This window comes from Clostridia bacterium (assembly GCA_017405765.1).
In the GTDB taxonomy this organism is placed as follows: Bacteria; Bacillota; Clostridia; order Oscillospirales; family RGIG577; genus RGIG577.
The window spans coordinates 1-57,671 of the sequence record JAFQZS010000027.1; the positions used below are offsets into that span (position 1 = coordinate 1).

At 49.7% G+C, this 57,671-nt stretch carries 47 protein-coding genes, 1 pseudogene, 1 CRISPR repeat array and 1 riboswitch (1 of these 50 running past the window's edge); of the genes and pseudogenes, 32 read left to right on the forward strand and 16 right to left on the reverse strand.

The features are described 5' to 3' along the window. The first annotated feature begins 337 nt into the window (after nt 1-337). Nucleotides 338-673 (forward strand): DUF202 domain-containing protein, encoded by a 336-nt coding sequence (locus tag IJG50_04305; GenBank protein ID MBQ3379073.1) that lies wholly within the window; start codon nt 338-340, stop codon nt 671-673. Between the two features lie 112 nt (nt 674-785). Here IJG50_04305 and IJG50_04310 read toward each other — a convergent pair whose 3' ends face one another. Continuing rightward, on the reverse strand, nt 786-1,742 hold the full coding sequence (locus IJG50_04310; GenBank protein MBQ3379074.1) for a rubredoxin: 957 nt from the start codon (nt 1,740-1,742) through the stop codon (nt 786-788). Nucleotides 1,743-2,168: 426 nt separating this feature from the next. Next, nucleotides 2,169-5,696 (reverse strand): S-layer homology domain-containing protein, encoded by a 3,528-nt coding sequence (locus IJG50_04315; protein MBQ3379075.1) that lies wholly within the window; start codon nt 5,694-5,696, stop codon nt 2,169-2,171. Nucleotides 5,697-6,834: 1,138 nt separating this feature from the next. Between IJG50_04315 and IJG50_04320 the strand changes: the two genes are divergently transcribed. The 12 genes and pseudogenes from IJG50_04320 to IJG50_04375 all read left to right on the forward strand — a co-directional run bounded on the left by IJG50_04320 (nt 6,835) and on the right by IJG50_04375 (nt 25,137). After that, the gene (locus IJG50_04320) at nt 6,835-9,372 is read left to right on the forward strand and encodes a response regulator (protein MBQ3379076.1); all 2,538 of its coding nucleotides are present in this window, start codon (nt 6,835-6,837) and stop codon (nt 9,370-9,372) included. Further along, nucleotides 9,369-10,661, forward strand: a complete 1,293-nt coding sequence (locus tag IJG50_04325; GenBank protein ID MBQ3379077.1) for a carbohydrate ABC transporter substrate-binding protein — start codon at nt 9,369-9,371, stop codon at nt 10,659-10,661. The genes IJG50_04320 and IJG50_04325 overlap by 4 nt, the downstream gene beginning before the upstream one ends. Nucleotides 10,662-10,967: 306 nt before the next feature. Beyond that, on the forward strand, nt 10,968-11,813 hold the full coding sequence (locus IJG50_04330) for a transporter substrate-binding domain-containing protein (protein ID MBQ3379078.1): 846 nt from the start codon (nt 10,968-10,970) through the stop codon (nt 11,811-11,813). A 5-nt stretch (nt 11,814-11,818) separates the two neighbouring features. Beyond that, a complete protein-coding gene (locus IJG50_04335) occupies nt 11,819-14,722 on the forward strand; it encodes a response regulator (GenBank protein MBQ3379079.1) in 2,904 nt (967 codons plus the stop codon). 132 nt (nt 14,723-14,854) lie between these two features. After that, nucleotides 14,855-15,115 (forward strand): IS3 family transposase, encoded by a 261-nt coding sequence (locus tag IJG50_04340; GenBank protein MBQ3379080.1) that lies wholly within the window; start codon nt 14,855-14,857, stop codon nt 15,113-15,115. Between the two features lie 160 nt (nt 15,116-15,275). Continuing rightward, the gene (locus tag IJG50_04345) at nt 15,276-15,821 is read left to right on the forward strand and encodes a cytidine deaminase (GenBank protein ID MBQ3379081.1); all 546 of its coding nucleotides are present in this window, start codon (nt 15,276-15,278) and stop codon (nt 15,819-15,821) included. Between the two features lie 587 nt (nt 15,822-16,408). Then, entirely contained in the window at nt 16,409-20,014 is a 3,606-nt protein-coding gene (locus IJG50_04350) for an S-layer homology domain-containing protein (GenBank protein ID MBQ3379082.1), read from the forward strand. Between the two features lie 650 nt (nt 20,015-20,664). After that, a complete protein-coding gene (locus IJG50_04355; GenBank protein MBQ3379083.1) occupies nt 20,665-21,261 on the forward strand; it encodes a type IV toxin-antitoxin system AbiEi family antitoxin domain-containing protein in 597 nt (198 codons plus the stop codon). Beyond that, nucleotides 21,258-22,085: pseudogene (locus tag IJG50_04360) on the forward strand (nucleotidyl transferase AbiEii/AbiGii toxin family protein). Before IJG50_04355 ends, IJG50_04360 begins: the two are co-directional and overlap by 4 nt. A 436-nt stretch (nt 22,086-22,521) precedes the next feature. Next, nucleotides 22,522-23,514 carry a tRNA dihydrouridine synthase DusB gene (gene dusB / locus IJG50_04365; protein MBQ3379084.1) on the forward strand — a complete coding sequence of 331 codons (993 nt, stop codon included), beginning with the start codon at nt 22,522-22,524 and terminating at the stop codon, nt 23,512-23,514. A 15-nt stretch (nt 23,515-23,529) separates the two neighbouring features. After that, entirely contained in the window at nt 23,530-24,117 is a 588-nt protein-coding gene (locus IJG50_04370) for an RNA polymerase sigma factor (GenBank protein ID MBQ3379085.1), read from the forward strand. Between the two features lie 42 nt (nt 24,118-24,159). Further along, entirely contained in the window at nt 24,160-25,137 is a 978-nt protein-coding gene (locus IJG50_04375; protein MBQ3379086.1) for a zf-HC2 domain-containing protein, read from the forward strand. A 145-nt stretch (nt 25,138-25,282) separates the two neighbouring features. Here IJG50_04375 and IJG50_04380 read toward each other — a convergent pair whose 3' ends face one another. Genes IJG50_04380 through IJG50_04395 form a run of 4 tightly spaced genes read right to left on the reverse strand, consistent with a single transcriptional unit; the run spans nt 25,283 to nt 29,372 of the window. After that, nucleotides 25,283-25,981 carry a hypothetical protein gene (locus IJG50_04380; protein ID MBQ3379087.1) on the reverse strand — a complete coding sequence of 233 codons (699 nt, stop codon included), beginning with the start codon at nt 25,979-25,981 and terminating at the stop codon, nt 25,283-25,285. 13 nt (nt 25,982-25,994) lie between these two features. Further along, nucleotides 25,995-27,116 (reverse strand): undecaprenyl/decaprenyl-phosphate alpha-N-acetylglucosaminyl 1-phosphate transferase, encoded by a 1,122-nt coding sequence (locus tag IJG50_04385; protein ID MBQ3379088.1) that lies wholly within the window; start codon nt 27,114-27,116, stop codon nt 25,995-25,997. 27 nt (nt 27,117-27,143) lie between these two features. Beyond that, the gene (gene trpS / locus IJG50_04390; GenBank protein ID MBQ3379089.1) at nt 27,144-28,157 is read right to left on the reverse strand and encodes a tryptophan--tRNA ligase; all 1,014 of its coding nucleotides are present in this window, start codon (nt 28,155-28,157) and stop codon (nt 27,144-27,146) included. A 24-nt stretch (nt 28,158-28,181) separates the two neighbouring features. Beyond that, on the reverse strand, nt 28,182-29,372 hold the full coding sequence (locus IJG50_04395; GenBank protein ID MBQ3379090.1) for a PLP-dependent aminotransferase family protein: 1,191 nt from the start codon (nt 29,370-29,372) through the stop codon (nt 28,182-28,184). A gap of 249 nt (nt 29,373-29,621) precedes the next feature. Here IJG50_04395 and IJG50_04400 point away from each other — a divergent pair, with 249 nt between their 5' ends. Continuing rightward, nucleotides 29,622-31,064 (forward strand): glutamate--tRNA ligase, encoded by a 1,443-nt coding sequence (locus tag IJG50_04400; protein MBQ3379091.1) that lies wholly within the window; start codon nt 29,622-29,624, stop codon nt 31,062-31,064. Between the two features lie 43 nt (nt 31,065-31,107). Then, nucleotides 31,108-31,764: a rubrerythrin family protein gene (locus IJG50_04405; protein ID MBQ3379092.1), complete on the forward strand. Its 657-nt coding sequence runs from the start codon at nt 31,108-31,110 to the stop codon at nt 31,762-31,764. Between the two features lie 105 nt (nt 31,765-31,869). Here the strand turns inward: IJG50_04405 and IJG50_04410 are convergent, their stop codons facing one another. The 6 genes from IJG50_04410 to IJG50_04435 all read right to left on the reverse strand — a co-directional run bounded on the left by IJG50_04410 (nt 31,870) and on the right by IJG50_04435 (nt 36,077). Continuing rightward, nucleotides 31,870-32,031: a hypothetical protein gene (locus IJG50_04410; GenBank protein ID MBQ3379093.1), complete on the reverse strand. Its 162-nt coding sequence runs from the start codon at nt 32,029-32,031 to the stop codon at nt 31,870-31,872. Between the two features lie 32 nt (nt 32,032-32,063). Beyond that, nucleotides 32,064-32,795, reverse strand: coding sequence for a hypothetical protein (locus tag IJG50_04415; protein MBQ3379094.1), 732 nt, complete (start codon nt 32,793-32,795; stop codon nt 32,064-32,066). Nucleotides 32,796-32,870: 75 nt separating this feature from the next. Then, nucleotides 32,871-33,281 carry a hypothetical protein gene (locus IJG50_04420; protein MBQ3379095.1) on the reverse strand — a complete coding sequence of 137 codons (411 nt, stop codon included), beginning with the start codon at nt 33,279-33,281 and terminating at the stop codon, nt 32,871-32,873. 33 nt (nt 33,282-33,314) lie between these two features. Continuing rightward, the gene (locus IJG50_04425; GenBank protein ID MBQ3379096.1) at nt 33,315-33,824 is read right to left on the reverse strand and encodes a hypothetical protein; all 510 of its coding nucleotides are present in this window, start codon (nt 33,822-33,824) and stop codon (nt 33,315-33,317) included. 406 nt (nt 33,825-34,230) lie between these two features. Then, nucleotides 34,231-35,439 (reverse strand): metallophosphoesterase, encoded by a 1,209-nt coding sequence (locus IJG50_04430; GenBank protein ID MBQ3379097.1) that lies wholly within the window; start codon nt 35,437-35,439, stop codon nt 34,231-34,233. A gap of 17 nt (nt 35,440-35,456) precedes the next feature. Then, nucleotides 35,457-36,077 (reverse strand): class I SAM-dependent methyltransferase, encoded by a 621-nt coding sequence (locus tag IJG50_04435; protein ID MBQ3379098.1) that lies wholly within the window; start codon nt 36,075-36,077, stop codon nt 35,457-35,459. A gap of 190 nt (nt 36,078-36,267) precedes the next feature. Between IJG50_04435 and IJG50_04440 the strand changes: the two genes are divergently transcribed. The 6 genes from IJG50_04440 (at nt 36,268) to IJG50_04465 (ending at nt 40,848) form a co-directional block, all read left to right on the forward strand. Then, nucleotides 36,268-36,768, forward strand: a complete 501-nt coding sequence (locus IJG50_04440) for an RNA polymerase sigma factor (GenBank protein MBQ3379099.1) — start codon at nt 36,268-36,270, stop codon at nt 36,766-36,768. Continuing rightward, nucleotides 36,755-37,510: a hypothetical protein gene (locus IJG50_04445; protein MBQ3379100.1), complete on the forward strand. Its 756-nt coding sequence runs from the start codon at nt 36,755-36,757 to the stop codon at nt 37,508-37,510. The genes IJG50_04440 and IJG50_04445 overlap by 14 nt, the downstream gene beginning before the upstream one ends. 117 nt (nt 37,511-37,627) lie before the next feature. Beyond that, a riboswitch (TPP riboswitch) is annotated at nt 37,628-37,735 on the forward strand. A gap of 135 nt (nt 37,736-37,870) precedes the next feature. Further along, on the forward strand, nt 37,871-38,674 hold the full coding sequence (thiD, locus tag IJG50_04450) for a bifunctional hydroxymethylpyrimidine kinase/phosphomethylpyrimidine kinase (protein MBQ3379101.1): 804 nt from the start codon (nt 37,871-37,873) through the stop codon (nt 38,672-38,674). Between the two features lie 4 nt (nt 38,675-38,678). After that, entirely contained in the window at nt 38,679-39,341 is a 663-nt protein-coding gene (gene tenA / locus IJG50_04455) for a thiaminase II (protein MBQ3379102.1), read from the forward strand. Nucleotides 39,342-39,343: 2 nt separating this feature from the next. Beyond that, nucleotides 39,344-40,096: an ABC transporter ATP-binding protein gene (locus tag IJG50_04460; protein MBQ3379103.1), complete on the forward strand. Its 753-nt coding sequence runs from the start codon at nt 39,344-39,346 to the stop codon at nt 40,094-40,096. Further along, nucleotides 40,093-40,848 carry an ABC transporter permease gene (locus IJG50_04465; protein MBQ3379104.1) on the forward strand — a complete coding sequence of 252 codons (756 nt, stop codon included), beginning with the start codon at nt 40,093-40,095 and terminating at the stop codon, nt 40,846-40,848. Before IJG50_04460 ends, IJG50_04465 begins: the two co-directional genes overlap by 4 nt. Nucleotides 40,849-40,896: 48 nt before the next feature. Continuing rightward, a CRISPR array of direct repeats spans nt 40,897-41,313; the repeat unit is 36 nt; unit sequence ATCTACAATAGTAGAAATTCAAAGGAGTTATCCAAC. Between the two features lie 135 nt (nt 41,314-41,448). Here the strand turns inward: IJG50_04465 and cas2 are convergent. The 4 genes from cas2 to cas12a are packed head-to-tail and all read right to left on the reverse strand — an operon-like array spanning nt 41,449 to nt 46,998. Next, a complete protein-coding gene (cas2, locus tag IJG50_04470) occupies nt 41,449-41,724 on the reverse strand; it encodes a CRISPR-associated endonuclease Cas2 (protein ID MBQ3379105.1) in 276 nt (91 codons plus the stop codon). Then, a complete protein-coding gene (gene cas1 / locus IJG50_04475) occupies nt 41,721-42,695 on the reverse strand; it encodes a type V CRISPR-associated endonuclease Cas1 (GenBank protein ID MBQ3379106.1) in 975 nt (324 codons plus the stop codon). The genes cas2 and cas1 overlap by 4 nt, the downstream gene beginning before the upstream one ends. Nucleotides 42,696-42,707: 12 nt before the next feature. Beyond that, nucleotides 42,708-43,268 carry a type V CRISPR-associated protein Cas4 gene (gene cas4, locus IJG50_04480; protein ID MBQ3379107.1) on the reverse strand — a complete coding sequence of 187 codons (561 nt, stop codon included), beginning with the start codon at nt 43,266-43,268 and terminating at the stop codon, nt 42,708-42,710. 1 nt (nt 43,269) lies between these two features. Continuing rightward, nucleotides 43,270-46,998, reverse strand: a complete 3,729-nt coding sequence (gene cas12a, locus IJG50_04485) for a type V CRISPR-associated protein Cas12a/Cpf1 (protein MBQ3379108.1) — start codon at nt 46,996-46,998, stop codon at nt 43,270-43,272. A gap of 438 nt (nt 46,999-47,436) precedes the next feature. On the opposite strand from cas12a, the gene IJG50_04490 reads away from it, so the two are divergent. The 11 genes from IJG50_04490 to IJG50_04540 all read left to right on the forward strand — a co-directional run. Further along, nucleotides 47,437-49,116 carry a leucine-rich repeat domain-containing protein gene (locus IJG50_04490; GenBank protein ID MBQ3379109.1) on the forward strand — a complete coding sequence of 560 codons (1,680 nt, stop codon included), beginning with the start codon at nt 47,437-47,439 and terminating at the stop codon, nt 49,114-49,116. Nucleotides 49,117-49,313: 197 nt separating this feature from the next. After that, nucleotides 49,314-49,856 (forward strand): AbrB/MazE/SpoVT family DNA-binding domain-containing protein, encoded by a 543-nt coding sequence (locus IJG50_04495; GenBank protein MBQ3379110.1) that lies wholly within the window; start codon nt 49,314-49,316, stop codon nt 49,854-49,856. Between the two features lie 181 nt (nt 49,857-50,037). Next, on the forward strand, nt 50,038-50,487 hold the full coding sequence (locus IJG50_04500) for a ribosome maturation factor RimP (protein MBQ3379111.1): 450 nt from the start codon (nt 50,038-50,040) through the stop codon (nt 50,485-50,487). 23 nt (nt 50,488-50,510) lie between these two features. Continuing rightward, nucleotides 50,511-51,575 carry a transcription termination/antitermination protein NusA gene (gene nusA, locus IJG50_04505; GenBank protein MBQ3379112.1) on the forward strand — a complete coding sequence of 355 codons (1,065 nt, stop codon included), beginning with the start codon at nt 50,511-50,513 and terminating at the stop codon, nt 51,573-51,575. Between the two features lie 18 nt (nt 51,576-51,593). Beyond that, nucleotides 51,594-51,860 carry a YlxR family protein gene (locus IJG50_04510; GenBank protein ID MBQ3379113.1) on the forward strand — a complete coding sequence of 89 codons (267 nt, stop codon included), beginning with the start codon at nt 51,594-51,596 and terminating at the stop codon, nt 51,858-51,860. 14 nt (nt 51,861-51,874) lie between these two features. Then, nucleotides 51,875-52,225 (forward strand): ribosomal L7Ae/L30e/S12e/Gadd45 family protein, encoded by a 351-nt coding sequence (locus IJG50_04515; GenBank protein MBQ3379114.1) that lies wholly within the window; start codon nt 51,875-51,877, stop codon nt 52,223-52,225. Then, complete coding sequence (gene infB, locus IJG50_04520; protein MBQ3379115.1) at nt 52,197-54,554, forward strand: translation initiation factor IF-2; 2,358 nt, start codon at nt 52,197-52,199, stop codon at nt 54,552-54,554. Before IJG50_04515 ends, infB begins: the two co-directional genes overlap by 29 nt. Nucleotides 54,555-54,575: 21 nt before the next feature. Next, on the forward strand, nt 54,576-54,944 hold the full coding sequence (gene rbfA, locus IJG50_04525) for a 30S ribosome-binding factor RbfA (GenBank protein ID MBQ3379116.1): 369 nt from the start codon (nt 54,576-54,578) through the stop codon (nt 54,942-54,944). Continuing rightward, nucleotides 54,941-55,903 carry a bifunctional oligoribonuclease/PAP phosphatase NrnA gene (locus IJG50_04530; protein MBQ3379117.1) on the forward strand — a complete coding sequence of 321 codons (963 nt, stop codon included), beginning with the start codon at nt 54,941-54,943 and terminating at the stop codon, nt 55,901-55,903. Before rbfA ends, IJG50_04530 begins: the two co-directional genes overlap by 4 nt. After that, complete coding sequence (truB, locus tag IJG50_04535) at nt 55,900-56,772, forward strand: tRNA pseudouridine(55) synthase TruB (protein ID MBQ3379118.1); 873 nt, start codon at nt 55,900-55,902, stop codon at nt 56,770-56,772. Before IJG50_04530 ends, truB begins: the two co-directional genes overlap by 4 nt. Before the next feature lie 28 nt (nt 56,773-56,800). Then, on the forward strand, nt 56,801-57,671 hold the 5' portion of the coding sequence (locus IJG50_04540) for a bifunctional riboflavin kinase/FAD synthetase (protein MBQ3379119.1). It continues 65 nt past the right edge of the window; only the first 871 of its 936 coding nucleotides appear in the window; its start codon is at nt 56,801-56,803; the stop codon falls past the right edge of the window.

Sequence of the window (57,671 nt, forward strand, 5' to 3'; positions counted from 1 at the left end):
CACAGAGGGCCAGACCGAGCCGCGCCGAATTTGAGAAAGCCTCGTCGCCTACGGCTCCTCGTCTTTCTCAAATTCGCACATATAACCTTCGTCATATTTTTTCGGGTGAAGTGTCACACATCATTGACGACTCTACAAAAAGTACTGTCAAGAGCTCCGAGACTGTATAGACAAGACGCGGCGCAAATGATAAAATAATAAAAATCGACGGCGATGTTGAATTTTGTTCTGTATATGCCTATCCTTATCATATTTATATATCAGTATATCATCCTTAATTTGTAAATACGCGGCGTAAAGCCGACGGCAAAAAGATAATAAAGGCAGGTCAAGCAGTATGTCGGAAGAAAAAAACAAAAAACAGGAGCTTTCACCATTGGAAAATGAAAGCGGCCGCGCCCCTGTGAAACATAAATTAAGCGACAGACTCGCTTTTAATCGCACAAAACTTGCAAACGAAAGGACCATGCTTGCATACATACGCACCGCCATAGGATCTGGCGGCGCGGGGATGGCGCTTTTTAAGCTTATAGAGATACCCGATGCAAAATATATAGGGATCGCGCTAGTAGCGGCGGCGCCGGTCATACTTGTAATAGGCATATTGCGTTTTATCAGAATGAATAAAAAGGTCGATGATTACAAAAAAATAGATGAAGATGACGAAGATTAAAAGAGACTGTGAACAAGCGGACAATTAAAATCGCGTAAGTCACAGCCTCTTTTTTTTAAAAGCTTAACATTTTATCTTGTGTACATGATAAACGGCAAAACGCCTGCGGGATCTATGCTTTACCGAACTTATCCTTGCTCTGTTTGCATCTGGGGCAGCGCCAGTCGGCGGGGAGGTCCTCAAATTTCGTGCCTGCCGGTATACCGTGCTCCGGGTCGCCTTTTTCGGGATCGTATACATATCCGCATACGCCGCAGACATACTTGCCGGTAGCCTCTTTTGCCTTGACCTCGCCGGGAGGGATTATCGCGGGAGGATTGTCAAGATCGACAATGCGCTTAGCCTCAAGGTTTTCATATCCGAGAGGCGTGTGAGTTGAAACGTAAACGGTGGGATGTTCGCGCACGAATTGGCGCACGCGGTCAAGCGTTTCGCGCGCTGCCTTCGGGTCCTCGAAGACAATGGAAAGCTTGTTTTCATAAAGCGCCTCGTCCGTATACGTAACGTCGCCGTGCAGCATGTAGAAAAGGCCGCCGTCCTCAACTATGACTATGCTGTTGCCGTTCGTGTGTCCCTTAGCCTTAATGAAATAAATGCCGTCGGCTATCTTGTCTGCCGCAGGGAAGTTATAATACGGGCCGTCCTTATATTGGGCGCGGATGATGTTTTCACCGCTAAGGCCCATAGCGTCGGCGTCCTCGGGGCCTATGTAAACTCGCGCATTGGGGAATGCGCGAAGCTCGCCCACATGGTCGTCGTGCTTATGAGTTACAAGTATCTTCGATACCTGCTCAGGCTTATAGCCTGCGTCAGCCAGAGCGGAAACATAATCATTAACGCGCTCACCCATATAGATTATGGACTTTTCATCGGGCACCATATCGGGCATTTCCTTGGGCAAGCCCGTATCTACCAAAATTACTTCGCTGCCCGTATCTATAACGTAATTCTGCAAAGAGGAGCGGTATTTTACGGAAGGGTCGAATTTGTCGGGGCCTTCCTCGCCTCCGAAAGGAAGCGGCTGGCGCATAAAGCCGTTTTCGTAAAGCTTAACTGCAGTGATCTTCATTTTTGGACATCCTTTCTCCCTAAGGGTGTGATTATAATAAAATCGTAGCACACAATTTTATTTTATTCAATATATGCTGAAAAACAAAATGATTATGCACCCCTCTAAAAAGCAAGGCAACAACAGGCTTTTTTAAAGAAGCTCTCATCAAAACCTGCATTTTACGACAAATTTACGACAAATGAGAGTTTAATATAGCAATACGTTGACAAACCTGCAATACGCACACGAGCTCAAATAAAGGGGCGCGGATTATCTTCCGCGCCCCGCTTTAAAAAAAACGTATCCTGCCTTAAGTCATGTTATTTTTTGCCCGGTTGGGCTTGTATTACCCTATGATCCTCGCAACGGTGCCGCAAAAGCTTTTAAACGACAGACACTTTTGCCGCATCCATGCACATGAAGAAAGACCCTACAGCAGTTTGATCAGTTCGGCAGACTGAGCGAAACGGATGCTCCGTCGGCGCTGATGCTGTTCACGGTCAGCACCATGGCGGGGGCGCCGTCGTCCCAGTAAAGCGTCACGCTGTCTCCTGCCCGGAACAGATCGTCGTCCGTTGCGAAGGAACCTGGTTTCTTAAATTCCGGTACGGGGCCTCTCCGGAGCAGCCGGAGAAAATTCTCCGCATTGAAATAAAAGCCTAAGCTGTCCCGCGGGATTGAAGGATCTGCGGGCTTCAGTTCGCTGTTCACGTGGTAGACCGTGACGCCATAGTCGGTGAAAATCGGATCACCCATGCAGTTCATAACGAAGTCCGTTCCGATCGGCGCATGGAAGGAGATCGTGTAATACTCGCCGAAGACCGTTGCCTCCGGATCCCGGGAGACCATGATGACGTCGTCGCTCGTTTCCATAGGCCTAAGGGTACGCGTGGCCGGTGCATAGTACAGCACCTCGGGATCGGACCATCCAAGCAGCATGCGGCTGAAGGGCGTCAAGGAGCCGCCGATGGTGTCCATAAGATCGGTGCTGCCCGTGGTGCATCTGTCGTAATAATCCGCCAGCCCCAGCGTATGTCCGGTTTCGTGTATAAGCGTAGAGCAGTCTGCGTTCAGCGTGAGGTCGCCGATCTGCATGTACATATCGAAGAAATCAAGGCTCATCCACACTACGCTGCTCATCGTCATATCGTCATCTCCGACTTGCACTCTCAGGCTGTTGCTCCATGATCCCCAGCCAAAGCTATACTGATCGCCGAGATAAACGAAGTACACGCAGTCGATGTCTCCGTCTCCGTCGTTGTCATATTTGGAAAAGTCGCCCTGTCCGGCATAGGCATTAATCGCGTCAATCATGATCGCATCCATTTTGTCAGTGGTGTTGATTGAGTCATTGGCGTAGGAGTAGACATAGGGCTCGAGAATGTCGGCGTGCAGATGCAGCCTCCCGCCGGATTCCGCCTCGTAGTATTCTGTGAGAGAATACCAGCCGGTGGCTCCGGTGGTGTCGTTGAAGCACATCTCCAGAAAGGCTGCCAGTTCGTCTTCCGGCGTATCCGGATCGTCCATATGTGCGCTTTCGTAGCCGTTGTCCGGGAAGATCACAGGAATGACGAGGACATCTGTCCGGTTCTTGCCTTCCGCATCCCGTGAGGGCAGCTCCGGCGCTAAGTATCCCTCTCCAAGATCGGACAGGCGGGGTAAATCAGCGCTCTCCTCGGGTGTAAGCCGCCTGCTCTCATAGACATGCACGTTCACCGGGATTTCATATCCGCCGCAGCATACCGTGACTTCATAGATCCCGTCCCTCTCCGCGTCATAAGTCTCCGATACGAACGAGATGCCCGGATCGTCCGCCTGATAGATGACCTTGCCCGTGCCCTCGTCAATCAGTTCGACCATTCCGGCCAAATCATCGATGGCTGTGCCCACGGGAACGGAAAGGGCGCCCGGATTCGCCGCCGGATAGTATCCGACCCTTGTAGGAGCGATGGGCAGCAGCATAACGTCATCGTTGTCTGTGAGGACCGCCAGAACATGCTGGAGATTGAACGTGCCCTCTACGGAATCAAGGGACTCACGTAACTCGTCGGATGCGTACTCCATCAAAAACCGGAACTCATAGCCTTCCGCGTCATAGACCCAGAAGCTCCCGTCTTCTTCTTTGAGCGTGACCTGTCTTAAATCCAAAGGATAGGGGTAATTCGAGAAATATACGGGGACGAATGTATCCATCTGGTTGAATCCCCTGCAGGAAGCTTCCTGCTTCCAGATCTTCTGAGCATCCAGCTCCAGCGCATACGGAAGCAGCTCGTCTCCGGTAAGACGGACCGTGACCACAGCGTCAAAGACGTTCCCACTTTCCAAAAGAGCGGCAACGGATGCGTCACAGCGAACGGGGATCGCGGCAAAGCAGACACCCGAATAGCTGTACACGGAGACCGCGAAGCCTTCGTTGTTTTCCAGCCATAGCATGCCGAGCCCTTGCATATAGTATTGCGCCCCGTCCGTGTACGGTTCACCCTGATTATAGAAAGTAGTGCTATCGAGCAAAGTAAACGTCTCCGTCGGAACGGAGAATTCCGTATGCCCGTAATCGCTGAACCGGCAGTCGACTGTTTTCTTGACACCGTAGTTATTTTCGGAATACAGATACATGCCGGTTATGACGCCGTTTGCCGCAGTCAGCCGAACTGTTTTAAGATTAGCCCGATCATAATCATACTCATAGAGCATTTTTGCCAAGTCAGGCAGATGTTCTGCCTGCAGCTCGAAAACGCCGGGCTCCGTCTCTGTGAACCAGCCGGCCTCCACTCCGGTCAGGGACAGGTGGTTCATCGAATAATCTTGCCCCATGTAGGAAATATCTTGCTCTACCCAGAGGCCCGAAGGCTGATCGAACATCTCGCGGCCTTTTTCCCAGTCAAAGATGTACATGGATATACCTTTTTCGGGCTCGCTAAGTTCCATCTGCTCCATGGAGCCCTTCTCCCGGAGAGTATGGATGGTTATGTTAGAAGGGCCCGAATTGGAATAAGTGCTTATGATATTCACCGAGATCGTGTAGTTATCGCTGTGCGCGTTGAAGTGGGCTATGGCATCGGCCAGCGTGTACTGCTTCGTACGTCCTCCCCCGGAGCCTCCCGACGAGGACTGTTTCACCTCGTTTTTCACCGTGTCTGCGATCTTCACCGCGTCGGCGTTGCCCAGGACGGCCTTGCAAGAGCTGTCGCGGAGGCCGACAGTATCCGTTACGCCGCTTCCGACGCAGAGACGCTCAAGCGAAGATTTCTCGATCGTGACCCCGTTGCAGCTTACAAGAACAGACCCGGTAAGCCCTGTGTACACTCCCGGCTCCGATATATACGTATCGAAAATGTTGTAGAACACCTGACATACGGCTTCCCTGGTAATAAGCTCGTCGGGCTCAATGCCGCGGTCGGTGCCGCGGATGAATCCGGCCTCAAGCATGGACGCGACAGTGCCCTGCGCCCAGACCGGGACGTCCGCGCCGTCCGGATAATCCTTCAGTATTTCGGGATCGCCCTCCGAAAGACCGAGCGTGCGCGCCGTTACGGTAAAGAACCTTGCGCGTGAAACGGGAGCTTCGGGCATAAGATGGCCGTCTCCGTCTCCCTTAATCCATCCCGCACCTACCGCATACGACATCTCGTCATAATACCAAGCGTCGGGCGGTACGTCAGTATATCCGGAAAGCCCGGCCTTTTCTCCCGCGCCGAAGGCCCGCACCATTATTGCGGCAAGCTCACTGCCCTTAATGGTGTCGCCCGGGTGCAAAAGTCCCTCGCTGTCACCGTTTAAAAGGCCGTTCTCCACGGCGGACGCCACGGCATCGTGCGACCAGCCCGAGGGCATATCCGCGGGAACGGTTGTCACCGCGTCATCTCCCGCGGAAGCAGCAGGCGCATCATTCGGAGCCGCAAATGCGGCGCTTGAGGACAACAGAAGAACCAGAAGAATTATAATACAGCGCTTCAGTAACCTCATATGCATGATCCCTTCCTTTGGCAGTAAAAATATTTTTACCTTTATTTGTAAACAGCCCAAAGTCCACCGCTTTGATTTCTCTGTTTATATAATTATAGATTACACTATTCTTCGCGCCGAATCAAGCCGCACAAGCAATATCAGGAAACATTTATCCGGGCGTTGTTTTTCCGTTTATGGAGAAAACAGCAGAGACCTGCGTATTCTTTTTCTCCGGTTTTATTTGTAAAGCAAATAGTAGTGTGTTATACTTTAATCATCAAAATATAGTCAGGCTTTAAGCGGGGATTAAAGAAAAATGTTTGCCCTGTCGGAAGCGGCAGAAAATAAAGACGACTTCAAAAGCATTCCTCTTGACATGGTGATGGAAGAGACATATGGGATCTAAAGTGTCTGATTTCGGTTTGTTGGAATACTCAAAGAAAGGCGCAAATTCCCGTTTCTCGGGATGATTGAAAAACAAGATGGAAAAACGATGCTTTGTGATCCCCAAAAAAGCAGAAGTAAAGAGCTGACTGCGGAAGATAAAAGCTTTATGGGGATATTATATCTAATTACAGATATATTTCAGAGATAATTAAGCAGGATCGCATTTTACGGCAAATTGACGACATATGAGAGTTCAATACAGCAGCAGGTTTTAAACGCATAAAAGTGAATAGGAGTATTATTATGACGAACAGGGGCCATGACCGGATCAGTTGAATCAGGTTGTCTCCTGTTTTTTATTGTAATTTGCTCGGCGGTATGATAAAATAAAAGGGCAAAAAAACGCACTCGCATAAATTGATTTTGTAAATATGTGATACAGCCGGACGCCGATCACCCGGATGAGCCCACCGACGCCATCGTGCCTATCATCAATCGTTTTCATAATAGACAAAGGCGATCCGGCTGTCGCATTCGGCGCGGGCCGCGCCATTAAAGGCAGTACGGGCAATCTTGCGCCGAGGCCTATCTTCGTGCAGATCAGCGAGATCACAGAGCTGCCTTGAGCAGGAAAGAAGACCGATCATTCTGCGCTGATCGCAGCGATCCCAAAAGGGCCGGAACGAATTGGCGCGCGTATGCGAAAGGTGAACTGCCATTGCGGGATTGCGCTTTCAGTGGCTGAAGCTATACGGAAAAAGGATGGGAAATCGATATGAAAAAAGCGTGGATCGCTCTTGTCAATATCGCGATCATGGCAGGAATACTGGTCTTTGTCATACTGTATTCCGGCTATGAAAGCAATGCTGTCTACCGGCGTCAGGTGGAGAGCTTTGTAAGCACCACCATCGCGATGGAGCATGTGACTGAAAACTATCTGCAAGGGGAACAGAACATCTGTGATTTACGGGCGTTCTATATCGACGGCAGAAGGATGACCATGGAGGAAGCGGCGGAGTTTATCCGCGATTCCCATGTGGTCGGAAATACCTCCGCGCATCTGCTTTACACTGATACCTTATGCGGCATTTCCACGCAGCCAAGTGTCAGATCTCCGGATGACTTTACTGTTTCCTATAAAAATATCGGTTTGTTCGGCGATACGGAGTGGATCTCCACGGTCGGCACTTCGATCAATATCACCCGTGCCTATACAAATCCGATAAACGGTGAACAGTCCCTTGCCTTCTGCAACAAGATCACGCTCTGGGATGAAGACGCAGCACGGGAGAGAAGCGCGCTCCTGCTTAGGGTCATACCGCTCTCTGATCTCGAGGATAAATGGGTTTTCCCGCAGGAGGAATTCAAGGACGCGGAGTTTACCATGATCGACGGCGAGGGTGATTACATCATCAAGGGACGCTCTTTCAAAAACAATAATTTTCTTGAATTCTACAAGTCCTACAACAGTATCGATCCGTCCAGGATGAACGAACTGGAAGCTTCTCTCATGACGGGAACAGGATCCCTTCATATGACCGATTCCCGAGGGAGGGACTGCGTGTTGGCGCATACCCCTATCACTTCCACAGGCGGGTGGGTACTTTTGAGCTTTGTTCCGTCTGACAGTTTACAGCGGGACACGCAGGATTGGCTGTTGACGGGCGTTGTTACGCTTGGGCTGCTCATGCTTTTTGTCATTGATCTGCTGTATATGCGGTTTTTCAACAAGAAATACCGGCAGCTTGCGCGGGAAGCGGAGTCTGCAAACAAAGCGAAAACCGATTTTCTCTCAACCATGTCGCATGATATCCGCACGCCGATGAACGCTATTATGGGCTTGACGACCATTGCGGAGAAGAACCTGGGAGACACGGAATCAGTTGCGGATAATCTTCGGAAAATCGGCCTTGCAAGCAATCATCTTTTGTCTTTGATCAACGATATCCTGGATATCTCCAAGGTGGAGAGCGGCAAGCTGAATCTGAGCCCGCTGGTCTTCTCCATCGTCGATACGGTCGAAAACCTGGTCAACATCTCCCAGCCGATGATAAGGGAAAAGAATATCAACTTCTGTTTCCGGATAAATCGTATGGAAAAGGAATATCTGTATGCCGATCAGCTGCGCTTGAATCAGATTTATATCAACATCCTTTCCAACGCGATCAAATACACGGAGCCGGGCGGAAGCGTCAGTGTAGATATGCTGGAGGAGGAAAGCAAAACGCCCGGCTGTGTCAAGCTGACCTACATCGTAGCCGATACGGGCATGGGTATGAGCCCCGAGTTCATGGCAAAGATGTACGAGCCCTTTTCCCGTCAGACAGACAGCCGTGTCAACACCATTCAAGGCACCGGCCTTGGCCTTGCGATCACGAAGCAAATGGTGGATCTGATGAACGGCATCATCGACTGCCAAAGCGAGCTGGGGAAAGGTACCACATTCACCATCGTTTTAGATATTCCGATTGCGGACAAACAACTCGACGACATGCAGTTAGAACCCGTCGACGTGTTAATCGCGGACAGCGACACGGTCTTGCTGGAGACCGCCGTGGACGCGCTGGAGTCTTTGGGCGTCGCTGCAGAGAAGGCCGAAGACGGCCTGACGGCGTTGGGAATGATCAGGCGCCGTCAGGAATCCGGCAGGCAGTACGGTGTCGTGATCCTGGATCGGAAGATGCCCGGTATGGACGGCGTGGAAACTGTAAGACGCATCCGATCCGAGATCGGCGACAGCATCCCGCGTGTGCTGATTTCGGCCTATGATTGGTCCGACATCGAAGACACGGCAAAGGAAGCCGGCGTAAACGGGTTTATCAGCAAACCTCTTTTCCGCTCAAAGCTATGCGATAAGATCAATGAGCTGATGGGAACGGGAGCAAAGTCTGCGGAGCCGGAGGATGATTACTCCGACCTTGCCGGGATGAGCATTCTCGTCGCGGAGGATAACGACATCAACTGGGAAATCATTTCCGCTATGCTGGGAATGTACGGCATCATAACTGAGCGCGCGGAAAACGGTCAGATATGCGTTGATAAGATGAAGGCAGCCAAACGCGAAAAATACGCCCTTGTCTTTATGGATATCCAAATGCCGGTCATGAACGGACTGGACGCCACAAGGAATATCCGTACGCTGGATGATCCCTGGGCATCTTCCATCCCGATCATCGCCATGACAGCAGACGCATTCTCGGAGAACGTCACAGAATGCCTGAACGCCGGCATGAACGGACATATTGCAAAACCTGTAGACATTAGACTTGTCATCAAAGAGATCCGCAGGATAAAGGAGGAAAAGAAATCATGAAAAAGGTGATATGCATCATTTTAGCCCTCTGCACAGCTGTTGTGCTGACATCCTGCGGCAGTAAAACGCAGGATGATACGGTCACGGGGTTCAAGCCGGCTCTTGACACAAGCACAAGCTGCAGTATCACGGTAGCCGGAAGCTATGACAACTTTGAGGCGCTTGAGGCGGAATTTGATCGGTTCAACGAGTTCTATCCGAATGTGCGGTTTTGCTATGTGAAACTGGACGACTATAACAACACGCTGGCCGCTGCGCTGGAAGGCAACGACAAGCCCAATATTTTCTTCTCCTTTGCCTCGATGATCGGGAACGAACAGTACGATCCGGTATTTGCCCTTGCGGAGGATCTTTCGGATCCTGCTCTGACTTTGGATCTGGGCTGTATCCGCCCCGGCCTTATCAACCATGATACGGAAGGACGCGTGCTGATGGTTCCGGTTTTTTCCAGGTCTTATGGCATGTTAGTGAACAAAGACCTGTTTGAAAAAGAAGGGCTCAACATTCCGACCACATGGACGGAGCTTATGGCCGTGTGCGAAGAATTTCGCAGCAAGGGTTACGCAAGCCCCATGATGGGATACAGTCTTAAATCGTCGAGCTGTTTCATGTACACTGTTGCCTATCCGCTATTTGCGGCAACGCTTGCCGAAAACCCGGAGGCGCTTACTCTCGCAGTTGAACTGGATCCTGCTGCGGGAGAATACATGCGTCCGGCATTGGAAGCAGTTGAGGCGTTGATTCGTAACGGGTGTATCGATCTCGATGCGTGTGACAAGATCGAAGACAACTATACCAAGGTGATCCTGCGCTTTTTTGGGGGCGACGTGCCGATGATGATTTGCGCCGGGGATACCGTATCCGGGACCAGGAAACGTGAGAGCCAGTCTGAGGCCTTTACCAATGCGCCTTTCAATTACACCTTTGTCCCGATCCCGTTGACGGAGGAAGGCGGATATTTTATTGACAGTCCTTCCGTGGAGTTTTCCGTTAACAAAAGCTGCGATGATCTGGAGATGACAAACGAATTCATGCGGTTTTTGATCTCAAATAAGGAGCTCAATGAGATGGCTTCCGTGAAGCGTCTGATAACGCCCACTACCGATATGTCTTTTGATTCGGTTTACGCGCCTTTCGGGCAGGTGCCGTCAAATCGGACCGTATCCCCGGAAGTGCTTGGTATTACGGACGCTCTCACGGCTCAAATACGGATCGCCGCGTTCCGGGTAGGAAAAGGTGAGATCACTGTGGATGAAGCCGTAACAATGTATGGAAGCTTTGAAGAATAATCGACGAGCGAAATGCATCCGGGCAGCAGCATTCGCGGCCGGCCCGTTACATGAGGACGCACGGCGTTTTTCAGGCAGCCCTGACGTGATGCGTATCCCGTCAGGGAAGTAAGACCGGGCGCTATGCCCGGACGGCGAAAACGCTGATAAAGTGTATACACGAAAAGAAGCTGACCGCAGCGAACAAGCCTTTTTAAGCCTGACGATCTGATAAAAACACTGTATCGGTATATGGCCGATCAATGAACACGCGCTATGCGGACTTTGAGAGTATAACCGGGTAATATGCAAAAAGGAGGAAAAAGCATGAAGATAAGAAAGAATACGGCGCTTTTGGCCTGCATTGCAATACTGCTGTTTCTTATCCTGTCGGTCGGAGTGCCGGTCCCGATAAACGCGGCGGCTTCAGGCCGCGAGGGTATTACTGTCCGTGTAGGCTATTATGAAAACGAGATTTTCCAGGAAGGCGCAAAGGAGGGGACTGTCAAATCCGGGTACGCTTATGAGTACTATCAGAAGCTCTCAGAGTATACCGGATGGCACTATGACTACGTGTATGGCGAATTCGGCGACCTGTACCAGATGCTTCTGGACGGCGATATAGATTTTCTCGCGGGTCTTGCTTGGCGGGAGGACCGCGAGGATATCATAGGGTATCCGGACGCGGCTATGGGCAATGAGACATATAATCTCGTCAAGCATGACGTAGACGAGGATATAACCGTTGCCGCCTCTTCGCTGGACGGGAAAAAGATCGGCGTCTTAGACAGCGCTATGGCTGCTGTGCTGCAAACATATTTGGATGAGCACGAGGTACAGGCCGAAATCGTTCTTTTTAGAGACTATGAGCCCCTCTTTAATGCTTTTGACAACCATGATATTGACGTTATGGCTGCGGAAGGAGACGGGGCATACGGGCGGGAACACGCAGAGCTTTTATATGCGTTTGGTGCTTCAGACTATTATCTTTGCGTTGCGAAGTCACGCCCGGAACTGTTAACTGAACTGAATAAAGCGCAGACGGAGCTTGCGGCGAACGAACCGAACTATATCAATTTGCTGCGCAGCAGATACTATCCTGTCAGCATTTCGAGTCGGCATTCTCCGCGGATGAAAAGCAGTGGCTCTCCGAACACGACAAGCTGCGTGTAGGTTATTTGAAACACTACCTGCCATACAGCGACACGGATGATTCGGGAAATGTAACCGGCATCATCGGGGATGTTGTTTCGAGGATGCTGGAAGAGCTCGGGATCAGCCGTATTTCAGTTTCCTTTATCGGCTACGACAGCTACGACATGATGATCTCCGCCCTGAGCGACAAAGAGATAGATACGGCCTTCCCCGTTGGCGGCGGTCTGTATTACTCTGAGGAGAGCGGCATCTTCCAGTCCTCTCCCGTCGTATCTGCCGCCACGGAGCTGGTCTACCGCGGAGAGTATACGGAGGAAACGACATCCTGTTTCGCGGTCAATGAGAATAACCGTATGCAGTACTACTTCGTGATGACCCATTATCCGGATGCTGAGATCGTTTTCTATGCCTCGATCGACGATTGCCTGAAAGCGGTCAGCGAAGGAAAGGCGGGCTGCACCACTTTGAACGGACTGAGAGCGAACGATATCCTGCGCAACAGCCGTTACAGCGGTCTGGCCCTGATCCAGACGACGTACGATGACGACCGTTGCTTTGGCGTTCAGATCGGTAATGCCGGACTTTTGAGACTGCTCAACCGGGGGATCAATGTGCTGGGCTCTGATTATGCGCAGAATTTGGCGTTCCGCTATACGGATCAGCTGTATTCCTATTCCGTCTGGGACATGATCCGAAATAACATGGCGCTCTTTGGCGGCGTTATTCTCGGTATCGCTGCATTGATCATCCTGTTTCTCGTTCGCGATGTCAGAAGATCCAGAAGGGAGATCCGAAACAAAGAAAATGCCCGGGTCGAACTGGAAAAAGCAAATGCGGAGCTGGCCGAGAGCCAGGCGGCGAAGCAGCGCGAGCTGGAGGAACGGCTGGCACTGCAGGAGGAATTGTTGAAGCAGCAATCGCGCCGAGAGCAGCAGGACAAGATGATCACCGCGCTGGCATCGGATTATCGCTGTGTATATCACGTCGATCTGGATCATAACGATGCCGTTTGTTATCGGAAAGATCCCACTGACTCGGAGCAGACAGAAGAGGGGATCCATTTTCCGTATCATGAGCGGTTTGTACGGTATGCAGAGCTTTGTGTCGCGGACAGTTACCGCGACGGTTTCCTGCGGTTCATCGATCCCGAGTACATACGGTCGGCTCTTTCGAACAATCTGATCATTGCCTATCGGTATCTCGCCCAAAGAAATGGGAAAGAGTACTATGAAATGATTCGTATTGCGGGCGTACGCCACGCGGAGGATCGTGACGACCATATAGTACACGCCGTGGGCCTCGGTCTGACAGTCATCGACGAGGAAATGCGGGAGGAGATGGCGAAAAACCAAGCACTGGCGGAGGCGCTTAGCGCAGCAGAGGATGCAAATAAAGCCAAGACGGCGTTCCTGTCCAATATGAGCCATGAGATCCGCACGCCGATGAACGCGATAATCGGTCTGAACGACATCGCGATGAACGATCCCACTGCAAGCGATAAGGTCAAGGAATACCTGAGTAAGATCGGCAACTCCGCTCAGCATTTGCTGGGGATCATCAACGATATCCTTGACATGAGCCGCATCGAATCCGGCCGCATGACCATCAAGAAAGAGGAATTCTCCTTTGCCAAGGCCCTGGAGCAGGTCAACACGATCGTCAGCGGCCAGTGCCGGGACAAAGGTCTCGTTTACGACTGCCGCATCAACGGGCAGGTGGACGATACCTACGTCGGCGACGCCATGAAGCTCAAGCAGGTGATGATAAACATTCTCGGCAACGCGGTCAAATTCACGCCGGAGGGCGGGACGGTCCGCTTTGTGATCGAGGAGGGCCCGCGCTATGACGGGCAGGCGACGCTGCGCTTCATTATCAGCGATACCGGCATCGGCATGAGCAAGGAATTTCTACCGCGATTATTTGATGCCTTCAGCCAGGAGGACTCTTCCTCCACCAGCCGCTACGGTTCGACCGGTCTGGGCATGCCCATCACCAAGAGCATCGTGGAGCTGATGAACGGCCGCATAGAGGTAGAAAGCGAAAAAGGTAAGGGCACTGTTTTTACGGTGACCGTTACGCTGGGCGAATCTGACAGAAAGAATCTCCGGACCGAAGAAGATCTGGTTTCTCAGGATCTAAACGTGCTGGTGATCGACGATGACCGGATCGCGCTGGAGCATGCCGAGATCATTCTCGGCCAGGTGGGCATAAGCTGCGATACTGCGGAATCCGGTTGGGAGGGTGTGGACAAGGTTCGCATTCGTTACGGACGACGGGAGCACTATGATCTGATCCTGATCGATTGGAAAATGCCCGAAATGGACGGTGTGGATACGACGAGGCGTATCCGTGAAATCGTCGGTCGTAATACACCCATTATCATCCTTACGTCGTTTAATTGGGATGAGATAGCAGATGAAGCCAAAGAGGCCGGCGTAGACACGTTCGTGTCAAAGCCATTGTTTGCCGATAACGTAATGGACGAGTTCAGGGAGGCTTTCCGCCGCAAGAATAAGGCGCTGGAAGAGAAAACGGCAGACCTGAAGGGTCGCAGGGTGCTTCTGGCGGAGGACGTGAAGGTGAACGCCGAAATCATCATGATGGTGCTCGCTATGCGGGAGATGGAAGTGGATCTGGCGGAGAACGGCAGGATCGCCGTGGATTTGTTTGAAGCCCGCGAGCCGGGCTATTACGATGCAATCCTGATGGACATGCGCATGCCGGAAATGGACGGCCTGGAAGCCACAAAGGCTATAAGAGCGTCAGACCGTGCCGACGCGAAAACAATTCCCATTATCGCCCTGACCGCCAACGCTTTTGACGAAGATGTACAGCGCAGCATGCAGGCCGGACTAAATGCTCACTTGTCCAAGCCAGTTGAGCCGGAGGTATTGTTTGATACCCTGGAAAGCCTGATAAAAGATTAGCTGAATAATCATTATTATCACTGCGGATGAAAGCTCGCATTATTTACTCCGGATACCTGTCTGTCCCATAGATCCGGTCAAATAATATGAAAATGTGATTTTACCCTTGACAACGAGGTTCTCAACACATTAATGTTGTTGGATTCTCTTAAAGCAGTACAGTCATTCTCGAAAAAGGGCTATCCCTTTTTCCATGCTTGTTGTGAATCTTTCTTCAAATTTCTCAAAAAAGAAGAAACAAACCGATGGATCTATCACTCTTTGGATAAGTTGAAGTCTTCTTTTTTCGAATATATTGGAGGATTCTATAACTCCGGAAGGCCTCACGGTTTTCTTGGAATGTTTACGCCTGACCAAAAGAAAATCTCTTCCGGGATCAGGTGCGGCATCTGATCCCGCAAGATTTCTTCCGCAAATCGTGTCTGCTTACTTGACTACGGTTAAATTATGAAGAAAAATATGAAACTGTCAAAATTGAAACTGAGTCTGATCATATGGAGATGTGCTTTTTATGAAAAAAAAATTACGTTTTTTAGCTGAGACATGTTTAGCGATGGTTTTGGTACTGTTATGTGTCGCTTGCAGTTCTGCCGCGCAGGGAAACGATCAGGAGACTGCGAAAAGCTTAACGAACACTGAAAACAGTGTGCAGAACGAACAGGAATCTGCGCCGGTATCCGACCCGGATTTTGATCGGGCAAAATTGATCAAAATGGCAATCGAGAATCAGAAATCCTCCTACGCTCCGTATTCCGGATACAATGTTTCCGCCGCGGTGCTGATGGATTCCGGTGAGATTTACACGGGTGCGAATGTTGAGAACGCTTCGTATCCGGCCGGAGTCTGTGCGGAGCATAACGCAATCAATATTGCCGTTCTGAACGGCGAGAGGAAGATCGTCGCTATCGCCATTGTCGGCGGCGCGGATTATACGGTCAGCGATTACTGCGCCCCGTGCGGAATCTGTCGACAGGTCATGCGTGAGTTTTGCGACCCCACAAAAATGCGCGTGATTATCGCGATTTCCCCGACCGATTACAAGGAGTATACTCTTGAGGAACTGCTGCCCGAGAGCTTTGGCCCGTCTAATCTGGAATAAGCATAGTTTATTGCGGAAATCTAGGCCTTATCGGCGAACATATGCCTTAAAAATAATCGATAATTTAATAATAAATGCCTGTCATACAGAAATATTCATAAAACTTTATATACAATTAAGTAACAAAAAAAAAATTAAGGTAAAAAACCCAGTGTTCATGCGGCTTTCTAAGGATGACAATTATATCCAAACCGCTTTTTACGACAAATTTACGACAAATGAGAGTTTAGTACAGCATCAAGTTTTTGACCGTATAAAAGTTAATCGCAGTATTACTATAAGAACGAGGCAAACGCCTCGTTCTTACTTTTCTTCACCGAAATACTTCGGGAACGGGATGCGGCACGGAAGGAGAACCCTTACGCCGCGGCATACATGACAAGAAACTGTCACCGGATACAGCATAAAGACTCCGGGGAACTGAGAGTAACAGATGATGAGAAAAACAGAGGCGTTTTTTATGACGCTGTACTTAAAAACCGGTGGCAAAAAGCGTATCTGTGTTGTATAATCGAAATAAAAGAAATCGAAATGCACTGATCCGTCCTGAGGATTATTGAAACTGAGCATAAAAAAGGAGGCCCTCCATGAAAAAAAGAATACTGTCCCTTATTATCTGCGCCGCACTGGCGCTGAGTCTGCTGCCCGTGGCAACGCTGGCGGCGGAGACTGCGTACTCCATCACCTGCGAGGGCGGGGTCACTGCCCTGGTGAACAGACAGAAGGTGACAGAGGCCCCTGCGGGGTCGATGGTCGTTCTCTCCGGCTTCACGCCGGGGGCAACCCTGACCGTAACGGACGCGAACGGGCAGCCCGTGCCCCTGAATGAAAACGTCTTCACCATGCCCCAAAGCGATGTGACGGTGAGGGCGACAGAGAGCGACGACCCGGCGCCGCCGGAACCGACGGACCCGGAGTACTATGGAGGGAAAGAAGATCCTGATTCCTGGCAAGAACTGTTGACACGGATGAGGGACGGGGAAACCGTTAAACTGACCGAGGATGTGACCCGCACAACAGAGGATACGATCAGCTTTAATGGCACACTGGATCTGAACGGCTATTGTCTGGATGGAGGAGATAAATTCAGCACACCCATCATAAACGGCGGCAAACTGACGATCTGCGACAGCAGCACAGCCGGAACAGGAAAAATAATATGTCATAGCAACTGCGCGATTCGCATTGAAACTGGTTCCTCCCTGACCCTTCTGGGAGGCAGCATCACCGGAATCGAGACTGGCGTGTGTGTGTCCGGCGGTAGCTTCATCATGACCGGAGGCAACATCACCGGGAGTTGGAACGGCGTATTAATTGAAGTCAGCCCAAACGACGGGAACAGCGGCAGCTTCACCATGTCCGGCGGCAGCATCACCGGAAGCGGGACCGGCGTGAATGTGTCCGGCGGAAGCTTCACCATGACCGACGGCAGCATCACAGGGAATGAGCTTGGCGCGCTTGTGAGTGCGTACGGCAGCTTCACCATGACCGGCGGCAGCATAACCGGGAACAAGACCGGCGTGAATTTGAACAACGGCAGCTTCAGCGTATCCGGCAGCCCCGAGGTCACGGGAAACGTAGATGAATGGAATAATACGAGCAATGTGTATCTGGACTCCGACAGTCCCTTAACCGTCGTCGGGCACTTGGAGGAGGGCGCGGCCATAGGCGTGAGCACATGGAATTATGAGCCCGGAGTGTTCGCCCGCGGGACTGATAGCTATACCCTCACCGATGAGGACATTTCCCATTTTTCCATCGATGACCCGTCCTATATCGTTGTTCTGAACAACAATGGCGAAGCGGAGCTGGTGAAGCCGGTACCGCTCTACCAAATCAAATACCTGGCCGACGTCACCGTATTGTTGAACGGTCAGAAGGTCACTGGTACGGTTGCGCCCGAAGACGGCCAAATTAATTTCAAAGTCCCGGAGGGAGTCTCTGTCGCCTTTCTCTGCCCTGATACAGGCAGAGGCTGTCCGATTCTGAACTCCCGTTGGGAGTTTTATGGCGACAGTGGTTATTATAATGATGCATCGAAAATCTCCTTCCCGGCGGGCCGTGCTTTCATCATGCCCCCGGCCGATGTGACGGTAGTAGTGGGAGAGTATGCGGAATTCGTTGAAGCAAACAGTTGGGATAAACTGTATGCCTGGCTGGAAAAAGGGAAAAACGTCCGTCTGACTGGGAATGTGGATCGCACTGTTGATGAATCGCTGCACGAATGCTCCGGGGTGCTGGATCTGAACGGATGGCAGTTGGACTGCGGAGAAGGGTTTCACGAGCCCATTATAAACGGCGACAGCCTGACGATCATGGACAGCAGCACAGACGGGAAAGGGAGAATAATATACCATAACTACAGACCTATCAGTGTTGGAACTGAAGATGGCTTTATTAACGTATCTTCACTTACGCTTCTCGGCGGCAGCATCGAGCCTGCGGAGGGTGTGGAAGGCGGCACCGCGGTGAACATAAGAAAGGGCGGCAGCTTCCTCATGACCGGCGGCAGCATCACCGGGAACGAGTACGGCGTGTATGTCGAGGGCAACTTCATCATGACCGGCGGCAGCATCACCGGGAACGAGTACGGCGTGTATGTCGCGGGCAACTTCATCATGACCGGCGGCAGCATAACCGGGAATGAGAAAGGCGTGATTGTGAATTCAGGCGGCAGCTTCAGTGTATCCGGCAGCCCCGAGGTCACGGGAAACGTAGATGAATGGAATAATACGAGCAATGTGTATCTGGACTCCGACAGTCCCATAACTGTCGCTGGATCTCTGGAGAAGGGCGCGGCGATAGGCGTGAATACATGGATGAACGAGCCCGGCGTGTTCGCCCGTGGAACCGAAAGCAATACCCTCAAAGAGGAAGACCTGAAGCATTTTTTCAGCGACGCGGAAGGCCTGACAGTCGCTTTGAACGACAATGGAGAAGGAGAACTTATCAGCTCTGCGCCCGGCGGCTGGCCGCCGGACAGCGGTGAGATATATCTTATCACTGCAATAGACGCCGATACAGGCGATTTACTGCAGGGCGCAAAAATCACGATCATCGAAAAGGAAACCGGCAAAGTGATCGATGAGTGGACAAGCACTGACGGGCCTCATGAGAGCCTGAGTCTGAAAAAAGAGACCGTGTACATCATGCGTGTGCTCGAGACCCCGGAGGGCTATGAAAAGCCGGATGACGTTGAGTTCATGATCAATGAAACAGAATGGAATGGTATCACAGTATTATCGGGGCCCGGCGAGATAACGAACGACGGCTTACGGCTGTTATTTAAGCAAAAGCCCGCGCAGCCTGCCCACAGAGGCGGCGGAGGAGGCGGCGGCAGCGTCACCTACGCGGTCGCTACGGACAGGGCGCAGAACGGCAGTGTAAGCGCTTCTCCCACAAATGCGGCGTACGGCAGGAAAGTGACGCTCACGGTTACCCCCGATGAGGGATACAGGCTTGACAGCCTGACCGTAACGGATAAAAACGGCAATGAGGTTTCCGTGACTGAGAAGGGCAGCGGCGTATACTCCTTCACCATGCCGGACTCCAAGGTCACCGTAACACCGGTCTTCGCAATGATAGCGTCGCCGGATCCCGATAACGGAGAGGACTTTGGCGCGGACGCAGACTGCCCCTTAAACAGATTTACCGATGCGAGTCCCGCGGCGTGGTATCACGACGGCGTACACTGGGCGCTCGAAGAGGGCGTGATGAACGGCGTCGGAGCCGACAGATTCGCACCCGACGGCACGGCGACGAGAGCGACGGTGGTCACCATGCTCTGGCGACTTGAGGGAGAGCCCGCCGGCGCTGACGATCCCTTTGACGACGTGCCTGACGGCGCGTGGTACGCGCCCGCTGTAAGCTGGGCGGCAGAAAACGGCGTTGTAAACGGAACGAGCGAAACTACGTTTGACCCCGAGACTTCGGTCACCCGCGAGCAGCTTGCGGCGATACTCTACCGCTATGCACAGTCAAAGGGGCAGGGCTTTAGCGAAGCTTGGGCGTTTCCGCTCGATTTCTCCGACGCGGCCGACGTGTCGGAATACGCTTATGAGCCGATGTGCTGGATGACGATGAACGGCATAATCACCGGTATGAGCGGCGGAACGCTTGCACCGAATGAGAACGCGACACGGGCACAGATCGCTACCATGTTCATGCGCTTCTGCAATGTGAGTGAGGAGTAAAAGCCTGTATAGACGAACGGACCCATTTGCAAAATAACGAATCAATAAGATAAATAATACGCCTCCGAATCAATCAGTTCGGAGGCGTTTGTCTGTCATACCGTAATATAAATTGTGAATCTTATGTGAATTTCAATAAGTCTCTCGGTAAAGGCTCAAAAACCCAGTGTTTATGCGGCTTTCTAAGGATAACAATTTTATCCAAACCGCGTTTTACGACAGATTTACAACAAATGAGAGTTTAGTACAGCAAAGTTTATCTATGATGTGGCCGCATATTTGAAAACGCTGTTCGGACATGCTGTTGGTGGTGTCTGTCCGTTTGGCGTCAATTAAGGCGTGATGATCTACCTTGACGAATCACTGAAAAGGTTCCCGACAGTTTTCCATGCAAGCGGAAGCAGTAATAGCGCGATTGAACTGTCAATTGCTGAATTGGAAAAGTATTCAGGCCTTGCAGCATGGCTTGATGTTTGTAAAAACTGGCAATCCTGTGAAGTCTATAAAGGAATGAAAACGAGTCTCTTTGGCCATCACACAGGCGCTCCTTCTGGGGCGTCTTATTTCGTGCCGGTGGTTCCTTGAGGTTGACTTTCGAAAGAAGATGTGATATAATTCCAAACGAAAGTCAACTAAAAGGAGGTGCTTCCATGAACAACATTAATCCGATAATTATGGATGCACTATCGAAAAACAACAACATGGTCACCACCTCGCAGGTTCAGGAACTGGGATTTTCCAAACAAACTCTGAGCAATTATGTGAAAGCCGGGCTGCTGGAAAGAATCCGACAGGGTGTTTATATTATCCCTGATGCTGTACATGACGATATGTATACGCTGATGCTCAGGTCAGAGAGCATTGTTTTTTCGCATGAAAGCGCGTTGTTCCTACATGGCATTTCCGATCGGACTCCGTTCATGCATACAATAACCATGCCCAGCAACAAGGTTGTACCAGGTTCGATTAAGGATGAGTGTATCTGTTTTTATATTAAACCAGTGTGGCACAAGGTCGGTGTAATGGAAAAGCCGACCACATTTGGACATCCGGTGCGATGTTATGATGTTGAGCGTACGATTTGCGATTTCCTGCGGACTCGGAATCGCTGTGATGAGGAAACGGTGATCTCTGCCATCAAGAATTATGCGGCTTCTGACAACAAGGATCTGAATCGACTTTCTGTCTATGCTGAAATGTTCAAAGTGGAGGGAGAGCTGAGAAAATATATGGAGGTGCTGCTATGAGTTCAAAGGCGATGAGTTTGAAAGCCAAAATCAGAAACTATGCCAAAGACAAACGTATAGCGGCACAGGTGGTTCTCCAAAACTATATGTTTGAGCGGTTCCTGGCCCGTTTGTCACGATCGGAATATAGGGACAAGTTTGTGATCAAAGGCGGCATGTTGATTGCAGCAATTGTAGGTCTTGACACCCGATCCACAATGGATCTGGACACTACACTCAAAAGATTGCCACTGACAGAAGAAAAAATCCTTGATGCAGTAAACACAATCAGCAAAATCGATCTGGGTGATGACGTGTCCTTTGAAACGATATCCATAGACCCGATTCGAAAGGATGATATCTATGGCGGCTATTGTGTGAGAATCAATGCGATCTACGATACGATAGTCACGCCTCTCTCTGTTGATGTTTCTACGGGAGATGTCATCACGCCGGGGGCTGTCTTATATGAGTTCGGCGGGATTTTCGATGAGAGTGTGCAGATCAGTCTATGGGGATACAATATTGAAACTGTGATGGCAGAAAAGGCGGAAACCATTCTCAGCCGTGGTGTATTTAATACAAGACCAAGGGATTATTATGATGCTTATATTCTCAGTACAACATAGGAATATGACAAACAGCTGTTTGAGGAGGCACTTAATGCTACCGCTGAGCACCGGGGCAGCGTGGAAAGTATAGCAGACCGCGTCGGGATAATCGAGAGAATATCTGAAAGCAATGAACTTCTGAACATGTGGAAAAAGTATCAGAAAAGGTTTACCTATGCGGGTGGAATCGAGTATGCGAATATTATGAAAGCACGGCGGGAATTGCTTTTGTGAATGTAAGGGGAAGAAATAGCGATGAAATACAGCATTGTTGATGGATCAGAAAAAATGAACGTCGATGCAGTCATCCGACTTCTTCGTATTACGTATTGGGCAGATAAGCGTTCAGCTGAGCAGATCGAAAAGTCTATGCAGCGTTCATCGTGTTATGGCGTGCGGGCTGGATAATGGAAAAAACTTGTCGGTTTTGCAAGAGTCATCAGCGACTACGCTACAACATATTATCTTTGTGATATTATTATTGAAAAGCCTAAAACAATAGGAAACATTATAATGTGAGATTATAATCGATGATTAGATAACAAAAAAAGAATATTTTACTGATAAAACATAAAAAATCCGGGTCATAACTGTATCAAACAAAATAGAACAGTTGCGCGATTTAAAATTATGATGTATACTGATTTTATATGTGAAAGCGGGAGCATTTATGGATTTTGCAGGCATAAAGGTAAGAAATAATATATTTTTGGCTCCCATGGCGGGAGTTTGCGACAGAGCATACCGTGAAGTCTGCATGGGCATGGGCGCCGGTCTTTGCGTTTCAGAGATGGTAAGCGCAAAAGCAATATGCTATAATGATAAAAAGACGGAATCTCTTTTGGCATTCGGAGAAAGCGAACGCCCGTTTCTTATCCAGCTTTTCGGAAGCGAGCCCGACATAATAGCGCGCGCTATAAACATAATAGAAACGAAGCTTTCGCTTCATCCCGACGGCTACGATATAAATATGGGCTGTCCCGCGCCGAAGATAGTATCAAACGGCGAGGGCTGCGCCCTTATGAAAGAACCCAAGCTTGCAGAAAAGATAGTGAGAGCGGCATGTGCCGCAACAGAGCTTCCCGTAAGCGTAAAGCACAGAAGCGGCTGGGACAAGGAGCATATAAACGCCGTTGAATTTGCGCTGAGGATGCAGGAGGCGGGCGCATCTTTTATAACGCTGCACGCGCGCACGCGCGATCAGTTTTATGCGCTCAGAGCCGACCTTGAGCTTTTAAAAAAAGTAAAAGACGCGCTTTGTGTGCCCGTTGCGGGAAGCGGCGATATCTTTTCTGCGAAGGACGCGGCGCATATGCTGAGCTTTACGGGATGCGACGCCGTTATGGCCGCGCGCGGCGCGCAGGGCAACCCGTGGATATTTCGCGATATTATTTCTTATCTTGAAAGCGGCAAAGAGCCGAAGCGCCCCTCCATGCGCGAACGCATGGAGACGATGATAAAGCACGCAGAGCTTATGTGTTCCTATAAAGAGGAGCGCGCCGCTATGCGTGAGTTTCGCAAGCATATAAACTGGTACATAAAGGGCATAAAAAATGCAACCGTCTATAAGAACCGCGCAAATACCGTTTCATCGCTTGACGGGCTTTATTCGCTTTCGGCTGATATAATCGCATCGTATGAGGACACGAATACGTTTTTATAAAGGAGGTGCGAGGATTTGGAAAGAGACGATAATATAGATCTGATCATAAAACAAGTGCTTGGCGGCGATACCAACGCTTTTGAGCTTATTGTAAAGCAGTATGAAAAGAAAGTATACAACCTCGCACTTAGGTATCTGAAAAATCGGGACGACGCGCTGGATCTGTCGCAGGAGGTATTCATTCAGGTATACAATAATCTTGCGCAATTTCGCAAAGAGGCGCAGTTTTCAACGTGGATATACCGCATAACGTATAACAAATGTGTTGATTGGCTTAGAAAAACACAGAAAATAAAGCGCAATGTAGTTATGTCTATCGACGATGAAAATTTCTTTGAAACGCGCGACAATAAGGCCTCTGTAGAGGAGAGCTACGAGGGGCGAGAGACGCTTCTTGGCGTAATGAAGATAATAGACACGCTGCCTGCCGACCAGCGTGACGTGGTGATGCTTAGGTATATAAAGGATCTAAGCTACGCACAGATAGCAGATGTTTTACAGATAGCCGAGGGTACCGTAAAATCGCGTCTTAACCGCGCACGATTAAAAATTAAAGAACAACTTCATGAAAGCGGAACAAAAACGCTTTCATGGCCGTCATAAAGAACAAACGGCAAAAATAAGTTACGGGGGAGGTGACTTTATTTGGCCTGCAATGAGTATATTGATCTTATTTTCAAGAAGATCGACAAAGAGATAACGACCGAAGAGGAGGCAGAACTCAACGCGCATTTTGAAATGTGTTCCGAATGCCGCGATGAGTATCATGAGCTTTGCGCGCTTGAAGATACGCTTTTAAGGCTGCCCGAAGAGGACGTGCCGCAGAGCTTTGCGGCCGAAGTCACCGAGCGCATAGCGGCGCAGAGCCTCAAACCTAAAAAAATAAGATTCAAGCCGTATTTCTCGCTTGCGGCGGCGTGCGTGGTGCTTGTCGTTGTGCTGTTTTATAATGTGATCGACGGCACGCTCTATAAAAGAGACGCAATAATTGAAAACCCGAGAAGCGCCGTAAGCGAAAATGCGACCGAAGGCGCAAGCGACATGGGCGAAAATATGTATGATCGTGCGACCGATGAGACAGTCAATGGATCTGAGGACATCAATGATTACGAGTTTGATGAAGCGGCGGCCAAGCCTCAGGAAAAACCGCATCTTTTTAACGCAGCGGATACGGGCAATAGTTCGTCCGGAGACAGCTCGTCCGGCAGCAGTTCGTCCGGTAGCAAAGCATCGGCTGAAGAATACGCCGCAGAGTCTTACGATGCGGCCGACGCAGTAATGCAGGAAAGCAGCGAGGCAGAAACTTTTGACGATGCGCAGGACTTTACCGACATCCCCGATGAGAGCGTACCGCTTGTAGCGGCTATCCAATCCGCCCCGCAAGACGATATGCTAAAAAACAGCGAATATGCGACGGTAGCGTCGGTAACGATAACACAGTCGAGCCTTGAGGGATCGCTTGACGGATTAAGCTATACGCTCAAAGAAGATGACGTTTACGAGATGAGCGAAGAAGACTTTGAGATATTCAAAGAGCGCATGGATGAGCTGGGAGTAACCGTGAGCGAAGAGAGCCACAATCCCGAAAGCAATATCGTAATGATAATCGTTTCAATACAGTAAGCGAAAAAGAGCGCGTCGAAATTAGTTTTACCCAACTTTTTTTCGGCGCGCTTATTATTATTGGACCGAGGCCCAAAAGGAAAGCAGGCGTTTAAAAAAGGCGCCTGCTTTTTAATAATATTATCTTTATTACTCGCATCGAAGGCTATGAAAACACGCTTTCATTGCTCACGAAATATTCGATATCCACCGTTTCGAGAGTATACACCGTTTGCTCGCCAAGCTTGCTCTCAACGCGCAGGGGTATGCCGTCGGAAGCGCGGACAGCGTACTTTTCTATGAACTTAAGCTCGGGATCGCCGTAAGAAAACGATATCACGGCGTCGGCCCCTTCATATTCGAAAGTGATATCCGAGATGTTTTCGGACGGTCCGTTTTTAAGGAGAAGCACGGGATCGCAAAGGCTTGCCGTGCTTCCCAGATAATCAGAGTCAAACCCTTCGCGGACAAGGGTCTCGCCCGTTTGCATGTCATAAACGCTAAGCGTTTCGCCGTCGTATATCGAATACATAAGCTGTGTGCCGGCGGATGAGTATTTGTCACAGCGCTCGCGTGCGCCCGAGACCTGCTTTACGACGGTATAAGACGCCTCGTCTTCATCGAACATGTACGTTACGCGGCACGTCCATGTATATTCGGCAGGCGTTTTTATATGCGCAAGCAGCTCGCCGAGCTTTTCGCCGTCAAGCGAAAGCTTAACTACATCGTCGCGGCTTTTAACGGAGTCGCTTTCAAGCGAATCGTAAGGAAAGCCGTCCTTTGCGCTGCCTCCGCCGGAAAAGCTGCATCCGGCAAGCGCGCATACTATTATGATAATAACGATAGAAATAACGATCTTTTTCATAGAAATCTTTTATTCAAATGTCGTCGTCGTCCAAAATACGGTGCCGCTCTTCATCTTCCTTCTTTTTTTGCTCGTCAAGCGCCTTTCTGTGCGCGCGTTCGCGTTCAAATATTTTAAAGGCGATAAAGCCCACTACGAAAATGCTCACAAGCAGAATGACCGCCTTGAACATATCGTCGGACGCCCATATTATTGCGCACAGTCCCAAAAGCGCGCTGATGATATAAAGTATAGCAACGGTCTGCTTCTGAGAAAAGCCCATGTCAATGAGCCTGTGGTGAAGGTGTCCGCGGTCGGCAGTCATGGGCGACTGTCCTTTTGCGAGACGGCGGACGATAGCGAACAGCGTATCGAATATCGGCAGACCCATAATGAGGAACGGCACGAGGAAGGATATTATCGCATAAAACTTAAAGAAGCCCGTTATGGATATCGTAGCGAGGATGTACCCTAAGAACATCGCGCCGGTATCGCCCATAAATATCTTTGCTGGATTGAAGTTATACGGTATAAAGCCGACGCAGCCGCCCGTCAAAGCAGCCATTACTATCGCCACCTGAGGCTCCGCTATAAACAGCGCTATGAACAGAAGCGAAAGAGACGATATCGCCGATACGCCTACCGCAAGGCCGTCGAGCCCGTCTATAAGGTTTACGGCGTTTGTAACGCCGACTATCCATATTATCGTTATGGGTATGGAAAGAAAGCCGAGAGAGATATAAGGGCTGCCCACGGGCAAAATGTTGGAAAACATCTCTATTCTCACGCCGTAAAACAGCGGTATTACGGCTGCCACGACCTGTCCGGCAAGCTTTATTTTTGCTTTAAGCTGCACTATATCGTCTACAACGCCCAAAACGACTATGACAATGCATCCGAGCATTATGCCTCTAAGCTCCGTCGTTATATCGCAGAACGCGAGCATAGAGAAGATAAAGCCCATGAATATCGCCATTCCGCCGAGGCGGGGAATAGGCGTTTTATGCATACGCCGGTCGTCTTTCGGCACGTCCATTGCGCCGACACGGGTCGCAAACACCTTGACGAGCGGCGTAGTGGCAAACGATATGACGCCCGAAAGCACGAAAGCTGCAATGAGCGCTATGATATTTATGTCAATATTGTTAAAAATCATAACTGCACCTTTTAAAGACAGAAATTATTATCTTATAAGTCCTACTTTTCTGTATACCTTGGAGAGCGTTTTATTCGATAAATACTTTGCTCGTTCGCTGTTCTGGGTATACATCTTTTCAAGATAAGCCTTGTCCGAAGAAACTTCCGCAAAACGCTCGCGCACGGGGGCGAGCGCATCGGATACGGCTTCTCCGACCGCAAGCTTTAAGTCGCCGTAGCCCTTTTGGGAAAATTCGCTTACGCATACGTCCATATCCTTGCCCGTTACGGCGGAATATATGGATAAAAGATTTGTCACGCCCTCGCGCCCTTCTTCGCCGGGCGCAAAGCGTATCTCTGCAAACGAGTCGGTAACGGCGCGCTTGAACTTTCTTATTATCGTGTCGCGGTCGTCTAAAATGGCTATCGTGGAGTTCTCGTTAGTATCCGATTTCGACATCTTTTTAGTCGGGTCGGTAAGACTCATTATTTTTGACGTTTCCTTTACGGTAAAAGGTTCCGGCACCTTAAAAGTGGGGCTGTATGTGTTGTTGAAGCGTATCGCAATGTCCCGCGCAAGCTCCAGATGCTGTTTTTGGTCTATGCCTACGGGCACAAGGTCCGCCTGATAAAGAAGTATATCGGCCGCCATAAGCACGGGATATGTAAAAAGGCCCGCGTTCACGTTGTCTTTATGCTTTTGAGCTTTGTCTTTAAACTGAGTCATGCGCGAAAGCTCGCCGAATTGCGTATAGCAGGAGAGTATCCACGAAAGCTCCGCATGAGCGGGCACCTGACTTTGGATAAATACCATCGTTTTTTCAGGATCGAGGCCGCATGCTATAAGCAGGGCATAAGTGTCGAGCACACGCTTTCTAAGTATCTTTGCCTCCTGGCGTACCGTCAGCGCGTGGAGATCGGCCACCATATAATAGCACTCGTACTGGCTTTCGGGGTCGTTCTGAAGTTTTACCCAATTTAAGACTGCGCCTAAGTAGTTGCCCAGCGTTATTGCGCCGGAGGGCTGTATTCCGCTTAAAATTATTTTTTTATCGCTCATTTTGTTACCTTCCCAGTTTGTCGCTTATTTTAGTTCTTCTTTTATTACCGCGCCCAATATTTCCATGCCGCGCACTATCTGTTCGTCGGACGGAGTGGAATAGTTAAGGCGTATCGCAAAGCTTTCTTCGCTCGTGTCTACCAAAAAGGCGCTGCCCGGCACTATTGCGACCTTTTTGTCGAGCGCCGCGCGCGTAAGCTTCGTTATATCGGTGCCGACGGGCATTTCGCACCATACGAAAAGGCCGCCCTCGGGCGTTACTACCTTTACGCGGGGGTCGAAATGAGCCTTTGCGCCGTCGAGCATAAGGCGGCTCTTTCTTCCGTATATCGACTGCACCTTCTTTACCTGTGCGTCGAAGTCGTATTCCGTTAAGAATTTATGAGCAAGTATCTGAAAGAACATATTCGTATGCACGTCGGAGCACTGCTTGGCAACGGTCATTTTTGCGATTATGGGCCCCGGAGCTACGCAAAAGCCCAGGCGTATGCCGCTCGAAAGCGTCTTTGAAAACGAGCCCACATATATTACGATGCCGTCCTCGTCGAAAGATTTTATCGTCGGCACGTCGTCTCCAGCGAAGCGAAGCTCGCCGTAGGGGTTGTCCTCCAATATAAGCACGCCGTATTTTTTGCAGATCTCGTACATGGCCTTGCGCTTGTGAAGCGGCATTGTCTTTCCCGAGGGGTTCTGGAACGTGGGTATCGTATAGACGAAGCGCACGTTTTTATTTGACTTTATCGCATCTTCAAGAGCCTCTATGTTCATGCCGTCGTCGTCCATGGGAACGCCTACAAGCTTTGTATTGTATGAACGGAACACATTGAGTGAGCCGATGAACGACGGACTTTCGCATATAACGACGTCGCCTTCGTTGCAGAGTATCTTTGTCGAGAGATCCATTGCCTGAGTAGCGCCCGAAAGTATCACCGTGTCGTCAAAATCACGGCCTATGTTGAAGTGAGACTTGTTTCGCGCCTTTAAGTCGGCGATGAGCGGCGCGAAGCCTTCGGATATGCCGTATTGCAGCGCGGGAATGGGGTCGTGCGCGTATATATCTGCGCTTATTTTTGCCATTATTTCAACGGGAAAAGATTCGGAAGCCGGATTGCCCGCCGCGAACGGGATTATATCGGGATTTGACGCATATTTTAATATCTCGCGTATAGCAGAGGGTTTTAAGGGATTTATTTTATCGGAAAATGTATAATTCACAAAGGGCACCTCTTTTATTATTATTTATTCTATTTATATTAACATAACTAATATGGGATTGACAATGTTTTTCGCTTATTTTTGAAAATATTCCTCTGCTTTAAAGCCGGAAGTACGTTTTTAGAACAAAAGGTCTATAATTCTTTTTCGCATTGAATAGCATAATTTCTTTTTTGTATGGATTATATGAAGCAAATATGATATAATTTAAAAAAACATTCAAAGAACTACCAAGGAGGTCACAACGCCATGCAGACGCGCACACGCTTTGCGCCAAGTCCCACGGGATATATGCACGTGGGCAATTTACGTACCGCACTTTACGCATATCTTATAGCGAAAAAGGATAAGGGCAGCTTTATACTGAGGATAGAAGATACAGACCGCGGCAGATTTATTGAAGGCGCGGTGGACGTTATATATAAGACCTTGAAGGAGACGGGACTTAAGCACGACGAAGGCCCCGACGTGGGCGGAGATTACGGCCCTTACGTTCAGTCGGAGCGCATGGGCCTTTACATGGAATATGCAAAGGAGCTTATTGCGCGCGGTCACGCATACTACTGCTTCTGCGGCAAGGACGAAGAGGAGCAGCCCCACGGCCACGACAATAAGGGCGCGCAGAAATATGACCGCCGCTGCCTGAGACTGAGCCCCGAGGAAGTAAAGGCCAATCTTTCTGCGGGCAAGCCGTTCGTTATAAGGCAGCGCATACCCGACGGAGGTTCGACTTCCTTTACCGACGAGGTGTACGGCACTATAACCGTTGACAACGACGAGATAGAGGATCAGATACTTATTAAGAGCGACGGGTTCCCGACTTATAACTTTGCAAACGTCATAGACGATCACCTTATGGGGATCACGCATATAATCAGAGGCTCGGAATATCTTTCTTCAACGCCCAAGTATAACCTTCTTTATTCGGCGTTCGGCTGGGAGATACCTAAGTATGTTCATTGCCCGCCCGTTATGAAGGACGCGCAGAACAAGTTAAGCAAGCGCAACGGCGACGCATCTTACGAAGACCTTATAGAAAAAGGATATTTAAGCGACGCCATCTTAAATTATATAGCGCTTCTCGGTTGGTCGCCCGGCGGCGAGCGTGAAAAATTTTCGCTTCCCGAGCTTGTAGAGGCGTTTTCCGTGTCGGGCATATCCAAGTCGCCCGCCATATTCGACCCGGCAAAGCTCGAATGGTTAAACGGCGAGTATATAAAGGCGCTCTCGCCCGAAGAATTCTATGAGATTGTAAAGGATCGTCTGTCGTCGTTTTTAAACGACAAGGACCTTGATATCTACACGCTTTCAACGCTTCTTCAGAAGCGGACGACAAAGCTTACCGATGTTACAGAGCAGTCCGACTTTTTAAACGAGCTTTCTGACTATGATCCGCAGATGTACGTTCATAAGAAAATGAAGACGACTCCCGAAAGCTCGCTTGCGGCGTTAAAGGAAACTCTCCCTGTGCTTTCCGAGCTTCAAACGTGGACTATAGATGCGATACACGACGCCATGATGGGTATTGTGGCGAAAAAGGGCGTTAAAAACGGTCAGATACTTTGGCCGCTGAGAACTGCCGTCTCGGGCAAGGCGGTGACTCCCGGCGGAGGCGTGGAGATTGCGTATCTTTTAGGCAAAGACGAGACTTTAAGAAGAATAAACGCGGGAATAAAAAAGCTGGAACAGTAAAACCATAAATATAAATTATAAATAAAAAAGGGAGGTAAAAGTTATGGCAAAATTCAAGTGCAAGATATGCGGCGAGGTGTTTGAGGCTCCGAGCGCAGCCGAGGCTGTATGCCCCAAATGCAAGGCAAAGGGCGACAAGTTGGAGGAAATAAAGACAGAGAATAAAAATCCGTATGCGGGCACGCAGACAGAGAAAAATCTTGAGGCGGCTTTTGCTGGCGAATCGCAGGCGCGCAACAAGTATACGTATTATTCGTCTGTAGCTAAAAAGGAAGGTTATGAGCAGATAGCAGCTCTCTTCCTTAAAACGGCCGACAACGAAAAGGAACACGCAAAGATGTGGTTCAAGGAACTAAACGGCATAGGCAATACGGCCGAAAATCTCGCGGCGGCGGCCGACGGCGAGAATTACGAGTGGACAGATATGTACGAGGGCTTTGCAAAAACTGCCGAAGAGGAGGGCTTCCCCGTGCTTGCGGCCAAGTTCCGCATGGTAGCGGCTATAGAGAAGCATCACGAGGAGCGCTACCGCGCGCTTTTAAAGAATGTTGAGATCCAGGAAGTATTCAAAAAGAGCGAAGTGAAGGTTTGGGAATGCCGAAATTGCGGTCATATCGTAGTCGGAACGAACGCGCCGGAGCTTTGCCCCGTATGCGCTCATCCGCAGAGCTATTTCGAGATAAACGCAGAGAATTATTGATATTTTTTAAAGAGTAAGCGGCGCGGCCTTTCGGCTTCGCCGCATAAGACAGTTTTATTACAATTGGCAGGTATGGCATGACCTTTGGGTCATGCCATACCTGTTTCATTTTACCTGCACCGCGCCGTGTTCGCCGATGATCAGGGTAACGGTGCAGGGAATGGACACCGTGATGAGCCGTGTGCCGAATGAATCCACATATGCTTTTGGGGACAGGGCAGATGAAAGAGTAAGAATGAGAATCAGTATGCCGATTGTTCTCTTCATCTGTCTTACCCCGATCTAATCAGCAGTTTTGTCTAATTAAGGTTCTCCAACGCGGAACTATAAGTGACCGTGGTCGTATACGTTCCGGGCACAGCAGAATACCAGTCACTTTCCGTGATTATCAGAAGTGCCGAAGGGCAAGACGAAGTCGTAAAATACCCGGCGGGGATGCTGCCACCCTGTAAGTTCAAATAGGAGTAATATCCAAGCCTGCGCATCTCGTTGGCAGGGATCTCCCTTTCACCGCCGAGATATACTACGGTGAAGGGGATCGTATTGGTCCCGCTTGTCAGAGTTCCGGTATGCTGCATATAGTAGGAAATACGCCTGTTGTGACCGAGCAGATCCTGATTTTCGGCGTCGCAGGTAATAAACGTATTGTCGCTTGTGAAGATGGGTGTTCCGTCCGGCTCAAAGGTACTGATCGTCACGCTGGCCGGGATGTTCAGCGTCCACTCAGGCGACGCCTGCGTCTCGACAGTATAATAAAGGATATACTCGCCGAGAGAGGTATACCGGGTAGCCTGTCTGCCGTTAACGGTGAGCGTCGTATCATTTGTCAACGTATAGCTTCCTTCTTCGCCGGTTTTGACTTTGATTTTGACGATGATCGTATAGGTTTTTCCGTCCTCAAATGTATCGGAATCGGTCATAACAGTATCTCCGTCTTTGATTACGATACTGTCTACTTCATAGTGAGCTTCGTCGGGGACTGTTCCGTTCAGGTTGGGTTGTGCGCCCGCAGCCGGAAGCGTCATAGTCACAGAAGCATCTGTGATCGCTGTGCTCGAAGAAGACCCGGCAGGGACTGTGTATTCAAGCGTATAGATTCCGGTTTCCTAATTTAGAGTATTCTTATTTGCTGAGAGGGTATTGTTTACGGTCAGCGTATTCAGACCGCCTTCTGTATTGTCGAACTTGTAAGGATTGATACGGTCGATTTGAATGGCGAGCGTGTATGTTTTTCCCGCTTCATAGGTGTAAGTGGTACTGTCATATAGATTGCTGCCGTTCTCGTCCACAACTGAGGTGATTTGCGCGGTATACTTTTCGGCGTCTGCTGTGTTTGCCGCAAAAGACGGATTTGCTCCGGCAGAGGGCAGACGGATCGTCACACTTGCGCTTGTGATGATCTGCGCCTCCGGGATCGTAACCGTAAGAGTCTGGCTGCCGCTGGTGTCTGCATACGCCGTTAGGGACAGACAGCACAACAAAGTGAGTGCCAGCACGATAGCAAAAAATCTTTTCATGGTCTTTCCTCCTGTAGTATTATATGTCTTGAATCAATAGACTTTCAGCTTAATAGGACTGTTTGCGCCGTTCAAGGGTGTTTTTGCAGCGTCGTTAGTGACGCATTCATAGATTAAATTAGCGTCATATTCTCCGGGAGAAAGGGTATGTACCAGCACCATCGGCGCTGAGGTTTCGCCGGGTTTCAGAAATGTTGACTGCCATAGTACTTCTCCGTCCATGAAGATGGTGACGCGAAACTGGGCAAAATTTTCCGCAGGATTGGTAAATGTTTTGGCCTGCTCCGTCTTATCCGCGTCCAGGTTGATCCATGCCATCTGCGGCAGCGCGATCTGATCAGTCAAGTGTTCCTGGGTTTCGGTCAGGGCAGCGGGCGCTTCGATCGCCTGGCTTGTCGGTGCGTCTTTGTTTCTCGTCATGATAGCCCAAACAGCGACAAGGATCGCCAGGATCGCGATAACGGCAAAAACGATCAGAAGGATATCCCGGCGATCCTTTCCTTTCTTCTTTTCGGATGATACATGCTTGCCGATTGTTGTCACCTCCCCGATCAGTTTCTCCGGAGGGAAGAGAAAGCCCTCCTTCGGCAGTCTCGAAGGAGGGCAAGAACACCATATAATCCCCCGAGGCATAATACGCGTCTCAGAGGCTTTGTCTGTCCTCAGAAGCTTTGTCTGTCCTCAGAGGCTTTGTCTGTCCTCAGAGGCTTTGTCTGTCCTCAGAGGCTTTGTCTGTCCTCAGAGGCTTTGTCTGTCCTCAGAGGCTTTGTCTGTCCTCAGAGGCTTTGTCTGTCCTCAGAGGACTAAGGTTATAATAATCCTTTTTAAGGATGCCACAAACTCATAGAAAAGTCAAGGCTTTTGGGGTGTTACATACTGAGATATTTAACTTCAACTAAAAGCATAGCAAATAAAGATGCGCCGTTTTCGGGGGCGTCTTTTTTTATTATCACAGAGCAAACCGCGTATGGTCGCGTCCCGCTTCTTTTCGCACCGACGAAAGATACCGCCCCGTGAACGTGCCGCTCCTTTCCCACAGAGCGCCGAGGCGTCCGTTTGGGTCACGGTCTTCAAGAGAGCGCAGGTCGCCCGAAAAATAGGCGAAATTCGCTTCCTGCGCATATGATATCATCGCACGCTTTTCATCGGATGAGAAGGGCTTATCCGAAAGCTCCTTAGTCGTTTGAAGCGCTGTCTTTTCGTCCATGCGGCGGCGGGCATAATCGGCGAACGAAAGAAGGTTCTTATCGCTCATCTTTTGCGAAAGAGCCCATGAGGAAACGTCTGCGCGCCTTGTAGTATAGCAAAGCTCGTCGCCGTCCAAGGTGACGACGCCGTATTGACATGCGCCTACCGGCAGCGCGGAGGTCGCGATCTCCGTAACGCCGCCCTTCGTTAAAATGTGCTGTATATGCATATGCCCGCTCAAAAAGAGGCGTACGCCGTATTTTTCAAACAATTCGTAAAGAGCGGCCGCGTTCTTTATGACGTAGCCCTTATCGAATATGGAGTGACGAAACAGATTCTGATGTCCGACTGCGATGATGCGCATCCCGTTTCGCCGCGCATCAAAAAGCTTTGCCTCGAGCCATGAAAGAGTGTCTAAAGACACGCCGCACGGGCAGGCGGGGGAGTTCGCGTCGAGCATCACAATGAGCGTACCGCAAAGATCGAAAGTATACGAAAGCGAGGCCGCATCGCGACTTTTTGCGCCGCCGTATCCGAAATCACCGTAGATGTCGATAAAGCCGCCGCTCGTTACGGATCCTGTCTCTGTTACGTGTGTACCCGAGAATGAGAACGCTTTTTTATTCGATATATCATGATTTCCCGTAGTAACCAGCACGCATATGCCCGCGTCCTTTATAGGCTTCAGCTTTTTGGCAAGCCGCAAGTGGCTTTCTTTTTCGCCGTTAAAGCTCAAATCGCCTGCGATTATAAGCGCATCGGGGCGCATTTGCGCGATCTCGTGGAAAAAAGCGTCTGTCAGCGCATCGCCGTATTCTACGGTCTTGGCGTCGTTCGATACGACAAGACGCGAAAAAAGCCCGTTGTTTTCCATAAGAGAGGGCGAAAGATAATGTATATCTGCCGCCACAGCTATTTTAATCTTATGCTCATATGCCTTTTTATCCGCGTTTTTCATGTGATCAGTCATAACAGCACTCTCTTTTTTTATATATCCTTACGACCCACGGCGCATACCCAGCGCCCGTTTTCATGAGTATAGGCCAAAACAGTTGAAAATCCCGCGCCGCGCATAAGACAGGCAAGCTCGTCTGCCGAATAAAACGTCATAGAAAGCGCGCGGCCTATCTCCTCGTTCCCCGACAGACAGCCGTCCTCGTTGCATACAAGGAAAACGCCGCCGGGGGAAAGCATACTCAATATGTTTTTGAACGCGGAGGCGGCATTTTTCCAATAATACGTCGTTTCAAACGCAGTTACCGCGTCAAATGTGACGTCTTTATATAAAAGCGCGTCTGCGTCCGAAAGCGTGAGCGTAAGTCGTCCCGCCTTTATAAGCGAGGAGCAGAGCGAGGCCGTCTTTTTAAGGCTTGCCTGTGATATGTCGGCGCCGTAAAGATGCGAAAGCGGCGCGGCCTTGGCCATGTTGTAAAGGTTTTTTCCGCCGCCGCAGCCGACGTCGAGGATATTCTTAGCATTTTCTACGGAAATATGTCCGTGTCCCCATGCATACAGCAGCGCGTGATGCTCGTTCATGCGCTCGAGCATGAGGCGGCCGTATTCATCGTCGCGCGGGTTTGCCGCATTCAGAGTGACCTTATCTATCATATATGAGCCTCCTTGTACGATATATTCATATTACCACATTTAAGCGGCGTATGCATGCGCGAGGGCGAAGTTTTGAGGCGGTAAGGGCGTTTACAAAAAAACAGAGTTATAATTTTATAAAAAATTACTTCAATTTATCCGACATTTTGGCGTCATCAATTGTATTAGCAGTGAAAGGAGGCAAGGCGAGATGTCAAAATCTTTGCTGCGCACTGACAAAGAGATTGCGGAAATTTATGTACGCCACGTTACGACGGTTTATCGGGTCTGCTTTGCTTATATGAAAAATCCCGCCGATACAGAGGATGCGGTTCAGGATACATTCTTTCGGCTGATCAAGAGCGCTCCCGCTTTTTGCAGTGAAAATCATGAAAAGGCATGGCTGATAAGAACCGCTTCAAACGTATGTAAAAATGTTCTGCGGCATTGGTGGCGGAAGCGGAAGAATATAGAAGATTTCTATGATCTTCATGGCCCGGACAAAATTGAGACAGATGACGTTTTTCATGTGGTCATGGAGCTTCCTGAAAAGTACAGGACCGTAGTCTATCTGTATTACTGCGAGGGATACAGCGGCGCGGAAATCGCAGACATCATGAAGAAGCCGCAATCGACAGTCCGCAATTATCTGCACGAAGCTCGTGCCATCCTCAAAGAAAGGTTAGGTGATGATTTCAATGAAGAACAGTAAAATCATTGCTTCATGGGATAAAATCGAACCGAGCGATTCCGCAAACGAGCGTATGCTTTCTGCAATACTTGAGGAAAACCGCCGTGTTCACAAAAGAAAGGATAAGGCGATTTTTGTGTCACGCACCGAAAAGGCAAAAAAACTGTGTTTTTCTGCCGTAGTCTGTCTGGCGGCGCTTATTGCAATAATCGGAATTGCAGGCATCAATCTTAATTGGTTCGGCACAAAGGACATTGTCGGAAGTGATGCGGGAACGGGCGTTGACGGTACGGTGATGCCCGGCGGCTCTGTGCCCGAAGGCATTGATCCCGTGGTGTCGAGCGTTGCCGTATATCCCGCAGATAAAAGCCTGGCGGACATTGCGGACGCATCGCTGAAAGAACTTACCGAGGATGAGGCGTACAGCTTTGAAAAATTGAGCACGCATCTTCCGTCTGCGGCCGTTGACGGGTACCGCTTCGGGAATGCAAGCCTTTATGAAACAACAATGAAGGACGGGAGCAAGTATTATATGTTGAGGGTCGATTTTACGACTGGCGACGGGAATACCGCAGATTATTCGGTTCAGGTGACGAATTTTGAACCGCAGACCGAAGACGCAATTCTTACGTCGGATAACATCCCAAGTAATATTTCCGAAACGGGATACTTTCATTTTGTGATGAGCGGCATATACTTCGGCATGAATCCGGGCGATTTGACTTATGAAGAGATCATGCTGGTCGTTAATTCGATTGACTGATAATAAAAAAGCGTAATACAGACAAAGGCGCCTCGCTGCCGGTAAAGTGCCCGCAGATATCCGCGCCCTATGCGCGCCAATTTTATCTTGACAAATGTTAGCAAATGCGTTAATATAATTAACAAAGAGGGGAGCTCGCGCGAGCGGGCTGAGAAATGGCTTTTCGCCTATACCCATAACCTGATTTGGATAATGCCAACGTAGGGAAATAAGAAGCCGCGGGCAAAAGAAAGTCCTTTCGGGCGGAAAACCTCTTTTGGGTTTTCCGCTTTTTGTTTTGCGCACACACAGCGGCAGATCGGGGGCACCACCTTCTGTCGCATAAGAAAAGTAATGCAATCTGTTTGGGAGATGATTTAAATGAAAACAGCATTAACGATCGCCGGAAGCGACACCGGCGGAGGCGCCGGAATACAAGCGGATATAAAGACGATGACGGTAAACGGCGTGTACGCCATGAGCGCGCTTACGGCGCTCACCGCGCAGAATACCGTGGGTGTGCAGGCGATATACGAGATAACGCCCGAGTTCCTTTCGCAGGAGCTTGACAGCATATTCACCGATTTTACGCCCGACGCAGTAAAGATAGGTATGGTATTCTCGATACCGCAGATAAAGGTAATCGCAGAGAAGTTGAAACAATACGGCGCAAAGAACGTCGTTTTGGATCCCGTTATGGTGGCTACGAGCGGCTCGAAGCTCATAAACGACGACGCGGTAGAAGCGTTAAAGACGTATCTTATACCGATGGCGGACGTAGTGACCCCGAATATCCCCGAAGCCGTTATCCTTTCGGGCATGGAGATAAAGAGCGCCGAGGATATGGAGACGGCAGCAAAGAAGATAGGCGACGAATTCGGCTGCGCCGTGCTTTTGAAGGGCGGCCACAGCTTAAACGACGCGAACGACCTTTTATACCGCGACGGCGGTTTCAAATGGTTCAAGGGCAGACGCATAGACAATCCCAACACGCACGGCACGGGCTGCACGCTTTCGAGCGCGATAGCGTCGAATCTTGCGAAGGGATTCGATATGGACACGGCGGTGGAGCGCTCGAAGGAGTATATCTCCGGCGCGCTCGAAGCGATGCTCGATTTAGGCCGAGGCTCCGGTCCGATGAAGCATGCCTTCAACGTGACGGGCTATTTCGCCGAGGAGAGGTGAGCTTATGTCCGTTGCAGCTCGTCTTTTGGACGAAACGAAAGATATCTGGGCGCGCTACGACAGCCATCCGTTCGTTTTGGGACTCGGAGACGGAAGTCTTGACCGCGAGAAGTTCAAATTCTATATGATACAGGACTATCTCTATCTCATTGACTACGCAAAGGTGTTTGCGCTCGGCGTGTCAAAGGCCGAGGATACGGAGACGATGCGCTATTTTGCGAATTATCTTCATCATATACTCGACGTTGAAATGGATATCCACAGAGGCTATATGAAGCGGCTGGGCATATCGCTTTCGGAGGCGGAGAACACGCCCGCCGCGCCCGATACGGCGCTTTACGGCTCGTATATGCTTCGCACGGCATACGAATACGGCGCGGCGGAGGCGGCGGCGTCTATTTTGGCGTGCGCGCTCAGCTACGAGGTCATAGCTAAGAATATACTTAAGAAAAATCCCGACGCGGCGAAGCATCCGTTCTACGGCGAATGGGTGGAGGGCTACTCGAACGAGGAGTACGCCGAGGAGAATAAAAAGCTTACGGCTATGACGGAGCGTCTCTGCGCGGGCAAGAGCGAACGCGAGATACGGCGCATTTCGGAAATATTCACCGTATGCTCCGTGCTTGAAGAGCGTTTTTGGGACATGGCGTGGGAAATGAGGCGATAGCGATGCTTGAATTTCGTGACGTTTCATTCAAATATGACGCCGACGACTATACGATAATCGACGGGCTTTCGTTCCACGTTGACAGAGGCGAGTTCGTGTCTGTGGTAGGCCCGTCCGGCTGCGGCAAAAGCACGATATTCCGCCTTGTAAATCAGCTTCTTTCGCCCGACCGCGGAGAGATATTCGTTGGCGGCGAGAGCATCGCGGGGCGAAAGAATTACTGCGGATACATGCCGCAGAGCGACCTTCTTTTCCCGTGGCGCACCGTTTCGGGCAACGTGAGGCTGCCGCTTGAGATACGCGGCGGATACACGAAGGAAGAGATGGCCGCGCGCGTAAGCGAGGCGCTTAAGACCGTGGGGCTTTTTGGCACGGAGGAAAAAATGCCGTCGGAGCTTTCGGGCGGTATGCGCCAGCGCGCGGCGTTCGCGCGCACCGTGCTCACGGGTTCCGACCTTCTTTTGCTTGACGAACCGTTCTCCGCGCTCGACTACATCACGCGCATAACGATGCGAGAGTGGCTTCTGTCGCAGTGGGAGCGAGAGAAAAAGACGGTGCTGTTCATCACGCACGACGTAGAGGAGGCAGTGTTCCTTTCAAGCCGCATACTTGCGGTAAAACAAGCGCCGATAACGCATCTTACGTCGATAAAGGTGCCGCTCGATTATCCGCGAACGAGAAGATCGCTGGAGAACAAGGAGGCGGCACAGCTTAAGGACAGCCTTATAGAGATGCTTCGGAGGGATACGGTATGAAGAACAGAGCTTATGCAAATATCCCTGCGGTGATACTCCTTCTTGCGATAATCATGGCGTGGCAGTTCGCGGCAATGGGCATAAACGCGGCGTATATACTGCCCTCTCCCGTGCAGGTGGTCGTTAGGCTGTGGGAGCTTCGCGGGCCGCTTTTCGGGGCGCATCTTCCGGCCACGATGGAGGTAGTGGGCGTGGGTCTTCTTATCTCGATAGTGCTGGGCGTATTGCTTTCGGTGCTCATGGACAGAAGCCCCATAGCGAAAAAGGCGCTCTATCCTTTAATCATAGCGTCGCAGACGATACCTACGACAGCGCTTGCGCCGCTGTTCGTTTTGTGGTTCGGCTATTCTATATGGAGCAAGGTGCTCGTTACGATACTTATGACTTTCTTTCCCGTGGCGATAACGCTTTTTGACGGCTTTCAGTCGGTAAAGACGGAGCGCGTGGAGCTTATGCTCACGCTCGGCGCGACACAGAAGCAGATATTCTGGAAGCTCAAGTTCCCGTGCGTGCTGCCGTATTTCTTTTCGTCGATAAAGATGGCGATACCTATCTCGATAATAGGCGCGGCCATAGGCGAGTGGCTGGGCGCGCAGAGCGGACTTGGCTACTTCAGCCGCCGCATGATGACGCAGCTCGACGGCGCCGGCGTATTTGCGCCGATACTGCTTTTGTCCATAGTTGCGATGATAGTCGTGGGGATCATCACGATACTGGAGAAGAAGATAATAACGTGGCGCAATGATATGTAGGACGTGAAAGATAAAAAAACGCCTGGTGCGGAAGCATCAGGCGCTTTTTGATAAATGAGTAGAAATTCAAAGGAGTTATCCAACCGTCCCGCATGGTAAGAATACTTGAAAATCTACAATAGTAGAAATTCAAAGGAGTTATCCAACCGTTATTGCGTAATTGTCGGCAATGGATCTACAATAGTAGAAATTCAAAGGAGTTATCCAACAATCACATATACAGACGAAGGAGGAGGAATCTACAATAGTAGAAATTCAAAGGAGTTATCCAACCTAGCAAACATCCTAGCAAATGCGCTAGATCTACAATAGTAGAAATTCAAAGGAGTTATCCAACAATGAAGTGAATACAGATAATTGGTATCATCTACAATAGTAGAAATTCAAAGGAGTTATCCAACCGTATACCGTACATTGCCCTTTGTATCGATCTACAATAGTAGAAATTCAAAGGAGTTATCCAACTCCTGCGTAGTCGGATCGCACATATTAAGCAATCCGGTTTTGTTTAACATACATAAAAATTTGGCTGTTTTTATTAGATAACTCCTTATATACATATTAAATCCCGCCATGAAGACCGAGGTTTGCAAATAATCCTTACGTTACTATTATCATATCACTTTCTTCGTTCCTTGCATAGCCGTATCTTACTATTTCACAATTCGGATTTAGTTTTATTATATATACGCTGTCCGTTTGATCAAAGGTCTTTAAAAACTTGTTGTCGATGTCGCTCATAATATTATTCAATATGCGCTCGCTGTTTTCGATTTGGAACACAGAGTATTGCAGACGGTAACCGAATTTGGATAAATACTTTGCAAATTTGGTCCGCTTTTTGTTGTCTGATATATCGTAGCTTATAATAATCACGGTTTTTGCCCTCCAAAATAAAAGACAGGATAATCCTGTATGTCCTTATGCCGCATGAATGCCCGGTAATAACTTTGAATATATAAATATATCTCCTCCCTGTTTTCAATAATGGGTTTGGCAAGCCATGCAGTGTATTCGGCGTTCTTCTCCCATTTGAGCAAATATTGCCCCTGCTTAACAATAAAATCGTCCTCTTTGCATCTCTTCAGGTTAATTGCTTTTCTCAGCTCGCTGTCTATAAGGGGCCTGAACGGTTCTACGATATCACATACGAGGGACTTTCTCATATAAAACTCCCTGTGCAGCACTCCGCAGTATGTATCAAAACCGTAGCAGCCAAGAAGCGCGTCGATATAAGAAAACAGTATCGTATATCCGATATCCAGAAGTGCGTTTATCATATCGCATTTGGTGCGGGGAGCACGCCTCTGCCAAAGCGTGTTGTTGAATATGGCAGGGAAATAAATCCGCGACGCGCTTCCTTCGAGCCCGAGTATCGTATGCAGAGTATCGGCGTTTGATATATTGTCTTCGTATTCTTTTAAAAGCGCTATCGCTTCCGTCTGCTTTTCGCTTTTTGTTCTTATTTTTGAAATGGCCAGCCTTTGATTTGCAATCTTGTTTTTAATCAGATGTCCGGCGATATCCAGTGAATCATACATATACTGCGCTCTGCGCAGCAGGGTATTGCCTTCAAGACGGGAGCCTATAACCTGATAGGGCTTCATACTGTGGGTGAGCAGTATGATGGAAAAACCGAATTTTTTTGCTCTCTGTATAAGCCCGCTTGTGATGCTTCCGCTTCCGATTGCAAAAACGGCGAATATTCGGTAACAGGTGCATTGAAATTTTATCTTTCCCTCGGCTGTTTTCACGACGAGATTATCGTTGGAGAACGAAAGCTTTTCTCCGCGGCTGAAAAAGACAAACAGAACTTGCTTTTTTGAAAAATCACCGGCTGAAATCATTTTTTTGCTCCTTCAATCCAATAACGACCTGTCGCAGAGAGGCTCGTATATGCAAGCCCTGCATTTGCTTTCGTTTGTTTGCTTATAATTCGATAAATCGAACGTTCGCAGACCGGTTATCGCCGCTTCAAACTTTACGAGCATATCTTTATCGTTTTCCGGAAGCTTTAAAGGATAGCGCTTATTGTCATCCAGACTGTAAAGATTGAGCGAATTTACCGTATATCCCATTTCGCGCAGCGCAAAGCATTGAGCGTACATCTGGAAAACGTAGCCGTCGTAAATAACGGAAATCTTCTTTTTTCGCTCAGTTAAAACGCCGTGTTTTTCGTCAAAGACATCGATCTTGCCGAGCAGGCCGTATTTTTCGCAGTAAACAGACTGCCCGCTCACTACGGCGGCGCGTGTCGAATACTTTGCTTCGTCTATGGTCTTATGAGCGTGAGTGCCGTTTATCTGCGCCTGCTCTTTGAAAGCAAGCGCATCACGGCTGCCGTAAAGATTATGAAAGTATATTGAGGCGGGGCAGAATATAAAATCATTTATCCAGGCAATCTGTATCGGCTCTTCCATCTTACTTAAACCTCGTTTGCACGTATCTCAGCCATTCGGCGTTCGATATCTTTGTCGTCCAGTCGCCGTAGCCTTCGGCGCGGTCTATCTGTTCAAGCACCCAAAGCCCCTTTCTCGCTATGTTGAACGCGCCGTTCGCGTCCGCGTCGGCGGGCAGTCCGTCCGCGCCCGCTTCGCTTGAGAAGAAAACGCCGTTCTCGTCGGCCACGGGCGAGAGGATAAAGTCGCGTCCGACGCTTGCCGAGCTGTATCTTAAAGCAAACACGAGCCTTAAGTCGGAAATGAGCTCGGCGAAGAAGCGGGCACCGTTTTGGTTAAGTATCTCTTCTTTAATATCGCCGCGCTTCCAGTCGATATCATTCCCGTCAAAGAGCGCCTTTAAGTGCTTCGTTACGTTTCGCGTCTCTACGCCGCCTTTGCTGTTATTAAGGCTGCGGTCGTATCTGTATCGTGTGTCGCCGTGTGTGCATACGGTCCATTCGGTGCGGGAACCGCGGGCCTTGTCCGTAAAGTCGTTGTAATCAAAGGAGAACTCGAACCAATCGCCGTCTGCGTTATACGATATGCTCTTGAATTTCGAGAAAAACGCCTTTGCCTTTGCGATATTTTCATATTTGGGCTTCAAAAGATCGGTAAAGCCCGTCACGGGGTCTATTTTGCTCGTGTTCCACGCCGGAACGTAGAAGATAAAGCCGCACTGCTTCTTAAGCTTTTCGAACGACTCGAATCTGCTCGTGAGCTGGAGCGCGTTGTAAAGTCCGCCCGGCTCGTTCTCGCCGCAGTCCTTTAAGACGAGATAGTTGAGCTTTTCGATAAGCGCCTTTTCGAAATTCTGATATACCTGCTTTTCAACTTTTTTTCGCGTATTCTTAAAGCCGCTGTTTAAGTCTTCCATAACGACTATGGCGTTGTACTTCACCATAAAGCGCGCGATATGCGAGACGGCCTGACTCATGTATCCGGCCTTCAGCTCTTTGATGCTTTCTATGGCTCCCCAGTTCTCGCGCGCAGCCTTTCTCTTTTCCTCGCGCTCGTCGAGTATTTTATGATACGGCGTTTCAAACGGGATTTCTTTTCCGCTTCGGTCCGTGTATTTTCCCGTTATCGTATTGAGGGAATACTGAATTGGCCTGCCTTTTTCATCCTTAACGACGCGGCCGCTTCTGTCTATCATTGAAATATAGAGCAGATTGCGTTCGCCGCGGTCTATGCCGATTATATTTACGCCCGGATTGTTTTTCAGGTACGTGCATACTTCGTCGTTTATGTCGCTTCGTCCGTTCGCCTTGAAATTCATCGTTATCGGCACGTGGAACAGGAACTTGTCGACCGTATAGCGTCTGTCTTTGATTATGTCGTAATCAAAGAGCGACGTTTCGCCTTTTTCCTTCGCGTTCGGGTTCTTCTTCTCTATCGGCTGTCCCTTTGGGTGCGTGACGTTCTTTGGAATTGACTTTTTGCGGTAGAACACCTCGGCCTCGCCGTTTAGCTTATATACGACGTCGGCAAGATTTTTTTCGTCGAACAGCGCGCGCCAGTACATCGTGTGGAGCGAGGGACGCCCCTTGCTGTAAGGCGAAAAGTCCTTGTTGTATATCTCAAAGAGATAGAGCTCGCCTTCTTTTACGAGAGAGTCAATATATTTTGCGTCTATGTTTTTATACGTTATCTTGTACCCCTGTTCGCTTACTTCACGGTAGAACGCGCTTATGTCGGCGTACGTGTCCGTATCTGAGAACGAGAAGTCGAATACGTCCCAACCTTCATATTTTGATATTGCTGATTTATAAAAATCAATAAGCTTGTGGCAGTCGGATATTGAAAAATGCTCACCTTTTGTGAAGCTTTTATTTTCTTTGATACTTATTATTTCATCCGACGCGCCGTGTTTTTTAGGGTTTTTTGTAGGGATGAGATTTTTCGGGAGGCTCATGTGTGGGTTGGGCAGCAGTTTGTACTGCACTTTTTTATATACGTCCGAACCGTCAGACCCTTTTACGTTCTCAAAGCTCTTATTATGCTTCTTGTCCATTATGCCGAGATAGTATTTGCCGTCTTTTATAAAGAGCAGGCCGAGATTAGCCTTTTCCTTACTCGTGTCCCAACCGTTGAGAAGGGTGCTGCTTGAAAAATTGAGCTTTATCTTTTCGGTGCTGTACGGCTTTTTCGTCGCGAAGTTGCGCACCTTGTCGTAAAGTCTCGTGACGGGCTCAAGATGCCCGTACAGCGGGTCGAACGCGCCGTAGAACGCATCGTTTTTCTTATATTCCGCATCGGACGGCACATAGAGCGGCTTTATGAAGTGATATAGCTTTAAAAGCGCGTCAAGCAACGCCTTTAAAAGCTCTCGGTCTTTCTGCCCGAGCTTACAGCCGTCCTCGCGCGGAGCGTTCAAAAGCGCGTCCGCGTTCTTATACGCCTCGACGAACGCGGTTGTCCTGTCGTCTGCGCCCGCCGCGAAATATCGGCTGACGAGCTTATCCCCGTTCGCCCGTACGCCGTACACGTCCGAGTCAAGCTTGCGCACGTATGCGTCAACGGCTTTTTCGACTTCCGCAAGGAGAATATACGAGGGATCTTTCCTTTTTCCCCGGCTCTCGCCGTCATCCGACCGATCTTCCCCGTAAACGGCGCGCGGGATTACGCTGTAATCGCCGAATATAGCGACGGAGATGGCGGTTATCGCGTCGCTTTTTACGTATAAATCGTCAAGACCGCCGTCCCGGAGCGCGGATAAAACGTCTTTCAATTCCGCAAGCACGCTTTTACCGTCCTTCTCTGCGGTAAGCTCCCGGCAGAAGCCGTTGACCGCGTCCAGAAGCGCGTCCGCGTCGTCGAAGGCCTCCGGGAGGAACGATACGCTTTCCCGGTCCGACAGTATCTGCTTTCGAAGCATCGTCATGAGCGGTAGCTTGTCCTTCGGATTTTTCTGATTATAGAGGTTTATATATACGTTTATTCCCTTAAACAGCGATTTGTCCGTTTTTTTGCCGCCGATGATGAGATTGTATTCGTCTATGCCGCCCTGCGTGAGAACGTTGTTATAGTTTTCGAGAGTGAATAAGTCGTTAAGTGCGCGCCTGTTCAAATATTCTCCCAATTCACCTTTAAGCGTTTCAAGCTCTGACGAAAGGTGAGGCCGGATAATCTCATATACGCGCATATTATTTATAAAGATGGGCAAATTCTCGTTTATCAGCCTGAACGCCACGGCGGTGGATTTTTTTTCGGCAGTGTACATATTCATGCGGTTCGTGTTAAAGCCCGTAAAATACGTCGTAAAGCTCTTGAAGCTTTCGTCAAAATACAGATCCGGGGCGTTTTTTTCTATCCACCCTTCAAGCTCTTTTTGTATAAGCTCTTTTTTGTTGAGTTGCTTATATTTTTTATTGTCGGTGAACGACGCAGCGATTTCCTTTCTCAAGGCAATTTTGACTGCGTCAAACGATATTTTCCATTTTTCTTCTTTGCGCTCGTCGGCAGACGACGTGTAAAGCCGATAAAAGGATTCGAGATTGCTCAGCGTAACGTTTGAGAGACATTCGTCTATAAAGCTTTTATGGTACTCGTCGATGGTCTTTTTCATTTTTTTATAGCTTTCGGCCAGGGCTTCGTCTTCGTCGAGCACATGGCGGGCTTCGATGTATTTTTGGGTCTCAGCAATGGGGATAAGGGCAAAGCGCAGTGTTTTGCTTTGCGGATATTTGCGGGTAAACTCGTTTAACGTCATAATTATAGATCCTCCTTTGATAATACTTACGTATACAATTAACGGTAAATCCGGCTTATCTTAATTTAAATTTTATTGTGTTATGTTATTGATGTCAAGCATTTTTAACAAAAAGTGTAAAAAGCGTCTGCTGCATAAGTGCGGCAAACGCTTTTGGGAACGTTGTTTACGGGCGTATTAAAAAAACCACATAACACAAATCTACAATAGTAGAAATTATAAATATATTATACCGCGCTTTTTTCGCATTTTCAACACCACATATCTGGCCAAATCAAAATCCCTTATGATCCGTTTCATTCAGCGATCCGCGTTTCTCACACGGCGGTCAAAACTCCCTCGCCGCGTTGACTTCTCTGGCGCTAAACGGTATAATTTTCTTGATAGGTCGTCTTTGGCCGAACAATTAAAAAGGCAAAGAAAAGGGACGTGACTGCGATGAAAAAGCTGATAAAATTATTGGGCGCCGTCTGTTTTATTGCCGCGCTGAGTGCGGCGATCACGGCGTCGGCATCTGCCGCGGACTTGATCGACAGCGGCTTTTGCAGCTGGGATTACGAAACCGGAGAGTGGACGACGGACGTTTCATGGTCGCTGTCTTATGACGGCGTGCTGACAATAAGCGGCTCGGGCGATGTGCGCGGTTATATGGATCCGGGCACATGGCCGTGGGACGCATACCATAAGGATATAAGATCGGTAGTAATAAAGCAGGGCGTAAAGAGCATAGGAGTTATATTTATGGAGCCGGAGGGAGAAGATTATTACACGGGCCTTACGTCGGTCTCGCTCCCCGCGTCGCTTGACTACGATATAGCGGATGAGGCAAGCGCCGGCTTTCGCCCGTTTCGGGGCTGCCCCAATCTGAAAGAGATAAGCATAAATCCCATGAACAGAGACTTCGCCTCTGTGGACGGCGTTGTATACGACAAGGGAAAAACCTCGCTCTATCTGTGCCCGGCGGGAAAGGAGAGCGTAAGTATTCCCGCAACGGTTAAGTCCATTCATTTTTATGCGTTTGAGGGCAACGATCACCTTACCAGCCTAACCATACCCGACAGTGTGGAGACCATATACGGCCGGGCGTTCAAGGACTGCACCGCCCTTGAGAGCATAAAGATAGGAAAAGGACTTAAAACGTTCTACAATTCGCCTTTTGAGAATATGCCGAGTCTTAAAAGCATCGCAGTTGATGAGGGGAACACGAAGTTTTCCTCGCTCGACAACGTGATATACAATAAGGACAAAACGGCTGTTATATATTGCCCCGAGACAATAACGACCCTCAGACTGCCCGCGACGCTCACACAGGAGCCGTCGATCGATAATACGAATATAGAACGCTTTGAGATAGACGAGGCAAACGAGACGTTTTCTGTCGCCGACGGCATCGTTTACAGCAAGGACATGAAAAAGATAGTGCGCTGTCCCGTTAAAAGAAAGGGCGAGGTCGCGATACCTAAGGGGGTAACGGAGATAGGCGAGAGCTGCTTTTCGGAGTGCGGCGAGATTACTGCCGTTCTGATCCCGGACAGCGTAAATGAGATAGGCTATTCGGCCTTTGAGAACATGAGCGCGCTTGAGAGCATAGTGATACCCGACGGGATAACGAAGATAGGCGGCTGGTTCGGAAGATGCACAAGCCTTAAGACGATAACCGTTCCGGCAAGCGTTTCGCAGTTCGGGTATGCCGCGTTCATGTGGTGCGACAGCCTGACGGACGTTTATTTTTTGGGAGACGCCGAGGCGTGGGAGGCGCTTACGGAGGATCTTAGCCCGAGCGCAGACGCGAATCTTTTGAACGCCCGCGTTCACTTTGCGGCGGACGAGATAAGGGATACGCCCGTAGGAAATATAAAGCTTGAAAAAACAGACGCCGGAAGCTGCGTGACCCTGACCGTTGATTTCTATAACGGAAGCGCCGCGGCCAAGGCCTGCGTAGCCCTATATGACGAAAGCGGCCGCATGACGGATGCGGCGCTCGTGACGCTGCCGCAAAACGGCGCCGTGACAAAGACCGTAAAAAGCGCGTCGGACGTGCGCGAGGCGAAGGTGTTCGTTCTGGACGGCGCGTTTCTGCCGCTTTATGAACATTCCGAAGCCGCCCTGACCGACTGACAAAGCCGCATCGAGAGTCAAAAATTATAACGGAGAGCCGTTTATCCGCGCCGGTAAGCGGCTCTTTTTATGATTTTGGAGTATGCGGACGAACATGTTTTTTGTCGCCCGTCAAATCAAGATCCTGCATAATTCGAGAAAACTTACAGATACTACACTTGAAACGTCGGTTTTAAAATGTATTATTGGAGGAAAATATGAAGGCAACGGGTATCGTAAGACGGATAGACGACTTAGGCCGCATCGTTATACCAAAGGAGATAAGGCGCACGCTTCGCATACGCGAGGGCGATCCGCTTGAAATATTCACCGAAAAGGACGGCGAAGTAATATTTAAAAAATACTCGCCGATAGGCGAGCTTGCGCCGTATGCGCTTGAATACGCCGAAACGCTTGCAAGGTTTCTTAACTGCGCATGCGCCGTGTGCGACCGCGACAACATCGTGGCGGCGGCGGGTCCGGCGAAGCGGGATATTATAGACCGCCGCGTCTCCGGCGCGCTTGAGGAGTTTATGAGCCAGAACAGAACGTACAGGCGGGAGCGCACGGATGAGAGACTGCCGGTATGCGACGCGTCGGATAAATACTGCGTCGCCGCAGCCGCGCCCATATGCACCATGGGCGACGTGATAGGCGCAGTCCTTATGATCGCGTCGGACGACAAGGAAACGCCCGACGATACGGATCACAAGGTGATCTGCGCGGCTGCGGGCTTTATTTCGAGGCATATGGAGAGTTAGACGGTAAAAATATTCGTTTTATGCATAAAAAGACGCTAAAAAGGCTTGCAATTTGGTTTTTTGTGTGTTAAAATGCCAATAAAGATAGTAGTAGTCAAAGAGTGGGTCGTTCCCGCTCTTTGTTTTTGTAACAGAAATTTTCGGACGGTGCAGCTTGAAGAAAGATCAAGGTAAAAAAAATATAGCAAAAACAGTTGAAGCGTGGGCTTCGCCTATTGCAGAGTCTTTGGGGCTTTATGTGTGGGATGCGGAGTTTAAAAAGGAAGGCGCGGATTGGTTTTTGCGCGTATATATCGATTCAAACGAGCGAGGCATATCTACGGACGACTGTGAGGCCGTGAGCCGTGCGCTTGAAGAGATACTTGACCGCGAGGACCCGATAGAACAGGCGTATTTCCTTGAAATATCCTCTCCCGGTATAGAGCGTGTGCTTTCGCGTCCCGGGCATTTTATGAAATATATCGGACACGACGTAAGCGTAAAGCTTTATTCCCCGATAAACGGCCGAAAGGCGTTTACGGGCACGCTCCTTTCGTATGACGACGGCACGGTCACGGTCCGTGCAGGCGACGAGGAGATAAGCTTTGACGTTTCAAAGGCGGCCCAGATAAAGCTTGACATAATATTCTAAGTAAAAGATCACGGGGGAAAATCATGAACAGCGAGTTTTTTGACGCCTTAGACATGCTTGAAAAAGAAAAAGGCATAAAAAAATCTTATATGCTTGAAAAGGTACATGCCGCGCTTACGAGCGCATTTAAAAGAGACTTCGGCTCGGATAACGTAGTAATAGTTTTGGACGATGAGAAAAAGGAAGTCAAAATGTACGCCTCTAAGGAGGTAGTGGAGGAAGTGGAAAACCCGTCCACACAGATAAGCGTGGAGGATGCGCAGCTCATCGCCAAAAAATACGGCGTGGGCGACACGGTGCAGATAGAGATAAAACCGAAGAATTTCGGCCGCATCGCCACCGGCGCGGCAAAGCAGGTAATAATTCAGGGCATACGCGAGGCGGAGAGAAGCATGGTGTACGACCAGTTCGCGAACAACGAGCATCAGGTGCTTACCGCCGTAGTAAATAAGATAGATCCGAAAAACGGCAACGCCACCATAGAGCTTAAAAAGACGGAAACGCTTCTTTTAAAGTCGGAGCAGATACCGGGAGAGGTATTGCGGGAAAATCAGCGCATAAAGGTATATGTGATAGAAGTTAAGCGCGCAGCAAAGGGCCCCGTCGTTGCAGTTTCGCGCACGCATCCCGGCCTTGTAAAGCATCTTTTCGAGCTTGAGGTGCCCGAGATATACGACGGTACCGTGGAGATAAAGAGCGTTTCGCGCGAGGCGGGCAGCCGCACTAAGATAGCCGTGCTTTCGCACGATGAAAACGTGGACCCGATAGGCACCTGCGTGGGACCGAAGGGAACGAGAGTGGCGAATATAGTTGACGAACTGGGCGGCGAAAAAATAGATATAATAAAGTATTCCGACAATACAGACGAGTATATTGCAAGCGCGCTTGCTCCGGCGAAGGTGCTCTCCGTAGGCGTGGACGCCGAAGCGAAAAGCTGTCAGGTAATAGTACCGGACGACCAGCTGAGCCTTGCAATAGGCAAGGAGGGACAGAACGCCCGCCTTGCGGCTAAGCTTACCGGATGGAAGATAGATATAAAACCTTTGAGCGCTATAAGAGAAAAGTATAAAGATGAGCTTAACTTTTAAGCTTTGAAGGAAAAATATATGAAGACGAAAAAAATCCCGCTTCGCATGTGTCTCGGCTGCGGCGAAATGAAGCCGAAGCGCGAGCTTATCCGCGTCGTTAAGAATAAGGACGGCGAGCTGTTTTTGGACCTCACCGGCAAACAGAACGGACGCGGCGCCTATATATGTAAGAACGCCGAATGTTTTGCAAAAGCAAAAAAGGCGCGCCGCTTTGAGCATAAGCTCGAAGCCGCAATACCCGAAGAGGTATACGAGCGCTTGCAGCGCGAGCTTTCGCAGGAATAAAAAGGAGACCTGCCATGAGCGATAAACTGATTGGATTTATATCGATCGGCATGAAAGCGGGCGCATATACGTTGGGCAGCGATATGACGGAGCGCGCCGCGCGCGCGGGAAAGGTGCACCTCATTCTTTTATCCTGCGACGCATCGGCAAATACAAAAAAGCTTGTTTACAATGTTGCAAAGACAAAAAATATAGAAGTGATAGAGCATTACGACATGGATACGTTGGGCGGCGCCTGCGGAAAGCCGCAGCTTTCCGTGATCGGAGTAAAAAACAAGGGGATAGCCCGACAGATCATTTTATTGTACGCAAAAACTGTTAAAGGGGGGACGCTTGATGACAGATCAGAAATACCGAGTTCATGAGGTAGGCAAGGATTTTAATGTTTCAAGCAAGGAAATAATGACTCTTTTAGAGTCCTTCGGGAGGCCGGTAAAAAATCATATGACGGCGCTGTCTGAAGACGACTTGAACCTTATTTTCGATTATTATACTCAGAAGAAGAAGGTGGAGAGTCTGGACGCATATTTTGCCTCCTTCCGCGATAAGAGCGCGGAAGAATCTGTGCAGACGCCGAAAAAGGACGCGCCCGAAGAGACTAAAAAGGACAAGGGCGACAAAAAAAGCGCGCCCGAAGAGACTAAAAAGCCCAAGGCGCCTTCAAAGGAGACCCCCGAACAAAAGGAGCAGGCTCCCCAGCAGCAAAAGCCTGCGGGGCGCTTTGAAAAGCGTTATATAGACACAAAGGGCGCCGACGTTAATTTGGGCAAGTTCGACGAGCGCCTTGAGAATCTCGCACCCGAGCGCGCAAAATCGTTCAACCCCGGAAAACAGAAAATAAAGAAGGGCGGACAGATGGGTCGCGGCAAGAAGCCTCAGCGCTTCGACCGCGCAGCCGAGGAAGAAAAGCAGAGACGCATAAAGGCGATGGAGGCAAAAAAGCAGCCGCTTAAGGTAACTATACCCGAAGAGATATCTGTAGGCGAGCTTGCGCAGCGTCTTAAAATCTCGAACGCCGAGATAGTAAAGAAGCTTATGATGCTCGGCATCATGGCGTCGGTATCTCAGGTAATAGATTACGATACGGCGGCGCTTGTATCGGAGGATCCGGGCGCGATAGTTGAAAAGGAAGTTGTCGTTTCGATAGAGGAGCGCCTTTTTGACGATTCGGAGGATCCGCCGGAGAGCCTTGTTCCCAGAAGCCCCGTAGTAGTCGTTATGGGTCACGTTGACCACGGCAAGACTTCGCTTCTCGACGCGATAAGACATTCTAACGTAACGGACACCGAGGCGGGCGGTATAACGCAGCACATAGGCGCTTACAGAGTTGAGATAAACGGACAAAAGATCACCTTCCTTGACACACCGGGACATGAGGCGTTCACTGCCATGCGTCAGCGCGGCGCACAGGTCACCGATATAGCCATACTCGTAGTTGCCGCCGACGACGGCATAATGCCTCAGACGATAGAGGCCATAAACCATGCGAAGGCTGCCGGTGTAAATATAATAGTTGCCATAAATAAGATCGATAAAGAGGGCGCGGATCCGGAAAGAATAAAACAGGAGCTCACCGAATACGACCTTCTCCCCGAGGAATGGGGCGGAGATACGATATGCGTTCCCGTTTCGGCAAAAAAGCGCGAAGGTATCGATACGCTTCTTGAGATGGTGCTTTTAGTTGCGGAGATGAAGGAGCTTAAAGCTAATCCGAACCGCAACGCAAAGGGTACCGTCATAGAAGCGAAGCTCGACCGCGGACGCGGCCCCGTTGCGACGGTCATCATTCAGAACGGTACGCTCAAGCTGGGCGATGTTGTTATCGCGGGCACTGCGGTAGGCCGTGTGCGCGCAATGGTGGACGAGAACGGCCGGAAGGTACAGAGCGCAGGCCCCAGCGTGCCCGTTGAGATAGTCGGCTTTTCCGATGTTCCTACGGGCGGCGACGAGTTCTACGGCGTAAATGACGAAAAGATGGCGCGCGAGCTTGTTGAGCAGCGAAAGGAAGCGCAAAAACAGGAGACGTTCAAGTCTGTGCCGAGAGTCACGCTCGACGATTTGTTCAATCAGGTAAAGCAGGGCGAGGTAAAGGACTTAAATCTTATAATAAAGGCAGACGTTCAGGGCTCTGTGGAGGCCGTGAAACAGTCGCTTGAAAAGATATCTAACGACGAAGTGCGCGTGCGCTGCATACACGGCGCGGTAGGCGCGATAAACGAATCGGACGTAATGCTTGCATCCGTATCGAACGCTATAATAGTCGGCTTCAACGTGCGTCCCGACGCCGGTGCGAGAGCTTCGGCCGAGGCGCAGGGAGTAGACATACGTCTTTACCGCGTAATATATACGGCGATAGAAGAGATAGAGGCCGCAATGAAGGGCATGCTTGCCCCCGAATACAAGGAAGTAGTACTCGGTACCGCCGAGGTGCGTCAGGTGTTCAAGATAACCGGCGCGGGCACCGTAGCCGGCTGTTATGTTCAGAGCGGCAAAATAGTAAGAAACGCGCAGTCGCGCATAATACGCGACGGCATAGTCGTACACGAGGGCGAGCTCGGCTCCTTAAAGCGATTTAAAGACGACGCAAAGGAGGTCTCCGAGGGCTTCGAGTGCGGCATAACGATAGAACGCTTCAACGATATAAAGGAAGGCGACGTTATAGAAGCCTACGTTATGGAAGAGATAGAGCGCTGACAGAGCGCCAAGGAGAAAAACATGGCAAGACATCGCACCGACCGCATAAACGAAGAGGTAAAGCGCGAGCTTTCCGCTATACTGCGCGAGCTTCGCGACCCGCGCATACCGGAGCTTCTCAGCGTAACTTCGGTCGAGGTTACGCCGGATCTCAAATTCTGTAAGGCATATATAAGCCTTTTCGGACGCGAGGATGTAAAAACAATAATGAAAGCTTTGAATAATTCGGCGGGATACGTAAGGCGCGAGCTCGGCGCGCGCGTAAAACTCAGGAACGTGCCTCAGATCTCGTTCGTGTTTGACGATTCGATAGAGCACGGCTCGAAGCTTTTAAGCCTTATAAATTCGCTTGAAATACCCGAAGAGGAGCAGGGCGAGAACGAAGAATGAAAGTAACTTTTGATACCGTATGCGAGTTTTTACGCTCAAACGACAATTTTATAATACTGACCCACCGTGCGCCCGACGGCGATACGCTGGGCTCTGCATACGCGCTCGAGCGTGTGCTCAGAAAGACGGGCAAGACGGCATATGTGAAAAACTGCGACCCCGTGCCGAAGAAATATATGTTTCTTTCACAAGGCGCCGCCGATTTGCCCGAAGGCTTTGCGCCCGGCTTTATAATAGCCGTAGATGTGGCGGAAAACGCCATGCTTGGCGCGCTTGCGCCCGTATATGAGGGCAAGGTCGATCTTTGCATAGATCACCACATATCAAATTCCGATTATGCTCGCAGCACATATGTCGACGCAGACGCGGCGGCAACAGCCGAAATAATATTTGGGCTTTTAAAGGCGCTTAATGTATCGCTGGATACGGAGATCGCAAAGCTCATCTATACTGCTATAGTTACGGATACGGGCAGCTTCAAGTTTTCCAATACGACGCCGCATACCCTTATGACGGCTGCCGAGCTTATCTCTATGGATTTTGATTTCAACGCCATACAAAGAGAGCTTTTCGACCTTAAAACATTTGAAAGGCTTGAGCTTGAAAAGCTCGTTTTGTCTACACTGAAGCTTTATGAAGGCGGAAGCGTAGCTGTGATACATGTTACCGACGAGATGCTCATAAAAAGCGGCACGACTTCGGAGGATATGGACGGGCTTGCTCAGATACCGCGCAACATAGAGGGCGTGCGCGTAGGAATAACGATGAAGCAAAGCGGTGAGAACGGCTGGCGCGTAAGTATGCGCTCAAGCGATGTGAACGTGTCCGAAGTATGCAAATGCCACGGCGGCGGCGGTCATCCCCGCGCGGCAGGCTGTGAAGTGGATGGCGGGCTTTCGGAGGCGAGAGAGTCGATACTTTCCACGATACGCCGCTTTATGCAAAAAAAAGACGCATGACAGATTACGTTTTAAATATAAACAAGCCCGAGGGCTTTACGTCGCACGACGTTGTGGCAAAGCTGCGCGGAATTCTTAAAACAAGGCGCATAGGCCACTGCGGCACGCTTGACCCGATGGCGACAGGAGTGCTTCCCATATGCGTGGGAAAAGCCACAAAAGCGTCGGACTTTATTATGGGCTTTGATAAGGAGTATATCGCTTCGGTGCGATTCGGATTTACTTCCGATACGCAGGACATAACGGGCGAGGTAAGAAAAACGGGAGCTTCGCTCCCTTCGCGCAGCGAGGTGGAGGCGGCGCTTTTAAAATTCACGGGCGAGCTTTTACAGACGCCGCCCATGTATTCGGCAATAAAGATAGGCGGACAGAAGCTTTATACGCTTGCCCGGCGCGGCATTGAAGTTGAACGAAAAACGCGCGCCGTAACGATAAAATATATCGACATTTTATCGGCGCACGAAGAAAAAGGAGAATATATCCTTAAAATAGGCTGCTCAAAGGGTACGTACATACGCACTCTCTGTCATGACATAGGAGAGTATATCGGCGCGGGCGCGCTTATATTCGCGCTTGAGCGCACAAGAACGGGAAAGTTTACGTTGGAGCGGTCCGTAACGCTTGACGATGTGGAAGCGGGCGATTATTTAAAGGGCGCATACGCTCTGTCGGAGATCTTTTCCGATTATCCCGCGGTCTTTGCAGACGAGGCGTGCGCGCGTCTTATAAAGAACGGCGTCAGACTGTCTGCCGAGAGACTTTCGGCGTGCGAGGGCGAAACGTATGCCGTATATGAACAAAACAACGAACTGATATGCATCTCGCATGTTGAGGACGGCATACTAAAAATGATAAGAGGTTTCTATTAACCGATTTACCGTAAGGAGTGCATCGGCTTTGGTGGTTTTCAATTCAGATATAAAAAGACTGCCCGAGGAATACCGAGGCGGCACCGCCGCTTTGGGATTTTTTGACGGCGTTCACATAGGACATGCGTGTCTTATACGAACGGCTATGGACAAGGCAAAACAAAAGGGCAAAGCGGCTATGGTATATACGTTTGATATTTCTCCGAAGAATTTCGGCGGCAAGTCTGTCGTGTCGGAGATAACGCCGCTTGAAATAAAAACCGAGGTGTTGTCCGATACAGGGCTTCAGGCAGTATATATAGACAGCTTCAGCGAACAATTAAGAGGCATGTCAGGAGAGGACTTTGTACGCGAGGTGCTGCATGAAAAGCTGGGCGTTTCTCATGTGGTGGTCGGCTTTAATTACCGTTTTGGACGTAAGGCCGCCTGCGGCGGAGACGAATTAAGAGAATACTGCTCGCGTTTCGGCATAGGCGTAAGTCAGCTTCCGCCGCTTTTTGCCAAGGACAATACGCCCGTATCAAGCACGCTCATACGTTCTATTATTAAAGAGGGCGATATGGAAACGACGGCAAAGCTTTTGGGCAGGCCGTTTTTCATAAAGAGCCGCGTGGTACACGGTCAGCAGATAGGCAGCGCGATGAAGATAAAGACGATAAATCAGGAGTTCTCGCAAAATACGATAATTCCGGCGACAGGCGTGTATATAACGCGCGCCGTTATTGGAGAACACGAGTATAAGTCTATAACGAACGTAGGAACGCGCCCCACCGTAAATTCGGGCAGCGACGTGCGCGCGGAGACGCATATACTTGATTTTGACGCCGATATCTACGGGAAAGAAGTTCGCGTGGAGTTTTTAAAGTATATACGGGAGGAGAAAAAGTTCGAGTCTTTAG

Excerpts from the sequence above, each read along its gene's own strand:
- IJG50_04305 (MBQ3379073.1), top strand. The coding sequence starts at position 338 with ATGTCGGAAGAAAAAAACAAAAAACAGGAGCTTTCACCATTGGAAAAT.
- IJG50_04310 (MBQ3379074.1), bottom strand. The coding sequence starts at position 1,742 with ATGAAGATCACTGCAGTTAAGCTTTACGAAAACGGCTTTATGCGCCAG.
- IJG50_04315 (MBQ3379075.1), bottom strand. The coding sequence starts at position 5,696 with ATGCATATGAGGTTACTGAAGCGCTGTATTATAATTCTTCTGGTTCTT.
- IJG50_04320 (MBQ3379076.1), top strand. The coding sequence starts at position 6,835 with ATGAAAAAAGCGTGGATCGCTCTTGTCAATATCGCGATCATGGCAGGA.
- IJG50_04325 (MBQ3379077.1), top strand. The coding sequence starts at position 9,369 with ATGAAAAAGGTGATATGCATCATTTTAGCCCTCTGCACAGCTGTTGTG.
- IJG50_04330 (MBQ3379078.1), top strand. The coding sequence starts at position 10,968 with ATGAAGATAAGAAAGAATACGGCGCTTTTGGCCTGCATTGCAATACTG.
- IJG50_04340 (MBQ3379080.1), top strand. The coding sequence starts at position 14,855 with ATGTTGTTGGATTCTCTTAAAGCAGTACAGTCATTCTCGAAAAAGGGC.
- IJG50_04345 (MBQ3379081.1), top strand. The coding sequence starts at position 15,276 with ATGGTTTTGGTACTGTTATGTGTCGCTTGCAGTTCTGCCGCGCAGGGA.
- IJG50_04350 (MBQ3379082.1), top strand. The coding sequence starts at position 16,409 with ATGAAAAAAAGAATACTGTCCCTTATTATCTGCGCCGCACTGGCGCTG.
- IJG50_04355 (MBQ3379083.1), top strand. The coding sequence starts at position 20,665 with ATGAACAACATTAATCCGATAATTATGGATGCACTATCGAAAAACAAC.
- dusB (MBQ3379084.1), top strand. The coding sequence starts at position 22,522 with ATGGATTTTGCAGGCATAAAGGTAAGAAATAATATATTTTTGGCTCCC.
- IJG50_04380 (MBQ3379087.1), bottom strand. The coding sequence starts at position 25,981 with ATGAAAAAGATCGTTATTTCTATCGTTATTATCATAATAGTATGCGCG.
- IJG50_04385 (MBQ3379088.1), bottom strand. The coding sequence starts at position 27,116 with ATGATTTTTAACAATATTGACATAAATATCATAGCGCTCATTGCAGCT.
- trpS (MBQ3379089.1), bottom strand. The coding sequence starts at position 28,157 with ATGAGCGATAAAAAAATAATTTTAAGCGGAATACAGCCCTCCGGCGCA.
- IJG50_04400 (MBQ3379091.1), top strand. The coding sequence starts at position 29,622 with ATGCAGACGCGCACACGCTTTGCGCCAAGTCCCACGGGATATATGCAC.
- IJG50_04405 (MBQ3379092.1), top strand. The coding sequence starts at position 31,108 with ATGGCAAAATTCAAGTGCAAGATATGCGGCGAGGTGTTTGAGGCTCCG.
- IJG50_04410 (MBQ3379093.1), bottom strand. The coding sequence starts at position 32,031 with ATGAAGAGAACAATCGGCATACTGATTCTCATTCTTACTCTTTCATCT.
- IJG50_04420 (MBQ3379095.1), bottom strand. The coding sequence starts at position 33,281 with ATGAAAAGATTTTTTGCTATCGTGCTGGCACTCACTTTGTTGTGCTGT.
- IJG50_04430 (MBQ3379097.1), bottom strand. The coding sequence starts at position 35,439 with ATGACTGATCACATGAAAAACGCGGATAAAAAGGCATATGAGCATAAG.
- IJG50_04435 (MBQ3379098.1), bottom strand. The coding sequence starts at position 36,077 with ATGATAGATAAGGTCACTCTGAATGCGGCAAACCCGCGCGACGATGAA.
- IJG50_04440 (MBQ3379099.1), top strand. The coding sequence starts at position 36,268 with ATGTCAAAATCTTTGCTGCGCACTGACAAAGAGATTGCGGAAATTTAT.
- IJG50_04445 (MBQ3379100.1), top strand. The coding sequence starts at position 36,755 with ATGAAGAACAGTAAAATCATTGCTTCATGGGATAAAATCGAACCGAGC.
- thiD (MBQ3379101.1), top strand. The coding sequence starts at position 37,871 with ATGAAAACAGCATTAACGATCGCCGGAAGCGACACCGGCGGAGGCGCC.
- tenA (MBQ3379102.1), top strand. The coding sequence starts at position 38,679 with ATGTCCGTTGCAGCTCGTCTTTTGGACGAAACGAAAGATATCTGGGCG.
- IJG50_04460 (MBQ3379103.1), top strand. The coding sequence starts at position 39,344 with ATGCTTGAATTTCGTGACGTTTCATTCAAATATGACGCCGACGACTAT.
- IJG50_04465 (MBQ3379104.1), top strand. The coding sequence starts at position 40,093 with ATGAAGAACAGAGCTTATGCAAATATCCCTGCGGTGATACTCCTTCTT.
- cas1 (MBQ3379106.1), bottom strand. The coding sequence starts at position 42,695 with ATGATTTCAGCCGGTGATTTTTCAAAAAAGCAAGTTCTGTTTGTCTTT.
- cas4 (MBQ3379107.1), bottom strand. The coding sequence starts at position 43,268 with ATGGAAGAGCCGATACAGATTGCCTGGATAAATGATTTTATATTCTGC.
- cas12a (MBQ3379108.1), bottom strand. The coding sequence starts at position 46,998 with ATGACGTTAAACGAGTTTACCCGCAAATATCCGCAAAGCAAAACACTG.
- IJG50_04490 (MBQ3379109.1), top strand. The coding sequence starts at position 47,437 with ATGAAAAAGCTGATAAAATTATTGGGCGCCGTCTGTTTTATTGCCGCG.
- IJG50_04495 (MBQ3379110.1), top strand. The coding sequence starts at position 49,314 with ATGAAGGCAACGGGTATCGTAAGACGGATAGACGACTTAGGCCGCATC.
- nusA (MBQ3379112.1), top strand. The coding sequence starts at position 50,511 with ATGAACAGCGAGTTTTTTGACGCCTTAGACATGCTTGAAAAAGAAAAA.
- IJG50_04510 (MBQ3379113.1), top strand. The coding sequence starts at position 51,594 with ATGAAGACGAAAAAAATCCCGCTTCGCATGTGTCTCGGCTGCGGCGAA.
- IJG50_04515 (MBQ3379114.1), top strand. The coding sequence starts at position 51,875 with ATGAGCGATAAACTGATTGGATTTATATCGATCGGCATGAAAGCGGGC.
- infB (MBQ3379115.1), top strand. The coding sequence starts at position 52,197 with ATGACAGATCAGAAATACCGAGTTCATGAGGTAGGCAAGGATTTTAAT.
- rbfA (MBQ3379116.1), top strand. The coding sequence starts at position 54,576 with ATGGCAAGACATCGCACCGACCGCATAAACGAAGAGGTAAAGCGCGAG.
- IJG50_04530 (MBQ3379117.1), top strand. The coding sequence starts at position 54,941 with ATGAAAGTAACTTTTGATACCGTATGCGAGTTTTTACGCTCAAACGAC.
- truB (MBQ3379118.1), top strand. The coding sequence starts at position 55,900 with ATGACAGATTACGTTTTAAATATAAACAAGCCCGAGGGCTTTACGTCG.